Annotated in this window: 50 protein-coding genes (2 of these 50 cut by a window edge); 28 read left to right on the top strand and 22 right to left on the bottom strand. The window is 68.5% G+C overall.

Going from position 1 to position 56,543, the window contains the following annotated elements; all coding sequences use genetic code 11:
* Positions 1-327 carry the 3' portion of an ArsR/SmtB family transcription factor gene (locus tag LRF89_RS01785; protein ID WP_201170521.1) on the top strand. Its footprint begins 33 nt before the window's first position, so only the last 327 of its 360 coding nucleotides appear in the window; the start codon falls outside the window, past its left edge; the stop codon is at positions 325-327.
* Between the two features lie 71 nt (positions 328-398).
* On the opposite strand, the gene LRF89_RS01780 is transcribed toward LRF89_RS01785, so the two are convergent.
* Genes LRF89_RS01780 through LRF89_RS01770 form a run of 3 tightly spaced genes read right to left on the bottom strand, consistent with a single transcriptional unit; the run spans position 399 to position 5,195 of the window.
* Entirely contained in the window at positions 399-1,736 is a 1,338-nt protein-coding gene (locus LRF89_RS01780; RefSeq protein WP_238636498.1) for a hypothetical protein, read from the bottom strand.
* A gap of 6 nt (positions 1,737-1,742) precedes the next feature.
* The gene (locus tag LRF89_RS01775) at positions 1,743-2,594 is read right to left on the bottom strand and encodes an outer membrane lipoprotein-sorting protein (protein ID WP_238636497.1); all 852 of its coding nucleotides are present in this window, start codon (positions 2,592-2,594) and stop codon (positions 1,743-1,745) included.
* Between the two features lie 3 nt (positions 2,595-2,597).
* Complete coding sequence (locus LRF89_RS01770) at positions 2,598-5,195, bottom strand: efflux RND transporter permease subunit (protein ID WP_238636496.1); 2,598 nt, start codon at positions 5,193-5,195, stop codon at positions 2,598-2,600.
* A gap of 126 nt (positions 5,196-5,321) precedes the next feature.
* Between LRF89_RS01770 and LRF89_RS01765 the strand changes: the two genes are divergently transcribed.
* From LRF89_RS01765 to LRF89_RS01725, 8 genes are all read left to right on the top strand, one after another.
* On the top strand, positions 5,322-5,657 hold the full coding sequence (locus LRF89_RS01765; RefSeq protein WP_238636495.1) for an ArsR/SmtB family transcription factor: 336 nt from the start codon (positions 5,322-5,324) through the stop codon (positions 5,655-5,657).
* 79 nt (positions 5,658-5,736) lie between these two features.
* Positions 5,737-7,047 (top strand): ATP-binding protein, encoded by a 1,311-nt coding sequence (locus LRF89_RS01760; protein ID WP_201170510.1) that lies wholly within the window; start codon positions 5,737-5,739, stop codon positions 7,045-7,047.
* A gap of 42 nt (positions 7,048-7,089) precedes the next feature.
* On the top strand, positions 7,090-7,626 hold the full coding sequence (locus LRF89_RS01755; RefSeq protein ID WP_201170508.1) for a response regulator transcription factor: 537 nt from the start codon (positions 7,090-7,092) through the stop codon (positions 7,624-7,626).
* A 93-nt stretch (positions 7,627-7,719) separates the two neighbouring features.
* Positions 7,720-8,157 (top strand): DsrE family protein, encoded by a 438-nt coding sequence (locus LRF89_RS01750; protein ID WP_238636493.1) that lies wholly within the window; start codon positions 7,720-7,722, stop codon positions 8,155-8,157.
* Between the two features lie 109 nt (positions 8,158-8,266).
* On the top strand, positions 8,267-8,926 hold the full coding sequence (locus LRF89_RS01745) for an ABC transporter ATP-binding protein (RefSeq protein WP_338018472.1): 660 nt from the start codon (positions 8,267-8,269) through the stop codon (positions 8,924-8,926).
* A complete protein-coding gene (locus tag LRF89_RS13450) occupies positions 8,923-11,454 on the top strand; it encodes an ABC transporter permease (protein WP_201170503.1) in 2,532 nt (843 codons plus the stop codon). The genes LRF89_RS01745 and LRF89_RS13450 overlap by 4 nt, the downstream gene beginning before the upstream one ends.
* Positions 11,447-12,613 carry a lipocalin-like domain-containing protein gene (locus LRF89_RS01730; protein WP_238636492.1) on the top strand — a complete coding sequence of 389 codons (1,167 nt, stop codon included), beginning with the start codon at positions 11,447-11,449 and terminating at the stop codon, positions 12,611-12,613. The genes LRF89_RS13450 and LRF89_RS01730 overlap by 8 nt, the downstream gene beginning before the upstream one ends.
* A gap of 11 nt (positions 12,614-12,624) precedes the next feature.
* Positions 12,625-13,527 (top strand): universal stress protein, encoded by a 903-nt coding sequence (locus tag LRF89_RS01725; protein WP_201170501.1) that lies wholly within the window; start codon positions 12,625-12,627, stop codon positions 13,525-13,527.
* 15 nt (positions 13,528-13,542) lie between these two features.
* On the opposite strand, the gene LRF89_RS01720 is transcribed toward LRF89_RS01725, so the two are convergent.
* Both LRF89_RS01720 and LRF89_RS01715 read right to left on the bottom strand, forming a co-directional pair.
* The gene (locus LRF89_RS01720; RefSeq protein ID WP_238636491.1) at positions 13,543-13,959 is read right to left on the bottom strand and encodes an acyl-CoA thioesterase; all 417 of its coding nucleotides are present in this window, start codon (positions 13,957-13,959) and stop codon (positions 13,543-13,545) included.
* Positions 13,960-14,010: 51 nt separating this feature from the next.
* The gene (locus tag LRF89_RS01715) at positions 14,011-14,880 is read right to left on the bottom strand and encodes a MotY family protein (RefSeq protein ID WP_201170500.1); all 870 of its coding nucleotides are present in this window, start codon (positions 14,878-14,880) and stop codon (positions 14,011-14,013) included.
* Positions 14,881-15,321: 441 nt separating this feature from the next.
* On the opposite strand from LRF89_RS01715, the gene pufB (LRF89_RS01710) reads away from it, so the two are divergent.
* Together pufB (LRF89_RS01710) and pufA are read left to right on the top strand one after the other, a co-directional pair.
* The gene (pufB, locus tag LRF89_RS01710) at positions 15,322-15,549 is read left to right on the top strand and encodes a light-harvesting antenna LH1, beta subunit (RefSeq protein WP_011814200.1); all 228 of its coding nucleotides are present in this window, start codon (positions 15,322-15,324) and stop codon (positions 15,547-15,549) included.
* A gap of 12 nt (positions 15,550-15,561) precedes the next feature.
* The gene (gene pufA / locus LRF89_RS01705) at positions 15,562-15,756 is read left to right on the top strand and encodes a light-harvesting antenna LH1, alpha subunit (RefSeq protein WP_011814199.1); all 195 of its coding nucleotides are present in this window, start codon (positions 15,562-15,564) and stop codon (positions 15,754-15,756) included.
* A 277-nt stretch (positions 15,757-16,033) separates the two neighbouring features.
* Here the strand turns inward: pufA and def are convergent, their stop codons facing one another.
* From def to LRF89_RS01670, 7 genes are all read right to left on the bottom strand, one after another.
* Positions 16,034-16,522 carry a peptide deformylase gene (def, locus tag LRF89_RS01700; RefSeq protein WP_201170499.1) on the bottom strand — a complete coding sequence of 163 codons (489 nt, stop codon included), beginning with the start codon at positions 16,520-16,522 and terminating at the stop codon, positions 16,034-16,036.
* Between the two features lie 89 nt (positions 16,523-16,611).
* The gene (locus LRF89_RS01695) at positions 16,612-16,827 is read right to left on the bottom strand and encodes a light-harvesting protein (RefSeq protein WP_201170497.1); all 216 of its coding nucleotides are present in this window, start codon (positions 16,825-16,827) and stop codon (positions 16,612-16,614) included.
* A 14-nt stretch (positions 16,828-16,841) separates the two neighbouring features.
* Complete coding sequence (gene pufB, locus LRF89_RS01690; protein WP_011814196.1) at positions 16,842-17,021, bottom strand: light-harvesting antenna LH1, beta subunit; 180 nt, start codon at positions 17,019-17,021, stop codon at positions 16,842-16,844.
* A gap of 599 nt (positions 17,022-17,620) precedes the next feature.
* Positions 17,621-20,365: an aconitate hydratase AcnA gene (acnA, locus tag LRF89_RS01685; RefSeq protein ID WP_201170495.1), complete on the bottom strand. Its 2,745-nt coding sequence runs from the start codon at positions 20,363-20,365 to the stop codon at positions 17,621-17,623.
* A gap of 65 nt (positions 20,366-20,430) precedes the next feature.
* Complete coding sequence (gene hflD / locus LRF89_RS01680) at positions 20,431-21,060, bottom strand: high frequency lysogenization protein HflD (RefSeq protein WP_201170493.1); 630 nt, start codon at positions 21,058-21,060, stop codon at positions 20,431-20,433.
* Complete coding sequence (gene mnmA / locus LRF89_RS01675; RefSeq protein ID WP_201170490.1) at positions 21,057-22,205, bottom strand: tRNA 2-thiouridine(34) synthase MnmA; 1,149 nt, start codon at positions 22,203-22,205, stop codon at positions 21,057-21,059. Before mnmA ends, hflD begins: the two co-directional genes overlap by 4 nt.
* Positions 22,206-22,289: 84 nt before the next feature.
* A complete protein-coding gene (locus LRF89_RS01670; RefSeq protein ID WP_238634619.1) occupies positions 22,290-23,297 on the bottom strand; it encodes a LysR family transcriptional regulator in 1,008 nt (335 codons plus the stop codon).
* A gap of 272 nt (positions 23,298-23,569) precedes the next feature.
* Here LRF89_RS01670 and aceA point away from each other — a divergent pair, with 272 nt between their 5' ends.
* The 3 genes from aceA to clpA all read left to right on the top strand — a co-directional run bounded on the left by aceA (position 23,570) and on the right by clpA (position 27,642).
* Positions 23,570-24,838: an isocitrate lyase gene (gene aceA / locus LRF89_RS01665; RefSeq protein ID WP_238634626.1), complete on the top strand. Its 1,269-nt coding sequence runs from the start codon at positions 23,570-23,572 to the stop codon at positions 24,836-24,838.
* A gap of 129 nt (positions 24,839-24,967) precedes the next feature.
* Positions 24,968-25,288 carry an ATP-dependent Clp protease adapter ClpS gene (gene clpS, locus LRF89_RS01660; protein WP_201170480.1) on the top strand — a complete coding sequence of 107 codons (321 nt, stop codon included), beginning with the start codon at positions 24,968-24,970 and terminating at the stop codon, positions 25,286-25,288.
* A gap of 83 nt (positions 25,289-25,371) precedes the next feature.
* Complete coding sequence (gene clpA / locus LRF89_RS01655; RefSeq protein WP_201170478.1) at positions 25,372-27,642, top strand: ATP-dependent Clp protease ATP-binding subunit ClpA; 2,271 nt, start codon at positions 25,372-25,374, stop codon at positions 27,640-27,642.
* Positions 27,643-27,695: 53 nt separating this feature from the next.
* On the opposite strand, the gene infA is transcribed toward clpA, so the two are convergent.
* From infA to aat, 3 genes are all read right to left on the bottom strand, one after another.
* Positions 27,696-27,914, bottom strand: a complete 219-nt coding sequence (infA, locus tag LRF89_RS01650; RefSeq protein ID WP_201170476.1) for a translation initiation factor IF-1 — start codon at positions 27,912-27,914, stop codon at positions 27,696-27,698.
* Between the two features lie 111 nt (positions 27,915-28,025).
* On the bottom strand, positions 28,026-28,736 hold the full coding sequence (locus tag LRF89_RS01645) for an arginyltransferase (RefSeq protein WP_238636490.1): 711 nt from the start codon (positions 28,734-28,736) through the stop codon (positions 28,026-28,028).
* Complete coding sequence (gene aat / locus LRF89_RS01640) at positions 28,733-29,476, bottom strand: leucyl/phenylalanyl-tRNA--protein transferase (protein ID WP_201241951.1); 744 nt, start codon at positions 29,474-29,476, stop codon at positions 28,733-28,735. Before aat ends, LRF89_RS01645 begins: the two co-directional genes overlap by 4 nt.
* A gap of 54 nt (positions 29,477-29,530) precedes the next feature.
* Between aat and LRF89_RS01635 the strand changes: the two genes are divergently transcribed.
* The 4 genes from LRF89_RS01635 (at position 29,531) to serS (ending at position 35,436) form a co-directional block, all read left to right on the top strand.
* Positions 29,531-32,101: a DNA translocase FtsK gene (locus LRF89_RS01635; RefSeq protein WP_238636488.1), complete on the top strand. Its 2,571-nt coding sequence runs from the start codon at positions 29,531-29,533 to the stop codon at positions 32,099-32,101.
* Between the two features lie 49 nt (positions 32,102-32,150).
* The gene (gene lolA, locus LRF89_RS01630; RefSeq protein WP_201170470.1) at positions 32,151-32,786 is read left to right on the top strand and encodes an outer membrane lipoprotein chaperone LolA; all 636 of its coding nucleotides are present in this window, start codon (positions 32,151-32,153) and stop codon (positions 32,784-32,786) included.
* Positions 32,783-34,066 carry a replication-associated recombination protein A gene (locus tag LRF89_RS01625; protein WP_274522059.1) on the top strand — a complete coding sequence of 428 codons (1,284 nt, stop codon included), beginning with the start codon at positions 32,783-32,785 and terminating at the stop codon, positions 34,064-34,066. The genes lolA and LRF89_RS01625 overlap by 4 nt, the downstream gene beginning before the upstream one ends.
* 92 nt (positions 34,067-34,158) lie before the next feature.
* Positions 34,159-35,436 carry a serine--tRNA ligase gene (gene serS, locus LRF89_RS01620; protein ID WP_201241950.1) on the top strand — a complete coding sequence of 426 codons (1,278 nt, stop codon included), beginning with the start codon at positions 34,159-34,161 and terminating at the stop codon, positions 35,434-35,436.
* A gap of 140 nt (positions 35,437-35,576) precedes the next feature.
* On the opposite strand, the gene LRF89_RS01615 is transcribed toward serS, so the two are convergent.
* Positions 35,577-36,257 carry a Bax inhibitor-1/YccA family protein gene (locus tag LRF89_RS01615; RefSeq protein WP_238634630.1) on the bottom strand — a complete coding sequence of 227 codons (681 nt, stop codon included), beginning with the start codon at positions 36,255-36,257 and terminating at the stop codon, positions 35,577-35,579.
* Between the two features lie 212 nt (positions 36,258-36,469).
* Between LRF89_RS01615 and thrH the strand changes: the two genes are divergently transcribed.
* The 4 genes from thrH to LRF89_RS01595 are packed head-to-tail and all read left to right on the top strand — an operon-like array spanning position 36,470 to position 43,686.
* Positions 36,470-37,078 (top strand): bifunctional phosphoserine phosphatase/homoserine phosphotransferase ThrH, encoded by a 609-nt coding sequence (gene thrH / locus LRF89_RS01610; RefSeq protein ID WP_201170466.1) that lies wholly within the window; start codon positions 36,470-36,472, stop codon positions 37,076-37,078.
* 33 nt (positions 37,079-37,111) lie between these two features.
* Positions 37,112-37,648, top strand: a complete 537-nt coding sequence (locus LRF89_RS01605) for a metallophosphoesterase family protein (RefSeq protein ID WP_238634638.1) — start codon at positions 37,112-37,114, stop codon at positions 37,646-37,648.
* A 9-nt stretch (positions 37,649-37,657) separates the two neighbouring features.
* Positions 37,658-41,593 (top strand): ATP-dependent RNA helicase HrpA, encoded by a 3,936-nt coding sequence (gene hrpA, locus LRF89_RS01600; protein ID WP_238636486.1) that lies wholly within the window; start codon positions 37,658-37,660, stop codon positions 41,591-41,593.
* The gene (locus LRF89_RS01595) at positions 41,590-43,686 is read left to right on the top strand and encodes a GNAT family N-acetyltransferase (RefSeq protein WP_201170459.1); all 2,097 of its coding nucleotides are present in this window, start codon (positions 41,590-41,592) and stop codon (positions 43,684-43,686) included. The genes hrpA and LRF89_RS01595 overlap by 4 nt, the downstream gene beginning before the upstream one ends.
* On the opposite strand, the gene LRF89_RS01590 is transcribed toward LRF89_RS01595, so the two are convergent.
* Positions 43,672-44,949 carry a hypothetical protein gene (locus LRF89_RS01590; protein ID WP_201241948.1) on the bottom strand — a complete coding sequence of 426 codons (1,278 nt, stop codon included), beginning with the start codon at positions 44,947-44,949 and terminating at the stop codon, positions 43,672-43,674. The two genes, LRF89_RS01595 and LRF89_RS01590, sit on opposite strands and share 15 nt — an antisense overlap.
* 126 nt (positions 44,950-45,075) lie before the next feature.
* On the opposite strand from LRF89_RS01590, the gene LRF89_RS01585 reads away from it, so the two are divergent.
* From LRF89_RS01585 to LRF89_RS01575, 3 genes are all read left to right on the top strand, one after another.
* Complete coding sequence (locus tag LRF89_RS01585; protein WP_201170453.1) at positions 45,076-45,639, top strand: hypothetical protein; 564 nt, start codon at positions 45,076-45,078, stop codon at positions 45,637-45,639.
* A gap of 21 nt (positions 45,640-45,660) precedes the next feature.
* On the top strand, positions 45,661-47,235 hold the full coding sequence (locus tag LRF89_RS01580; RefSeq protein ID WP_201170451.1) for a BCCT family transporter: 1,575 nt from the start codon (positions 45,661-45,663) through the stop codon (positions 47,233-47,235).
* A gap of 82 nt (positions 47,236-47,317) precedes the next feature.
* On the top strand, positions 47,318-48,400 hold the full coding sequence (locus LRF89_RS01575) for an SO_0444 family Cu/Zn efflux transporter (RefSeq protein WP_238636485.1): 1,083 nt from the start codon (positions 47,318-47,320) through the stop codon (positions 48,398-48,400).
* Positions 48,401-48,467: 67 nt separating this feature from the next.
* Here the strand turns inward: LRF89_RS01575 and LRF89_RS01570 are convergent, their stop codons facing one another.
* The 3 genes from LRF89_RS01570 to LRF89_RS01560 all read right to left on the bottom strand — a co-directional run bounded on the left by LRF89_RS01570 (position 48,468) and on the right by LRF89_RS01560 (position 51,278).
* Complete coding sequence (locus LRF89_RS01570) at positions 48,468-49,265, bottom strand: response regulator transcription factor (protein WP_201170447.1); 798 nt, start codon at positions 49,263-49,265, stop codon at positions 48,468-48,470.
* A 60-nt stretch (positions 49,266-49,325) separates the two neighbouring features.
* Positions 49,326-49,868 carry a peptide-methionine (S)-S-oxide reductase MsrA gene (gene msrA / locus LRF89_RS01565; RefSeq protein ID WP_238633238.1) on the bottom strand — a complete coding sequence of 181 codons (543 nt, stop codon included), beginning with the start codon at positions 49,866-49,868 and terminating at the stop codon, positions 49,326-49,328.
* A 72-nt stretch (positions 49,869-49,940) separates the two neighbouring features.
* Positions 49,941-51,278, bottom strand: coding sequence for an OmpP1/FadL family transporter (locus LRF89_RS01560; RefSeq protein ID WP_238636484.1), 1,338 nt, complete (start codon positions 51,276-51,278; stop codon positions 49,941-49,943).
* Positions 51,279-51,566: 288 nt separating this feature from the next.
* Between LRF89_RS01560 and LRF89_RS01555 the strand changes: the two genes are divergently transcribed.
* The 3 genes from LRF89_RS01555 to LRF89_RS01545 are packed head-to-tail and all read left to right on the top strand — an operon-like array spanning position 51,567 to position 54,569.
* Positions 51,567-52,025 carry a PaaI family thioesterase gene (locus LRF89_RS01555; RefSeq protein ID WP_201241945.1) on the top strand — a complete coding sequence of 153 codons (459 nt, stop codon included), beginning with the start codon at positions 51,567-51,569 and terminating at the stop codon, positions 52,023-52,025.
* On the top strand, positions 52,018-52,482 hold the full coding sequence (locus LRF89_RS01550; protein WP_238633240.1) for an acyl-CoA thioesterase domain-containing protein: 465 nt from the start codon (positions 52,018-52,020) through the stop codon (positions 52,480-52,482). The genes LRF89_RS01555 and LRF89_RS01550 overlap by 8 nt, the downstream gene beginning before the upstream one ends.
* Complete coding sequence (locus LRF89_RS01545; protein WP_238636483.1) at positions 52,479-54,569, top strand: S9 family peptidase; 2,091 nt, start codon at positions 52,479-52,481, stop codon at positions 54,567-54,569. The genes LRF89_RS01550 and LRF89_RS01545 overlap by 4 nt, the downstream gene beginning before the upstream one ends.
* 52 nt (positions 54,570-54,621) lie before the next feature.
* On the opposite strand, the gene LRF89_RS01540 is transcribed toward LRF89_RS01545, so the two are convergent.
* Together LRF89_RS01540 and LRF89_RS01535 are read right to left on the bottom strand one after the other, a co-directional pair.
* The gene (locus LRF89_RS01540; protein ID WP_238636482.1) at positions 54,622-55,077 is read right to left on the bottom strand and encodes a NapC/NirT family cytochrome c; all 456 of its coding nucleotides are present in this window, start codon (positions 55,075-55,077) and stop codon (positions 54,622-54,624) included.
* Between the two features lie 20 nt (positions 55,078-55,097).
* Positions 55,098-56,543 carry the 3' portion of an ammonia-forming cytochrome c nitrite reductase subunit c552 gene (locus LRF89_RS01535; RefSeq protein ID WP_238636481.1) on the bottom strand. It continues 156 nt past the right edge of the window, so the window shows 1,446 of its 1,602 coding nt (coding positions 157-1,602); its start codon lies beyond the right edge, outside the window — the gene reads right to left on this strand; it ends in the stop codon at positions 55,098-55,100.

Here is a 56,543-nt window from a genome sequence, read left to right as displayed (position 1 = left end):
AGCAGCGCCCCCGATGAGGGCGTGATCCCGGACCCGACGGAGATGGACTCGCGGGCCGCCGAGGCCGCGACCTTCCTCAAGGCCCTGGCCAACGAGCGGAGGTTGATGATCCTCTGCCATCTGGTCGCCGGCGAGCGCTCCGTCGGGGAGCTGGAACAGCTCCTGAAGATGCGCCAGCCGGCGCTATCCCAGCAGCTGGCGCGCCTGCGCGAGGAGGGGATCGTGGCCACCCGGCGCGAGTCGCGAACCATCTACTACCGCCTGGCCAGCCCCGAGACCGAGGCGTTGCTCGAGCGCCTCTACGAACTCTTCTGCCAGCAGTCGTAGAGCCCCCGCAGCCGCCGGCATGGGCCGCCGCGGTTGCGGGGCGGGCCACGCCGGCGAGTGCACGGGAGGGTTCAGAAGCGATAGCGCACCCGGGCGTAGAGGTTGGAATCCCGCTCGAACTGGCCGTAGAAGGTGTGCTCGTTATCGCCACCGAACAGATTCCCGCCCACGGAGTAGGTGAGCGCATCCGAGGCGCGGTAGCGCACGGACGGACGCAGGTAGTAATCGGCGTCGTCCGGTGAATAGAAGGCGAACAGCGACCAGGTCAGGTTGTCCCGCCACATGCTGTAGGTCAGCCGCGTGGTGACCACCTGGCGGTACTCTTCGGGCAGGAGTTCGTCGTCAGCCTGCCACTGGGCCTCTAGGTCGTCGTGGTCCTGCAGCCATTCCAGGTAGTACTGCAGGCCTACGTCCAGATTGGTGACCGCCTCCCACGTGTAGCCGAGCAGCAGGCGCGCCTCCGAGTTGGGCACGTCGCCGCTGCGCTCCCCGTCGCGGTTGTCCACCGAGTCGTAGTAACCGACCTCGGCGTTGGCGATGCCCGGCCCGATCCGGTCGCGGATGCTGGCGCCGTAGGCGTTGAGCCGGGCGTGGGTGAAACGGTCATTGAGCCGCTGCTCCGGCTGCGGGAAGAAGCCGCGGTAAAAGTACCCGGCCAGCTCGGTGCTGCCGATGCGGTGGGTCAGCCGTGCCGCCAGCTCGCCGTCGTCGGGGAACGTGTCTGGGTCGTCCGCGGCGGGGGATGTTGCCGTTCTCTCGCCGTCTAACGGATTGAAAAAGCTCAGCCGCTCCCCGTCGGGGTAGTCGTCGGGCTCGAAGACCGGGGTCCAGACCAGGTCGAGGGTCACGTTGTCGCCGTACCAGGTGCCGCGCACCGCATCGGACGGGCCCTGCAGATAGTCTTCGTCGCGGCCGGTGAGAAACGAGTTGAAATCCTTGGGGAAGAGGTCGTTGATGAAGAGCAGGTCGCCGGTGCCCCAGGCCAGCACCTGGCGGCCGACGCGCATGTCCAGTCGCTGCCCAAGCGGGAAGGCCACCCGGGCCTCGCGCAGTTCCCCGCGTACCTCCTCGGTGACCTGATCGGCAACGGCGTCGCCGCGGACGCGGAGATCGAAGCGGCGCCAGTCGCCCCGTGCCTCCAGGCGCAGGCGGGCCTCGGCCAGGTTGTAGTCCTTGTCGAGGAGGCGGTTGTCCCGGAGGTGGTGGCCGCCGGCGAGCTCCACGAAACCGTCCACTTCAAAGGGCAGCCACTGCTCCTCCTCCTCCCAGGGGTCATCGGCCCACGGGTCGTCGTCCCAGTCGGCGAGGGCCGGTGTGCCGGTCCCGGCCGCCAGGGCCAGGCCGGCCAGCCAGCCGGGCAGGGCGTGGCGTCGGCGGAGACGGACGCTTCTCGCGTGTGCCGGGCTCATCCTCGCTCACCTCCTCAGCCAGTCGCGGGGCGGGTTGCGCAGGCTGCGTTGGGTGAAGACGCTCTCCGGCAGGCCCAGGTCGTACTCCTGGCCGCGGAACTGGACCTCGGTGTGGCCCCCCATGCGCTCGTCCTCGACGCGCATGCGCATCGGTGTCGGGTAGCCGTCGATCTCTTCCACATCGGAGCTCTCGATGCGCCGGTAAACGGTGCCATCGTCGTCCTTGTACTCCGTGGTCAGTGGCAGGTAGGTCTCGCGGTCGATCCACGTGGTGTAGGCCGCGAACTCCACATTCCCGCCATCCCGCGGGGTAGAGCGCACCTTGTAATGGTCGTCGGTGACCTCCACCAGCTCGTGGTCGTCGTCCTCCAGGTGGCGGCCGGAGACGTCCTCGTAGAAGACGTGGGAGCCGACGAAGCTGGTCCGCTTGTCGCCCGGAGCGATGCGCCGCTCCAGGTCCTGATCCGGGAGGTAGAGCCAGCGGTCGTCATCACCGCCGGGGTGTTTCTCCACCAGGAAGACGACGCCGCGGAACTCCGACGGCCGACTGAAGACCACCAGGTACTGCTGATCGCCGCCGTCCTCGACATCCCGGCGCAGGATGGTGAACTGCCGGGTCTGGGTGCGGTCGCGTTCGTCGACGATGCGCATGCGCGCCTCGGACCGGCCGTCCTCGCCGGCGTAGTAGGCGGCGAGGTTGGCCCGCTCGACGATGTCCCCCACCTCCGGCGTCTCCGCGGCCAGGGCGCCGAGGCCGGGGAAGGCGAGCAGCAGGGTCGTGAGCAGCGCGTTCCGCCCGCGCCGGCGCGGGTTGCCTGCCGGGACGGAGTCCTTGGGGCTGTGCAGGGTTCGGTCCATGGCTTACACCTCCTGTTGCGGTTGCGCCGGTTGCCGGGCGCGGGGGAAGAAGAGGCCGGGGGCGAAGCTGATGATGGCCGGCAGCGCCAGCAGGGTCACCAGCGCCGAGGCGGCCATGATGCTGGCCAGGAAGGTGCCGACGGTGATGTACGGCACCAGCGGGGCGGCGAGCAGGGGCAGGAAGCCCACGGCGATGACGATGGCGTTGCGGGTGATGGCGCAGGCTGGCTCGCGGAAGACCTGGGTCAGGGCGCTGCGCCACTCGCCGGTCTGCTCCAGGGCCATGCGCAGGCGCTGGATGAAGTGGATGGCGAAGTCCACCGACAACCCGATAGACAGCGACGAGAGCACCGCCACCGGCATATCGTAGTCCTTGCCCACTAGCCCCATGACCCCGTAGATGAAGGCGATGGTGACCGTCAGCGGGAGCATCGCCAGCAGGCCCAGCGTCAGGGAACGGAACAGGGCGATCATCATCACCAGCACCACCGCGAAGGCGGAGAGCAGGGCGAAGAGCATCCCCTGAACCATCTCGCCCTGCCAGACCAGATTGATGTAGGTGGCGCCGGCCCAGTCCAGTTCGACGCCTTCCGGCGGCGGCTGGTCGGCGACGAAACGGTCCACGGCCTCGAGCACCCGGGCCATGTCCTGGTTGTCGCCGCTGGGCAGTTGAAGCCAGACGTTGGCCTCGGTGTAGTCCGGGGTCACGAAGCGCCACAGGTCGTGGGGGCGGTGGGAGCCCTGGAAGCTCAGGATCGCCTGGGAGACGCCGCCGGAGGTCCCGGGCAGGCGGTAGTCCTCCGGCTCGCCGCTGATCAGCTCCCGGTTGACGGTACGGACCAGATCGGCCAGCGAGTTCGCCTTGCCGACCACGCCGGCCCCCACGAGGTGCTCCTGCAGATCGACGATCCAGCCCAGGTGCTCCGGGCTCTGGAAGGCACGGGTCTCGGTCCGGGCCGCCTCGACGGCGTCGAGCAGGTCCTCCCAGTGCTCGGCCTCGTCGCGATCCACCTCGAAGAGCAGGTCATCGATCTCGGTGGCCAGTGCCTCCATGCGGTCGCCGATCGGGCCCTCGTCGGTCGTCTCGGCCTGCAGCCGCTCCCAGCGCTCCGCCAGGTCGTATCCCTCGGCTTCGGCCGCCTCGAGGATCGCCTGCGCCTCGGCATCGAGCCGCTCGGCGACCTCCTCGAGGCCGGTCTGGCGCAGCCGGATGTACGCCTCGTAGGTCCCGGCGAATCGGTCATTGAGGACCTCGTCGGCGACACGGATATCGTGGTTGGCCTTGAACCAGCGGGTTGGATTGTCGTTGATCTGGATCTGGGTGATGCCGAAGACCGCGATGGCCACCAGGCCCACCAGTGCGCCGACGATCCAAGCCCGGCCGCGCACGGCCAGGCGGCCGGTGGCGTCGAGCACCGCGCACATGCGGGATCCTTCCGTGTCGTTTTGCTGGCGCCGGACCCGCTCGGCCATGCGGTCCAAGTTCTTGCGCGAGAGGCTACCGACATAGGCCGGGATGAAGGTGAGAGTCAGCACCAGGGCGAGCAGCACACCGAAGCTGATGAAGCCACCGAAGACCTGCACCGGCGGGATCGGCGTGAACATCAGCGAGGCGAAGCCGACGCCGGTGGTCAGGGCGGTGAACAGCACCGGCTTGTAGAGTCGCTCCATGACGCCGGCCATCACCGCACGGGGGTCATCGCCGGGTCGGTAGCGGTCGGCGAAGTTCGACAGCACGTGGATGGAGGCGACCACGGCGATGGGCATGAGGAAGATGGGGATCATCGAGCTCATGATGTGCACCGTGAACCCGGTGCCGATGAGCAGCCCCATGGTGGCGATGACCGTGGTCAGGGCCAGGAGCATGGGGGCGATGACCAGCGGGATGTTGCGGAAGAAGAAGAGCATCACCAGGAAGATGATCAGCCCGGCCAGCGGTGCCGAGACGGCCATCTGCTGGAACATCTCCACGCCGAAGGTGTCCTGGGCGACGGGCTGGCCGGTAATGTGGAGTTCGTCCTCGACGCCGATCGCCTCGGCCGCGGCGCGGATCTCGCCGGCGATGCGGTGGCTGTGATCCTTGCTCTCGATGGGCACGAATATGCCCGCCGCGGTGCCGTCCTCGGAGGCGAGCGTGCCCTGGTACATGGGCAGCCGCTCCACGGCGGCGCGGATGCGGTCGGCCTCCTCCTGGCTCTCCGGTGGCGCCGGGATCAGCCAGTCGTAGTCGATGGTCCCCGGTGCCGCCTGCTCGACATTGTCCACGGCGGCCATGGAGAGCAGATCACGCCGGACGACGCCGTCGATCTGCTCGATAGCCCGGGTGAGCTGGTAGTGGGCGGCGAGGGAGTCCGGGTTGAAGACACCCTCGGGGTGGTCGTCGTTGACCTGGCCGACGACGATCATGTCGTGAAGGTTGAACTGCTCCTGGACCTGGTCGTGGAGCACGCGGTCGGCCTGATCTGCCGGGAGCATGTTCTCGGGGTCGGTATCGATCTGGATGCGCGGGATCAGGGCGCCCAGGGTGACCACCAGCAGAGCCATCGCCGCGAAGATCCATCGCCGGTGGTCGACGCACCAGCGTGCCAGCCTCTCGCCCATCGGGAACTCCCTTTTCGATCTGCTCGCATTCAAGCGCCGTAATATGAGAGTATACGCATATTAGATTTCACGCATCAATGAGGCCCTGCGTCGGGCCGGCGCACTGCGAAAAGCGAGGTCATGGGCATGGCACATTCGGAACCGGACGCGGAGACCCTGGCGTTCATTGCGGCTCAGTTCCGGGCTCTGGGCGAGCCGCTGCGCTTGCAGCTGCTCCACGCCCTGCGCGACGGCGAGAAGAGCGTCGGCGAGCTGGTGGCGCTGACCGGCTCGTCGCAGCCGAACATCTCCCGGCATCTGGCCGTGCTGCGCCAGCACGGGCTGGTTCGACGGCGCAGCTGCGGTACGTTGGCCTACTTCGCGATTGCCGCCCCGCACGTGTTCGATCTGTGTGATGCCGTCTGCGGCGTCGATGGCCGCATGCGCTCGGCGACCCCGCAGGGGCCGTCCGGCGCGACCTGACCGCAGCGGGCCTGTCCGGTGGACCGCGCTTACCTGTTAGACTGAGCCGCCATCGACGGGTCGACAGAAGGCGAACAACATGGCCGCAGGAAAGGAGGGCGTGCCGCGTTTCGAGCCCGCCCAGGCGGTACGCATCCTGGCGTGGATGCGCATCACCGCCACCACAGGGCAGATGATCACCGTCCTCTTCGTCCACTTCGGACTGGGCCTGACCCTGCCGCTGGTGCCCCTGCTGCTGACCATCACCGTTCTGGCGTCGTGGAACGTCTTCGCTTTCTGGCGTCTGCGCAACACCCCCGAGCAGATCTCCCAGTCGGAGGTCGTGTTCAACGTCCTCATCGATGTCGTGGCACTGACGGTGCTGCTCGGGCTCACCGGGGGGCCCTCGAACCCGTTCGTCTCCCTCTACCTCGTCCCGGTTGCGCTGTCCGCCGTCGCCATGCCGGCCAATCTGGCGCTGGTGGTGGCGATCCTCTGCGTCGTGCTCTACGGCCTGCTGCTGGCGGTCTATCTGCCCATGGACGGGCCCCACCCGATCATCGGCGGGGATTTCAACCTGCACATGATCGGCATGTGGGTGAACTTCGTGATCTCTGCATGGATGATCACGGTGTTCGTCCGTTTCATGTCTTCGGTGCTGCGCCGCCAGGACTGGCGCCTCTCCAGGGCCCGGGAGCATACCCTGCGCAACGAGCAGATCGTGGCCCTTGGCACGGTGGCCGCCGGGGCCGCCCATCAGCTGGGCACGCCGTTGTCGACGATGTCCATGGTCGTCGACGAGTTGCGCCAGGAACGCCGGGACGATACCGAGCTGCAGCAGGATCTCGAGCTGCTGCATTCGCAGCTTGCGGTGTGCAAGGAAACGCTGGAAGATCTGAAGGACGCGGGCGCAGCCGGAAGCGATCAGGGCGGGCGCACGGTCTCTCTGCAGCGGCATGTGGCGCGTATCGTGGATACTTGGCGCCTGATGCACCCGAAGATCGAGCCGAGCGTGACGTACCAGGAGCCTTTCGTGGACGTCGAGATCAGCCAGGATCCGACCCTCATGCATGCGCTGCTCAACCTGCTGAACAACGCCGCCGAGGCGTCTTTGGAGAATCACCGCAGCGGGGTCGAGGTCTCGATCAGCAGCGACGGCGAAAGACTGACCCTGGTCATCGACGACGAGGGCACCGGCCTCGATTCCGAGCGCGTGCGCCATGCCGGCCGGGTGGTCCAGACAACGAAGCCGTCGGGCATGGGCATCGGGCTGGTGCTGGCCAACGCCACGGTGGATCGTTTCGGCGGGAGCGTCACCCTGATGGATTCGCCGAAGGGCCAGGGTGCGCGAACGAGGATCGAAGTCTCCCTCGAGCTGCTGCGGGCGGACAACAACCGCGGCGTTGAATGAGGGAGGGAGCCGGTGAGGCTTGAGGAGGAGAGGAGGTAGACCATGTTGAACGGGCCATCGATTCTGATCATCGATGACGATACGACCTTCTCCCAGGTGCTGGGGCGCTCGCTCTCGCGCCGGGGCTGTCAGGTGGATTCGGCGGAAGAGCCGGAGACCGCCCTGCAAAAGGCGCGCAGTCAGCAGCCACAGTACGTGGTGCTGGATCTGAAGCTCGGCGAGCACTCCGGACTGAACCTGGTCGAGCCACTTCGGGATGCGCTGCCGCAGGCACGCATCTTGGTACTGACCGGGTATGCCAGCATCCCCACCGCCGTGGAGGCTATCAAACGGGGGGCTTACAACTACCTGCCCAAGCCCACGGACGCGGACACCGTGCTTGCCACCCTGGAGGGCAAACCCACTGCAGAGCCGGAAAAGCCCCCGCAGAAGCCGATGTCGCTGCGGCGGCTGGAGTGGGAGCAGATCCAGCGGGTGCTCAACGAGCACGACGGCAACATCTCGGCGGCGGCCCGGGCACTCGGGATCCATCGGCGCACGCTGCAGCGCAAGCTCAGCAAGCGACCGGTCAAGCAATAGTCGCGCGCTGTTTGCACGGGCGTGAATGCTCCGATATGTTCCGGGGAGGGTCGCCGAGCGACCCGACCCGTGAACTCAAGGAGCGATGCCCAGATGCGAGTTTTTAACAAGGTTTTGGCAGCGGCCGCAATGGCCGCTGCCGGGGTAGGGCTGGCCCAGGCCGACGGTCACGGCCCGGACAAGCTGTTCGTCAGCGTGACCTCTGACGATCTGCAGACCCAAGGCATGTCCATGATCCTCGCCACCCAGGGTATGCAGCAGGGCCAGGAACCACGCATCCTGCTCTGCGGCCCCGGGGCCGAGATGGCCACGGACGACTACTCGGCCGATGCCCTGGAGCCGGCCGGTGCCAATCCGCAGCAGATGATGCGCAACCTGATCGATGAAGGCGTTCAGGTCGAGGTCTGCGCCATTTTCCTGCCCAACACCGACTACACCGAGGACGACCTGATCGAGGGCGTCGGTGTGGCGGAGGCGCCGGAGGTGGCCGAGTACATGGCTGACCCGAGTGTCCGCCACTTCTCCAACTGACGGCCAGGCTGCCGGCCCCTGTCCGACGAAGGGCCGGCAGCCGCTGCGATCGCCGGCGCAGGGCGGTGCGGAACGGTCCGCGCAGGATCTGCTGATCCAGTTGCAGGGCGTGTGCAAGGGCTACCCGGAGGGCGGAGCCGTTCGCGTGGTCCTCGAGGATCTGGATCTGGCCATCCGTCGCGGCGAATCCGTGGCCGTGATCGGCCCGAGCGGCTCGGGCAAATCCACGCTGCTCAACCTGATCGGGGCCATGGAGGCACCGGATCGCGGGGCGCTGAGGTTCGACGGCATGGATCTGGCGAGGCTGGACGAAACCGCCCGAACGCTCTTCCGGCGCCGTCATCTCGGTTTCATCTTTCAACAGCTCAATCTCGTCCCGACGCTGACCGTGCTCGAGAATCTGCTCCTTCCGCTGGAGCTCAATGGGGCCCTGGATCGGGACGGAAGGCGCCACGCCAGGGCGCTGCTGGAGCGCGTCGGACTGCAGGGACGGGAGGGCACCTTCCCGGAACACCTCTCCGGCGGCGAGCGGCAGCGGGTTGCCGTCGCCCGGGCCCTGGTGCACGGCCCCGGGCTTCTCCTCGCCGACGAGCCCACGGGCAGCCTCGACAGGGAGACGGCCCGAACCGTACTCGGGTTGTTCAATGAGCTCCGCCGTGAGCGTGGCATGACCGCCCTGATCGCAACCCACGCCAGCGAGGTGGCGGCCGCCGCCGATCGGGTGGTTGCACTGCAGGGTGGCCGGCTCGATGAGGTGTCTGCAGCGTGATCCTGGCCCGGGCTGGATGGCGCCATCACCTGCGCCACCCCTGGCAGGCGGCGCTGGCGATCCTCGGCGTGGCGCTCGGGGTGGCGGTGGTCGTTGCCGTCGAACTCGCCAACGCCTCCTCGGAGCGGGCATTCACGCGTTCGGCGGAGGCCCTCACCGGGCAGGCTACCCACCGGATCACGGCCGGCACCGCCGGGGTGGAGGAAAGCCTTTACACCCGGTTGCGGCATGCCGGTATTCGCCCCTCGACCCCGGTGGTCGAAGGACACGTCACAGGTCCGGACGGGCCGTTGCGCGTGCTCGGCATCGATCCCTGGGCCGAGTCGGGGGTCCGCGAGGCGGTAGCCGGTGCCGCTCGTGCGGTGGATGCTGCCCTCTGGCTCGATCGGGACGATCTGGTGGTGCTCTTCCGGGACGATGCGCGGCGGCTGGGGGTCACCGAGGGAGACCCCTTGGCGGTGGAGGTCGCCGGGCGCGAGCACCGGCTGGAGGTGGCTGCGGTGGTTGAGGCTCCGGATCGCCTGACCGCTGAGGGGCTGCGGGATACCGTCGTAGTGGACGTGGCCACCGCTCAGGAGCTGCTCGACCGGCTCGGGCGCCTCGACCGCATCGATCTGGTGATCCCCGAGGGAGCAGCCGGAGCGGTTCGCCTGGCTCGCGTGCAGGAATTACTGCCCGATGGCGCAGTGATCGGCGAGGCCCAGGAAGGCGCGGCTGCCCTCGACGAAATGACCGCGGCCTTTCGCCTCAACCTGACCGCCTTCAGCCTGCTGGCCCTGCTGGTGGGCGCGCTGCTCATCTACAACGCAATCTCCTTCTCCGTGGTCCAGCGCCGGGCGTTGATCGGTCGGCTGCGAGCCCTCGGAGTCGGTCGCGGGCGGCTGTTCCGCGCGGTGGTTACCGAGGGGGTCGTGCTCGGGATCGCCGGCACGCTGGCGGGTCTGCCCCTCGGCTACCTGCTGGCTGACGGATTGCTCGAACTCGTGACACGGACCATCACCGACCTCTACTTCGTCCACAACGTCCGTGAGGTTGCGCTTGCACCCACGGCGCTTTTCATGGCCGCGGCGCTGGGGGTGGTGGCGGCCGCACTGGCGGCCGCCGCGCCGGCCTGGGAAGCTGCCTCGGTTGCCCCGCGCACGGCCTTGGACCGCGCCACGCTTGAGGGGCGTGCACGTCGCTGGGTGCGCCCGCTGGCCGGGGGCGGGTTGTTGCTCGGTGCCGCCGGAGTCGGTCTCCTGTGGGGTGGCAGCGGCGGCCTGGTGGTGGGTTTCGGTGGCGTCTTTGCCCTGCTGGTCGGTGCGGCGCTCTTGGTGCCCTGGGCCGTGGGAGGGCTGGCCGGCGCGCTTGCCGGTCCGGCCGGTTGGCTGCTCGGGGCGCCGGGACGCATGGCCGCGCGGGGCGTGGCGGCCGGGCTGTCGCGCAGCGGGGTGGCGGCCGTGGCGCTGGTGGTCGCGGTGACGGCGGTCATCGGGGTGAGCGTCATGATCGACAGCTTCCGCGGCAGCCTGGCTACCTGGCTGGACAGCACGCTGTCGGCGGATGTCTATGTCAGCGCCCCGTCCCAGACCGGCGAGCCGCCGCCGGAGTTGCCGCCGCAGCTGCACGAGCGTTTGGCCGAAGTAGAAGGGGTCGAGTCGGTGGCGACCTCGCGCCAGTTGCGGGTTCCCTCCGAGTTCGGCGAGATCCAGCTCCGTGCCTTTGATCACGGTCCGGTTGGTGATGCCGGCATGGCGTACAAGGAGCGGGGGCCGGCGGCCTGGGACCGTTTCGAGCGGGGAGAGGGCGCCTACATCACCGAGCCCTTCGCTGCCCACCACAATCTCGAGGTCGGCGATCGGGTGGCCATCCGGACGCCCGCCGGCGAGCGGCACCTCCCGGTGCTCGCCGTGGTTCACGACTACACGACGAGTCAGGGTGCTGTGTTCGTGGCGCGGGGGTTCTACGACGAGCACTGGCAGGACGATGCCGTCGACGGCCTGGCCGTCCACGCCGGGGCGGGGATCGACACCGACGCCCTGATCGCTGCTCTGCGCGAGGCCACCGGTGACGAGGCCGGAGTGCTCACCTTCCGCTCCGATGCCGAGATTCGGCGCCTGTCGTTGGACGTGTTCGACCGCACCTTCGCGGTGACGCGGGTTCTGCAGTTGCTGGCCACCATCGTCGCGGCTGTCGGCGTCTTCGGTGCTCTGCTGGCGCTCGCCCTGGAGCGCAGTGGCGAGGTGGCGGTCCTGCGTGCCTTGGGACTGACGCCGGCGCAGGTCTGGACGCTGGAACTGGCCCGCACGGGATTGCTGGGTGCGTTTGCCGGCGTTCTGGCCATCGTGCCGGGCCTTGCCCTGGCACTTGCCCTGACCGATGTGATCAACCAGCGCGCGTTTGGCTGGAGCCTGCAGTTCCAGGTGGATCCGGCAGTGCTGGCACAGGCCGTGGCCCTGGCGACCGTGGCCGCCTTGCTCGCCGGGCTCTATCCCGCCTACCGTGCAGCCAGAGTACCCCCGGGGGAGGCGATGCGTGAGGATGGCTGAGCGACTCGGCAGGTTACTCCGCGGCGGCGTGGTTGTCGTCACGGTCTTGCTGCTGGCCGGGTGCACGGATCCGCCGGAGCAAAACGGCGCAGCCGGGCAGCAGGGGGTCACGGTTGCCGGGGCGCTCTCCGGCGAACAGGATGCGCAGGGCTTCGCCCGGGCCCTGGGGCCGCGGCCGCTGGTCTTTCCCCGGGATCACGGGCCGCACCCCGACTACCGTCACGAATGGTGGTATATCACGGGCAATGTGTTCGACGAGGACGGTCGTCACTTCGGATTCCAGGTCACCTTCTTCCGTTTCGCCCTGTCCCCCGAGCTGGCCCCGCGCCGTTCGGCCTGGGGGACCAATCAGTTGTGGATGGCCCACTTCGCCGTGACGGACACCGAGGGGGAGACCTTCCACCACTTCGAGCGGCTGGCGCGGGGCGCTGTCGGCCTGGCTGGGGCCCGACCCGACCCGTTCCGGGTGTGGTTGGAGGACTGGGAAGTCCGCGGTGCGCCAGGCCAGGGGCTGAACCGGTTGCGGACCCGGCTCGAGGCCGAGGGGGTCGAGCTGGAACTGGATCTGCGGGCGCGCAAGCCGATGGTGTTCCAGGGCGAGGACGGCTACAGCCGCAAGGGCGACGACCCCGGTAACGCCTCCTACTACTACACGCTCCCTCGGCTACAGGCGGCTGGGCGTCTGGCGGTGCCCGACGGCGAGCACACGGTCTCGGGGAGCGCCTGGATCGATCGGGAGTGGGGCAGCAGCACCCTGAGTGAGGAGCAGACCGGATGGGACTGGTTCTCGATTCAGCTCGACGATGACCGCGAACTGATGTTCTATCACTTGCGCCGGGAAGATGGCAGCATCGATCCGAGAAGCAAGGGCGGCTGGGTGGAGGCCGATGGTCGTCACCGCGTGGTCACTCGAGACGACGTGCACCTCGAGGTGCTCGAGCACTGGACCAGCCCTGACGGCGAGGCCACCTACCCGGCGCGCTGGCGGCTAGAATACCCGGAGGAGGAGTTGACCCTGGAGCTCGAGCCTGTGCTGGCGGATCAGGAGCTGCGCGACGGGTTTCGATACTGGGAGGGTGCGCTGCGCGGTCGTGGCGAGGCTGCCGGCCGCCCGGTGAGCGCGGTCGGCTATGCGGAACTGACTGGCTACGTCGATTAGGAGGGGGAGTCGTGCGCAAGATCCTATATGCCACCGATCTCAGCGAACGGACCGAGGCAGCGGCGCAGCGCAGTCTGGATCTGGCTCGCTTGCACGGGGCCGAACTGCGGGCGCTGCACGTCATCGAGGCCGATCTCGAGGAGGAGACCTTGCGCCTGCTGTTCCGCGAGCAGGGCGGCGGCGCGCAGCAGGCGACCCGTGAGCTGGAGCGGGCCAGTGAGGCGCGAATGAACGAGCAGCTCAGTGCCATCGCCGGCGGTGGGGCGGACCCGGCGTGGTCGGTCGGTTGCCGGTGGGGACGTGGTGCGGCTGAGATCGCTGCAGAGGCGCGGGAGTGGGGAGCCGATCTGGTCACGATTGGTGCCCACGGGAGGCGCGTGGTACGGGATCTGTTCCTCGGCGCAACCGCGGAGCGCCTGGCCCACGAGCGCGCCGGGCCTATCCTGGTGGTCAAGCGCCCGCCGCAGGGCGGTTACCAGCGGGTTCTGGTGGCCGTGGACGGGTCCGGACGCTCGCGACACGCTGTCGAAGCGGCCGCCCGCCTGGCCCCGGACGCCGCGCTGCAGCTGCTCGGCGTTCACGATACGACACCGCTGGAGCGGATCTACGGGGCGGGCGAGGGGGCTGCTACAGAGCTCCAGGCGGCCCTGCAGGACGGGCGGCAGCAGACCGCCGAGGCCCTGGGTCGCCTCGTGGACGAGTTGCCGGTGCGGGATCGCGTCGACCACTTCGAGGCCCGCGGCGGCGATCCGGCGACGGTGATCCGTCAATTCGCCGAGGAGGCGGATGTCGATCTGGTTGCCATGGGGACGCGGGGCCTCTCCCGCTGGCAGGGTGCCCTGCTCGGCAGCGTTGCCCGCCGTGTCGCCCACGAGAGCGAGCGCGATGTCTTGCTGACCAGCGGCGAGGGCTGAGCGCCGGCGCGGATCTCAGGTGCTGAGGGCCTCGCGGAAGGGCTCCGGGGTGCGGCGCGGCCGGCGTGCGGTGTAGTCGAAGAAGGCGATGGTCGTCCGGGCACGGGCGACCTCCCTGGCGTCTGCCGGGCGCTCGACGCGGTAGAAGAGTTCGGCCCTACTACGTCCGATCGTGCCGGCGCCGACGGCGATGGTCAGGGCGTCGCCGTGGAAAGCCTCGGCCCGGTACGCTACCTCCAGCTCGCTGATGACGATACCGGCTCCGCCACAGTCCCCCTCACTGAAGCCGTAGTGGGCCAGAAAACCCACCCGGGCCTCGTGGAGCAGGGAGACTAGGGCGTCGTTGCCCAGGTGGCCGCCGTAGTTGACGTCGGTGATGCGCACCGAAAGCTCGGTGGCGAAGGGCAGATGCTCGGGCAGTTCGATCCTCATGGTGGCGATCATAAGGATCGGCGGTTGCCATCGCCAGCACAAGACGGGTGGCTAGAGGGCCGTCCGCAGCTCCACGCGGCGGTTGCTCGCCAGCTCGTGGATGTCCTGTTCAGCGTTGTCCTCGTCGATAAGCCGCGCCTCGATCTCGATCCGGTCCTCGGGTAGGCCGAGGTGCACTAGCTCGTCCCGGACCGCCGCAGCGCGCGCTTCGGCAAGTTGCTCGTTGATCTCCGGACTGCCCCGCGTATCCGCATAGCCGATGGATAGCACCACGCCCCAGTGCGGGTTGTCCTCGACGGCGCGGACGAACCGCCGGATCTCGTCTAGAGCGTTGCGGGTGAGGTCGTCGCTGCCCGTGGCGAAGTAGACCTCGGTGCGCGGCCCGCGCGGCAGGCGCGGGAGGTTGCCCTCCCAGGTTGGGCCGTCACTGTCCGCCATGGGTTCGCCGGTGCGGCCAGGGATAACCTGGCCGCGGGTGGCGGTGCCGGCGTCGACGCGCTCATGACGGGCGATGCACTCGCGGTAGTGGCCGAGCGCCCGCTGGAAGGCGGCCGGGGTCAGCCCGATCTCGATCAGCTCCCCGCTGTATCCGGCCTCGTAGCGGATCTGTGGCTCGCGCCCGTCGCGCAGGGCGTCGAGTAGCCACTGCGTCGTCCGGCGGCTGAAACGCAGTGTCCGCGTGTCCGGGTGCAGACGCACCGGCTCGACATGGCGGCGCCGATCCCCGCCCCAGGCTGGCTCGCCAATATAAAGATCCCCCTCGATTTCTTCCCGGGGAGGGCGATTGGCGAAGAAACTCAGATACTGTCGACCGTCATGCCGGTAGCTGATTAAGGCCACCCCTTTTCCGGGGATTTCGTGGGCCATATGGCACCCGGAACGCCCCTCGAAGGCGTGCCATTGCGCGCCATGCGGGTCCATGCGGTGCGTCTGCTGCCCACTGACAGCCCCGGCGCTTACGCAAATTGCCGCAGCGCAGGCGAAAACGATTGCAAGGGTCCGGGTACGATGATTCATCATGTCCACCATATCGGCATTTGCGCGGGAAACTGAAGTGGAGGGAAAAGGATTCCACAAGGGGGTACAGGGGTGCGGTTATACGCCACCACACAGCGCCCCCATTCCTGCGTTAGTGTTTAGGTCATCGTGGAGGTCGAGCGCTGGACCAGATAGGCAAGGGCTCGGCACACGAACGAACCTCGAAGACTGGGCGGGCCCAGCGTACCGACCCAGCGCTTTGAGGAAGGTCGGCACCCAGGTGCCGGCTGCACGGGAAGTCCCACGTTAGCGTGGGCGACCACCCCCTACCGCGCGGGGGTAGAGCGCGGTACCGGCTGAAACGCTGAACGGAGGACGAAACGTATGGCCGATAACATGTCGCTGACGGGCCTTAGCGATGAGGAAGCTAAGGAGTTCCACAGCATCTTCATGCAGAGCTTCCTGATCTTCACGGCGGTGGCCGTCGTGGCCCACTTCCTCGCTTGGGCCTGGCGTCCGTGGATCCCCGGTGCCGAGGGCTACGGCTCCGTCATCGAGGGTGTTCACAACGTGACCGCCGCTGTTTCCCAAATCGCGCCGCTTGCTGGTTAAGGAGATAGAACCATGTGGAGACTCTGGAAGCTTTACGATCCGCGCCGCGTCCTGATCGGCATCTTCTCCTGGCTGGCCGTGCTGGCCCTGGTGATCCACTTCATCCTGCTCAGCACTGATCGGTTCAACTGGGTCGGCGGTGCTGCGGTCAGCTCGGTGAGCGAGTCCGCTGAAGAGGTGTCCGCTCTGCCCCCGCGGCAGGTCTGACACCCGCTCCCGGGTCAGGTAGGAGGCTCTCCCGCTCTCTCGGAGTGGGGGAGGTTCCTCCCGGGAGAGCCTGCCAGACGCGGCAGGTTGTGAAGAAAAACGGGGCTTATGCCCCGTTTTTCTTTGTCTGTCCGCATTAGTCTCCTGTCTCCTCCGGGGGGTAGGCCGGTCCATACCGGCCTCCACCAGCCAAGCGGGGTGCCCGGGCGCCCTTTTACGTCCGGGCACCCATTCCCTACCGAATCATAGCGCCTGTATGGCGTCTGCGTGGTGCCTGCTAGCGGCGAAGGAGGCGGCCGGCGCGCATCCGCAGCCGTTGCCAGAAAGAGAGTCGGTCGATGAATAGGGTGCCGTCCAGGTGGTCGACCTCGTGGTGCAGGCAGACGGCCTCGAGGTTCTCCAGCTTGCAGTGGAACCGCTCACCGCTGGTGTCCTGAGCGCGGACACTGACCCGGGTGGGGCGCACCACCAGGCCTTGCTGACCGGGGACCGAGAGGCAACGCTCCTCGATGTAACCGGGCAGGCTGCTGCCGGTGATCTCCGGATTGATGAATACGCGCGGCGTCTGTGTCGGATCGGTGCAACAGACGACAATGCGCCGGCGGATATCCACCTGCGGGGCTGCCAGTCCGATGGCGGAGGCGGCGCGCATGGTCTCGATCATGTCATCGACCAGCTCACGGAGTTCCTGGTCGAAGGTCTCCACTGGCGCGGATGGTTCTCGCAGGCGGGGGTCGGGGTGTTCAAGGATGTCTAGCGTGGTCATGGAGGGGTCCTGACGAGAAAAAGGGGCGAGATCCGCAGACCCCGCCCCAGTGTCGAGCCGTCAATGGGCTGCTATCCGCGCAGGCGGATTTACACCATCGACTCGCGCGTTGCCAGCGCGTCGCTCTCGGCAATCTCCGAGGCCGGGATCTCGGCCGCGGCGTTGCCCTCGAAGAAGGCGGGGTACCAGCTGGTGTTCGTCAGGATAGCACCGTGCACCAGCAGGCTGATCAGCAGCACAACACCCAGGAACAGCGGAAGGCCGACGCTGGGCTTGACTACGAGCCAAATACGAGCCTGGTTCATGTGTTAATCCTCCCTTAACCGAGCCACGGCGAGTAGGCGAAAGCCAGCACGTGCGCAACCACGGCGATGCCGAAGAAGATGCGCGCGCCGTCCAGCACGTAGCTGTGCAGCTCTTCCGCCTCCGGCAGGGTCAGCCCGGACGGCCAGACCCTGTTCGGGTCGTCGAAGTCCACGAAATCGTCGCGATCTCTCATAGTAGCTACTCCTTTTATGAAAGGCGTTAGCCTCCGAACCACCCGCCCAATCAACCGGACCGGAGATGGAGCGGGCACCATCCAAATGTCGCAGGGTTAGATAAACAAGAAGGGCGGGTGGCGGTCAACGCTCGGGGGCGCGGTGCCGCACGGGGTGCGCTGCCTTGCCGCGCCACCCTGCGCGGCTACTGCAGAAAAACGTATAAGTACGCGCCAACTGCCCGTTTGTGAAGGGTGTGCGGCGATTTGCCCAATCCTTATCGGTCGCCGCTGTTGGCGGCCACGGGAGCCGCTGGAGCGGTTTTATCGAAAAACCGGGGATTTGAATCGATATTCGCCCGGAAAATCCCGGCGGGCGCGGCCTGAGGAGGCTTTCGAATATCCGGTGGAAACACCGCTCGATGGGAATCATCGGAGGGTGCGACACTGAATCCGTCTCGGAAAAAGGGGGGCGATCCCGAAAGCTTCTTCCGGTGGGACGGACCGCGGTGGCGACGGCCCACAGCGGCCGTTGCACGTCGTATGAGGGGCGGTGGGGGAGCACCCGGGGGCGGGGTGGCCTGTGGCCAACCCCCGCCCATATCAACGCCTGAGGGGTCTCAGGCCGCGCCGGCGAGCCCGCGCAGGACGTAGTGCAAGATACTGCCATGACGGTAGTACTCCCACTCCTGCGGGGTGTCGATCCGCACACGGGCCTCGAAGGTCGTCTCGCCGCCATCCTCACGCCGTGCGACCACACGTACGCTGCGGGGCTGCTCGGTGATGCCCTCGATGTCGAAGGCCTCGTCCCCTGTCAGGCCGAGGTTCTCGGCGTTCTCGCCGTCGCGGAACTGCAGGGGGAGGACGCCGAAGCCCACCAGGTTGGAGCGGTGGATGCGCTCGTAGCTCTCCGCGATCACGGCCTTGATGCCCAGCAGCTTGGTGCCCTTGGCTGCCCAGTCACGGGAGGAGCCGGTGCCGTACTCCTTGCCGGCGAGCACGACCAGTGGGGTGTCCGCCTGCTGGTAGCGCATGGAGGCGTCGTAGACGCTGGTCTGCTCGCCACTGGGCACGTGCGTGGTCCAGCCGCCCTCGGTGCCGGGCGCCATTTTGTTGCGCAGGCGCACGTTGGCGAAGGTGCCGCGCATCATGACCTCGTGGTTGCCGCGCCGCGAGCCGTAGGAGTTGAAGTCCTTGGGGGATACCCCCTGCTCCTGCAGGTACTGCCCGGCAGGGCTGTCCGGGTGGATGGCCCCGGCCGGCGAGATATGGTCCGTGGTGATGGAGTCGCCGACGTAGATCAGGCAGCGGGCGCCGCGGATATCCTGCAGCGGCTCCGGAGTCTTGCTCATGCCCTGGAAGTAGGGCGGGTTCTTGACGTAGGTGGATTCGCGCCAGTCGTAGAGCTCCCCGCGGGGGGCATCGATGGCCTGCCAGGCGGCGTCGCCGTCGAACACGTTGGCGTACTGCTCACGGTACATCCCGGCGGAGATGTTGCCGCGGACCAGGTCTGCCACTTCCTGCTGGGTCGGCCAGATGTCCTGGAGGTAGACATCCCGGCCCTGACTGTCCGTGCCCAGCGGCTCGTTGTAGAGATCCCGCGCCATGGTGCCGGCCAGGGCGTAGGCCACCACCAGCGGGGGCGAAGCGAGGTAGTTGGCCCGAACGTCCTGGTGGATGCGGCCTTCAAAGTTGCGGTTGCCTGAGAGCACCGAGGTCACGCAGAGATCGCCCTCGCGGATGCCGTTGGTGACGGCCTCGGGTAGTGGGCCGGAGTTGCCGATGCAGGTGGTGCACCCGAACCCGACGACCGAGAAGCCCAGATGCTCCAGGTCGTCGAGGAGCCCGGCCTGCTCCAGGTAGGCGGGCACGACCTGCGAGCCCGGTGCCAGGCTGGTCTTGACCCAAGGCTTGGGCATCAGGCCGCGCTCGCGCGCCTTCTTGGCCACCAGGCCGGCGGCGACCAGGACGGCCGGATTCGAGGTGTTGGTGCAGGAGGTGATCGCCGCGATGACGACGTCGCCGTGCTTGAGCATCTCGTTGCGGCCGCCGATCTCGATCTCCACCGCGCCCCGTTCATGGGCATCGTCGATCCCGGGCGCACTGTGGCCGCCCTCGTGCTCGTACTGCTCCTCAGCCTCGTCGGCGGGCACGGCGTGGTGGGCACGCAGGTGCTCCTGCAGCGTCTGCTTGAAGCTGGTCTTGGCCGCGTCCAGCGGGACGCGGTCTTGAGGCCGCTTGGGCCCGGCGAGGCTCGGGACCACCGTGCTCATGTCCAGCGACAGGGTGTCCGAGTACTCGGCCTCGCGGGCACCGGTCTCGCGCCACATGCCCTGCGCCTTGGCATACTGCTCGGTGAGCTCGATGAGTTCCGGGTCGCGGCCGGAGAGCTCCATGTAGGCCAGGGTCTCCTTGTCGACCGGGAAGATGCCGCAGGTGGCGCCGTACTCCGGGGCCATATTGGCGATGGTCGCGCGGTCGGCCAGGGGCAGGTGGTCGAGGCCGTCGCCGTAGAATTCGACGAACTTGCCGACGACGCCCTTCTTGCGCAGCATCTCGGTGACGGTCAGTACCAGGTCGGTAGCCGTTGCCCCCTCGGGCAGCTTGCCCTCCAGACGGAAGCCCACCACCTCGGGGACGAGCATGCTGATCGGCTGGCCGAGCATGGCGGCCTCGGCCTCGATGCCGCCCACGCCCCAGCCGAGGATGCCCAGGCCGTTGATCATGGTGGTGTGCGAGTCGGTTCCGACCAGCGTGTCCGGGTAAGCCTGCGGGGTGTCGCCGTTGTCGTTGCGGAACACCACCTGCCCGAGGTACTCGAGATTGACCTGGTGAACGATGCCGGTGCCCGGTGGGACGACGCGGAAGTTGGAGAACGCCGTCTGGCCCCAGCGCAGGAACTCGTAGCGCTCCCGGTTACGCTGGTACTCGATCTCGGTGTTGAGCTGCAGGGCCTGGCGGTTGCCGAAGTGGTCGACCATCACCGAGTGGTCGATGACCAGGTCGGCCGGTGAAAGCGGGTTGATCCGGCCCGGGTCGCCGCCGAGATTCTGCATGGCGTCGCGCATGGCGGCTAGGTCCACCACCGCCGGGACGCCGGTGAAGTCCTGAAGCACCACGCGTGCCGGCGTGAAGGCGATCTGGTCCTTCGGTTCGGCCTTGGGATCCCAGTTGAGGACCGCTTCGATGTGCTCGCGGGTGACGTTGACGCCGTCTTCCGTGCGCAGCAGGTTCTCGAGCAGGATCTTCAGGGAGTAGGGCAGGCGATCGACGTCGTAATCGCGGCGCGGCCCGTCCAGGCTGTAGATCTCGTAGGCCTTGCCCCCGGCTTGCAGGGTGGTCCGCGAGTTGAAGCTGTCCGTCATGGTCCCTCCAGTGGTTGTGCGATCAGCGCTTCTTATAGTGTATCGAATCGGTTGTGATGCGTCGCTCAAGCCTCGCTGGGCAGTCCCTCGAGCAGGTTCCGGGCGGCTCCGGCGATCGCCTGGCGCCGGAAGAGCAGCGTCATCCGGCCGCCGCCATTGTCCCGCCACAGGCTAGCGCCGCGGATGCCGCACAGCAGCAGCGCGCGGATCAAGGCGGCATTGCGCTCGTTCTCCAGGTGTTGCTGCTCTCCGCGGATCATCAGCCGTGGTCCCATCTGGCTGATGGTCTGGCTGTAGAGGTCACCGATACCGTGGATGACGCTGGTATGGGTGGGGCTCTCGAAATAGGCCGCCTGGCCGCGGGCCTGCTCGATGCCCTCGGCCAGGCGCTGAAGCACCGCCTGACGCTTCATGAGGCGCCGCTCGAGGTGAAAAATGCTCGCCACGTAACGGGTCGTATCGGCCTCCTGGGGGTCCTCGAGCTGCTCCACCACCCGCCGCAGCCCCGGGGCGAGGCGCGCTGCGCCGTAAAGGGCGTCGGTGCAGCCGTCGTACTCCCCAAGCAGACCCTCGATCAGAGGCTCATACCGGCTCGCCTCGGTATCCCCGGTGCGTGCTACCTCGCGGATGCACTGCACCGCCTGCATGATGACGGCGAGGGTCAGGGCCTGTTCCTGTTCGCGCGAATCGCTCACACCACCTCCGTTGGATGCGTCTGCAGGGTCGGCGGGTTACCCCGGTCCGCCGGGTGCGCGGCGGCGATGGCCGCGCCCCCCAGGCACTGATCGTCGTCGTAGAGAACCAGATACTGTCCGGGGGTTGCCGCCCGCTGGGGCTCGTCGAAGCGGAACAGCACGCCACCGTCGTCCGTGTGCGCCACCGCCCCGGCCTGGGGGCGCTGGCGATAACGCACCTGGGCCTGCAGCCGTGCCCCCTCCGCGGGGATCGGCGCCAGCCAGTGAAAGGGGCCGGTTTCCACCGCGGCACTCTGCAGCCAGGGATGATCGTGCCCCTGGACGACGAGCAGCGCGTTGCGATGGGCGTCCTTATCGGCCACATACCAGGGGGCGGCGCCGTGATCCGGGTCGCCACCGATCCCCAGCCCCCGGCGCTGGCCCAGCGTATAGAAGGCGAGCCCCTGGTGGCGGCCGATCTCTCGTCCATCCTCGGTGAGGATGGGTCCGGGATCCAGGTCGATGTAGCGCTGCAGGAAACGGGTGAAGTCCCGTTCGCCGATGAAGCAGATACCAGTGCTGTCCGGGCGGTCGAAGTTGGGCAGCCCCGCGGACCGGGCCTCTTCGCGGATGGTTTCCTTGGTGCTGTCGCCGAGCGGGAAACGCACGGTGTCCAGGGCCGTACGGGATACGCCGGCGAGGAAGTAGCTCTGGTCTTTGTCCGGATCGAAGCCGCGCAGCAGGGCCGGCCCGTCGTCACTGGCGCGTCCCAGGCGGGCGTAGTGGCCGGTGGCCACGGCGTCTGCCGCGAACTGCTCCCGGGCGTGGTGCAGGAAGCGGTCGAACTTGATGTGCCGATTGCACAGGATGTCGGGGTTCGGGGTGCGCCCGGCGCGCAGCTCCCGCAGCGCCTGCTCGAAGACCTCGCGCCGGTAGTGCACGGCGAAGTTCACCCGTCGAATGGGGATGCCCAAGTGCTCCGCCACCTCTACTGCCGCGGCGATGTCGTCCTCGGCCGAGCACTGCATCAGCGTGTCGTCGTCCTCCCAGTTCTTCATGAACAGGCCGATCACCTCGTGACCGGCGCGGACGAGGCGCAGCGCCGCCACGGCAGAGTCCACGCCACCGGAGAGGCCGACAACGATTCGCTTGGGGGATTCAGTCATGGGGCCGGATCTATCAGGTGTCCCGGGCCGAGAGGCTACCACAGTCCGCGGGTCACCCCGGTAGACCGGGGTGACCGCCACGGCTCACTCCGGGCCGCGGCCGGGGACAAGCACGCTCTCTTGGCTGCCCGGGACGCCGTCCCACTCCGCCGCCTCGCCGAAGCCCTCGGGGTCGATCAGCTCCAGGAAACGACGGGCCTGAGGGGAGAGGTAGCGGCCGCGACGCAGCATGACGCCGTAGGTGCGCCGCGGGAAGATCGCTGGCAGGTCGCGGATCGCCAGCTGCTCCTGCCCGGTCAGGCAGATCGCGCTGGCGATGCCGACCCCGAAGCCGAGCTCGACATAGCGCTTCATGATCTCCCAGCCGCCGACCTCCAGGCGCACCTGGTAAGGCACGCTGTGCTGCTGGAAGATCAAGTTCACCAGGCGCCAGGTGGTCAGCTGGCGTGGCGGAAGGATCAGCTCGCCGGCGGCCAGGTCCTCGAGGGTGATCTCCTCCTTCTCGGCCAGCGGGTGATTCACGGGCGTGATCAGCTTCAGTTCGAAGGTGTGCGTGGCGCGATAGACCACGTCATCGGGCAGGTCCAGATTCGACCCGACGGCAATGTCCACGCGGTCCTGCTGCACGGCGTGGATCTGCTCCTCACCGATGAGGTTGTGCAGACGGACGTGGACCTTGGGGTGGTGTTCCATGAAGGCGCGTAGCAGATCGGGCAGGACATAGAGTGAGGTCGACTCGCCGGCGGCGATGTCCAGATGACCGAGCTGCTGCCGGCGGTTGCGCGCCACGAACTGCTCGGGCAGGGAGTCGATCCCCTCGACGAGTGGTGCGGCAACCTCGTACAGGCCCTCGCCATCCGGAGTCAGCCGAATCCGGGGGCCCCGGCGCTCGAACAGGGTGATTCCCATCTCCCGCTCAAGGGCCTGGATCTGCAGCGACACCGACGGTTGACTCAGCTCTAGCCGCTCGGCAGCACGGGAGATGCTGCGCTCCTGCGCGGCGTGGCAGAACGCGCGCAACTGCTTGAGCCGGTTGTGGCGGTAGTAATGGCGGGGGGATTCGTGATCCAAGGCTTCTCGATCTTCGTCCATTGGGCCGATCAATATGCAATATAGTTTGGGAAATATTGTCAAATGCTGCGGCGCGCCATACTATCAGTGACGCGTTATTCAGGCGCGGCAGTACGCCACCCGGCTGCCGGCGCCTGGCGAACGTAGCGGTACGGGTTCTGGGCCCCGGGTTAACCCCGCCCGGGGTTCGTGCCCCACGAGGGCAACCGCGATGGCCCCTCGGGCCGACAGCAAGAGACCGTCATACAGGATTTTCGGGGGTACGGCGTACCAGCCCGATTGGGAGGAGCATGATGTTGAAAGATCAAGCGGCGATTGAGCGTGACTGGGCGGAGAACCCGCGCTGGAAAGGGGTGCAGCGGGGCTACGGGGCCGATGAGGTCGTCCGTCTCCGTGGGACCGTGCAGGTTGAGTACAGCCTGGCGCGCCAGGGTGCGGAGAAGCTCTGGAAGTCCATGCACGAGATGCCCTACGTCAACGCCCTCGGCGCACTGACCGGCAACCAGGCCCTGCAGCAGGTCAAGGCCGGGCTCAACGCCATCTACCTCTCGGGCTGGCAGGTGGCCGCGGACGCCAACCTGGGTCAGACCATGTACCCGGACCAGTCGCTGTACCCGGCCAATTCGGTCCCCGCGGTGGTGGACCGCATCAACAACGCGCTGCTGCGCGCCGATGAGATCAACCACGCCGAGGGCAACCCGCCGTTCGACTTCATGAAGCCCATCGTGGCCGATGCCGAGGCCGGCTTCGGCGGTGTGCTCAACGCCTTCGAGCTGATGAAGGGGATGATCCGCGCCGGTGCTGCGGGCGTGCACTTCGAGGACCAGCTGGCCTCGGTCAAGAAGTGCGGCCACATGGGCGGCAAGGTGCTGCTGCCCACCCAGGAGGCGGTCCAGAAGCTGATCGCCGCGCGCCTGGCGGCCGACACCATGGATGTGCCGACCATCCTGGTCGCCCGCACCGACGCGGAAGCGGCGGACCTGCTGACCTCCGACGTCGACGACAACGACAAGCCGTTCATCACCGGCGAGCGCACGGCAGAGGGGTTCTTCCGCACCAAGCCGGGCATCGAGCAGGCCATCAGCCGTGGTCTGGCCTACGCCCCCTACGCCGATGTGATCTGGTGCGAGACCGGCAAGCCGGATCTCGGGTTTGCCCGCGAGTTCGCGCAGGCCATCCACGAGAAGTATCCGGGCAAGCTGCTCGCCTACAACTGCTCGCCCTCGTTCAACTGGGCGGGCAACCTGGACGAGGCCACCATCCGCAAGTTCCAGGACGAGCTCGGCGAGGTGGGCTTCAAGTTCCAGTTCATCACGCTGGCTGGCTTCCACTCGCTGAACTACTCGATGTTCGAGCTGGCGCGCGGCTACAAGGAGCGGCAGATGGAGGCGTACTCCGAGCTGCAGCAGGCCGAGTTCGCCGCCGAGAAGCACGGCTACACCGCTACCCGTCACCAGCGGGAGGTGGGCGCCGGCTACTTCGACCAGGTCACCAACGTGATCCAGGGCGGTCAGTCCTCGGTCACGGCGCTGAAAGGCTCGACGGAGGAAGAGCAGTTCTGAGACGGCGCCTGGTCGCCACCGGCGTAAGCCGACCCCGGGGTGGCGTGCAGCCGTCCCGGGGTTTTTTTATGGTGGTTATGGGTGGCCTACATTGGCCGGTTGGCGCGCGACTCTATAAAATGAAGGGTGATGACCGACGAGCCGAACCAAGACGATCCGCAGGGCCCCGAGGTTGAAGCGGCCAAACCGTCGCTCAAGCAGCCCCCGATGTACAAGGTGGTGCTGCTCAACGACGACTACACGCCGATGGACTTCGTCGTGGAGGTGCTGCAGCGGTTTTTCAACAAGGACCGCAACCAGGCCACGCAGATCATGTTGCACGTGCACACGCGGGGGAAAGGTGTCTGCGGGGTCTATACCCGGGATGTCGCCGAGACCAAGGTCTCTCAGGTCAACGACTACGCCCGCGAGCACGAACACCCGCTACTGTGTACGATGGAGGAAGCTTGAATCGTTCCAGGAACCGTGGCGGTACTGGCCGGTCCAATCTCCGGGGAGGTACCCCGGTCGAGCCCCAGGCGAGGTAATAGGGCATGCTGAGTAAAGAGTTAGAGTTCACGCTCAATCTGGCCTTCAAGGACGCGCGTGAGAAGCGCCACGAGTTCCTCACCGTCGAGCACCTCCTGCTGGCCTTGACCGATAACCCCGCTGCCTCGCAGGTGCTCAAGGCGTGTGGTGCCGACCTCGAACGGCTGCGCGGCGAGTTGCAGGCCTTTCTGGATGAGACCACGCCGCTGCTGCCGGTCAACGACAGCCGCGAGACGCAGCCGACCCTCGGGTTCCAGCGCGTCCTGCAACGCGCCATCCTCCACGTCCAGTCCTCCGGCAAGCGGGAGGTCACCGGAGCCAACGTGCTGGTGGCGATCTTCAGCGAACAGGAGTCGCAGGCGGTCTACTTCCTGCATAAGCAGAACATCTCCCGCCTGGACGTGGTGAACTACATTTCCCACGGCATCTCCTCGGTGGGGGGTGAAGAAGACATGGGCAAGGAAGAGAGTGGCCCGGCGGATGAAGAAGGTGCGGCCGAGCCGGCTCAAGGGGGGTCGCCCCTGGAGCAGTACGCCACCAACCTCAATCAGCGCGCCCGGCACGGGCAGATCGACCCGCTGATCGGGAGGCGCTACGAGATCGAGCGCACCGTGCAGGTGCTCTGCCGGCGCCGCAAGAACAACCCGCTGTTCGTCGGCGAGGCCGGTGTGGGCAAGACGGCCATTGCCGAGGGGCTGGCCAAGCAGATCGTCGAGGGCGAGGTGCCCGATGTGCTCAAGGAGAGCACCATCTACTCGCTGGATCTGGGCGCCCTGGTGGCCGGCACCAAGTATCGCGGCGACTTCGAGAAGCGCCTCAAGGCGTTGCTGCATCAGCTCAAGAAGGACAGCGGCTCGATCCTGTTCATCGATGAGATCCACACGATCATCGGAGCCGGCTCTGCCTCCGGCGGCGTGATGGATGCCTCGAACCTGATCAAGCCGATGCTCGCCTCCGGCGAACTGCGCTGCATCGGGTCGACGACGTATCAGGAGTACCGGGGCATCTTCGAGAAGGATCGCGCCCTGGCCCGGCGCTTCCAGAAGATCGACGTCAGCGAGCCGACGGTGGAGGACACCGTGCAGATCCTCAAGGGGCTCAAGAGTCGCTTCGAGGAGCACCACAACGTCCGCTTCACCGAGCCGGCGCTGCAGGCGGCGGCGGAGCTGTCGGCCAAGTACATCAATGACCGGCGCCTGCCGGACAAGGCCATCGACGTCATTGACGAGGCGGGCGCGCGGCTCCGGCTGCGGCCCCGTTCCAAGCGGCGCAAGACGGTGGGCCTGCCGGACATCGAGTCGATTGTGGCGAAGATCGCGCGGATTCCGCCCAAGCGAGTCTCCAGTCAGGACATGAAGATCCTCGAGAACCTCGAGGGCGAGCTCAAGGGGCTGATCTTCGGCCAGGACGAGGCCATCGAGAGCCTGGCGTCGACCATCAAGATGTCCCGTGCCGGACTGGGCACGCCGGATCGGCCGGTGGGGACGTTCCTCTTCGCCGGCCCGACCGGCGTGGGCAAGACGGAGGTCACCCGCCAGCTGGCCGACCTGACCGGAGTGCAGCTGATCCGCTTCGACATGTCCGAGTACATGGAGCGGCACACGGTCTCGCGGTTGATCGGGGCCCCGCCGGGGTATGTCGGCTACGATCAGGGCGGTCTGCTCACCGAGGAGGTGATCAAGCACCCGCACTCGGTGCTGCTGCTCGACGAGATCGAGAAGGCCCATCCGGACGTGTTCAACCTGCTGCTGCAGGTGATGGATCACGGCACGCTGACCGACAACAACGGCCGCGAGGCGGATTTCCGCAACGTGATCCTGGTGATGACCACCAACGCCGGCGCCGAGGAGATGAGCAAGCGCTCGATCGGCTTCACCAACGAGAACGACACCCAGGACAGCATGGAGGCGATCCGGCGCACGTTCTCGCCGGAGTTCCGTAACCGCATCGACGCGGTGGTGCAGTTCCAGCCCCTGGGGCAGGACACCGTGCAGCGCGTGGTCGACAAGTTCATCCGCGAGCTCTCGGTGCAGCTGGCCGAGAAGCGCGTCACGCTGGTGGTCGATGGCGACGCCCGGCGGTGGATCGGCGAGAAGGGCTACGATCCGCAGATGGGCGCACGCCCGATGGCCCGCGTGATCCAGCAGCACATCAAGAAGCCCCTGGCGGAGCAGCTGCTCTTCGGCGAGCTCACCGGCGGCGGCGAGGTCGAGGTCACGGTCGAGGACGGCGATCTGGCCATCCACGTCCGGGAAAAGGACACCGAGGGGGCGTAGCCCGGCGAGCGGGGCCCCCGTGGCCCCGGCGACGGGTGTTCCGGGGCGGGGCGTTACCGCTCTCGGTAGACGATGCGACCCTTGTTCAGGTCGTACGGGGTCAGCTCCACCGTCACCTTGTCCCCGGTCAGGATGCGGATGTAGTGCTTGCGCATCTTCCCGGAGATGTGGGCCGTGATCACGTGGCCGTTCTCCAGCTCGACGCGGAACATCGTATTGGGCAGGGTGTCGACGATCACCCCCTGCATGCGGATGGAGTCTTCCTTCGCCATGCGCCTCTCTGATTCGTGGTCGCTGCGGTCGGATGGAGTCCCGCTTGCACGGGACTTCTGAACGCGCGAACTATACCGGCCTGTAGCTCTGGCGGCAAGGCGGTGCGCCGTCTATGCGCCGGCGAGCCACCGGCGTCCGTCAAACACCTCGTGGGGACGGAACGTGGCCTTGTAGGCCATGGTCGGGGCGTCCGCAATCCAGTACCCGAGGTATACGTGCTGTGCGCCCAGCCGGCGTGCCTCCGAGAGTTGCCAGAGCACGGCCAGGTTGCCCAGGCCGCGGTGCTCGGCCTCGGGGGCGTAGAAGGTATAGACGGCGGACAGGGCGCCGGGGAGCACGTCGGTGACGGCCACACCGAGCAGGGGGCCACGCTCCGTGCTGCGCAGCTCATAGAAGACGGTGGTGCACCAGGGGGCTGTCAGGAACCCTTCGGCCTCCGCGCGGTCGGGGTCGGCCATGCTGCTATGGGGATGCCGATGGTCGATGTAGCGCCGGTAGAGCGCCAGCTGTTCGTCGGTGAGAACCGGCGGGCAGGCCGCGACGTGCAGGTCGGCGTTGTCGCGCCGGCAACGGCGGTGGCGGCGCCGAGCGCGGAAACGGGCCACCGGGATGCGCAGCGACTGACACGCCGCGCAGCCGGGGCACCGCGGCCGGTAGATGTAGGGTCCGCTGCGCCGGAACCCCTGCTCGAGCAGCAGCTGATAGCGCCGATCATCCAGCGCCAATTGCGGCGAGAGGAACTCGAGTCGCGCCGTTCGCCCGGAGACGTAGGCGCACTCATGGCAATCGGTGCGCAGCAGGGTGACGCGGCTGCGGGTCACGACCCCTCCCGGCTGCGGTGCTCGGTGGCGGGGTCGAGGTCGTTATCCAGGCGCCATGGTGAGTCGCGATGGGAGGCCTGCAGTGCCCGGTCCAGGCGCGCCAGGTATTCGCTGCGAGGGATCTGGCGGACGCCCAGTCGGGCCAGGTGGGGGTTGCTCATCTGGCAGTCGAAGAGCTGAAAGCCCCAGCGCCAGAGCTGCGCGGTCAGCCAGGTCAGACCCACCTTTGAGGCGTCTTCCATGCGACTGAACATGGACTCCCCGAAGAAGGCCCCGTTCAGGGCCACGCCGTAGACCCCGCCGACCAGCTCCTCCTCCAGCCAGACCTCGGCGGAGTGCGCGCAACCGAGGTGGTGGAGTTCCGTGTAGGCGGCGATCATCTCGCGGGTGATCCAGGTGCCGTCCTGGTCGGGGCGTGGGGCGGCGCAGCCGGCCATCACGGCTTCGAATTCGGTGTCCAGGGTGACCGTCATGCGGGTCTGGTTGAGCCGTCGGCGCAGGCTGCGGCTGACGTGGAAGTCCCCCGGCAGGAAGATCCCGCGGGGGTCAGGGCTCCACCAGAGGATGGGCTGCCCCTCGCCGTACCACGGGAAGATCCCATTGCGGTAGGCGGCCATGAGGCGCTCGGCGGAAAGATCCCCTCCGACGGCGAGCAGGCCGTTGGGGTCGGCCAGGGCCTGGTCCGCCGAGGGGAACGGCTCGTCCGGGGTGTGTTCGTTGAGCCAGCGTAGCCGCCGCATGGATGAAGCCGCTCTCTTTTGCTCGGGGCAAGTGGGCCTTGAGGGCACCGGAGCATGATACCGCCTGCTCACGCCGTCGTGCAGGCATCGCCGGGGCGACTTGCCGCTGCCGCGGTGGTCACTGACAATGGTGGATTGATTCCTGCAAAGGATACGAGATCCGTGGCGGAGCCGGAAGAACAACACGGGGACGAGCCGTTCCTCGGTCATCAGCTGCAGCGCCGCCTGCGCGAGGCAACCATGGTGCTGCTCGCGGGCGTGGCCGCCTTCATGCTTCTGGCTCTGTGGAGTTACGACGCCGACGATCCGAGCTGGAGCCGGGTCAGCGCCGTCGCCGAAGTGGAGAACTTCGGCGGCATTGCCGGCGCCTGGTTTGCCGATATCGCCCTGGTGCTTTTTGGCTACCTGGCTTATCTGGTGCCGTTGTTTATGGGCTGGGCCGCCTATCGGGTGTTTCGGATGCTCGACGAGCCCGGGTTCGATCCGCTGGCGCTGGCGGTCCGCTCGGTGGGGCTGGTGCTCGCGCTTCTGGCGGGCGCCGCGCTGGCAAGCCTGCACCTGGAGGGTGAGGCGCTGCCGCTCGGCGCGGGTGGGCTGCTCGGGGAGCTGAGCGCCGGTGAGCTCGAGAGCTGGCTGGGCTTCGTCGGGGCGTCGCTGATGGCCGGCGCGCTGTTTCTGGCGGCGCTGACCCTGGCCACGGGGTTTTCGTGGCTGGCGCTGGCCGAACGCGTCGGACGCTGGACGCTGGAGTTGTTCGGGAGATTGCGTGCCTTGCTCGGGCGGATGCTCGTCGGCGGTGTGGTCGGGGGCGTGCGGGCCGCACGGGGGCGGCTGGAGCGGCGGCGCCAGTCGCGTGAGGAGCAGGGAACGGCCCGGGCCGAGCCCCCGCGGATCGCGCCACCGGCGCAGCAGGAGGCGGGTGGCGGCAAAGTGCGCAAGGCGATCCAGTTGCTGCCCCGGGCCCGTGCCGGGGATCCGCCGGAGCAGGTCATTGAGGAGCCGCCGGCCCAGCGCGAACCCTCCTCTGCCGCAGAGAAGCCGCGCCGGCAACGCAAGAGCGAGCGCAGCAAGCGCAGCGGACCCGCCGCAGGCGGCTCGCCGGTGCCGCCGGTGGATTTGCTCGACCAGCCGCCGGCGGGCAAGGGCGGTTACAGCCGCGAGGTGCTGGCGACCATGTCGCAGCAGGTCGAGGAGCGGCTGCGCGATTTCGGCGTCGAGGTCCAGGTCGAGACCGTTCAGCCGGGGCCGGTCATTACGCGCTTCGAGGTCTTGCCCGCCGCGGGCGTCAAGGTCAGCCAGATCTCTAACCTGGCCAAGGATCTGGCCCGCGCCATGTCGGTGCGCTCGGTCCGCGTGGTGGAGGTCATCCCCGGCAAGTCCACGGTGGGGCTGGAGATCCCCAATGAGCAGCGCGACGTGATCGCGCTCTCGGAGATCATCCGTTCCCAGGAGTACGCACGCATGAAGTCGGCGCTGACCGTGGCGCTGGGCAAGGATATCGGGGGCAATCCGGTCACCGCCGACCTGGCCAAGATGCCCCACCTGCTCGTGGCCGGTACGACCGGCTCCGGCAAGTCGGTGGGGATCAACGCCATGATCCTCTCGCTGCTCTACCGCAACACCCCCGAGCAGACCCGGCTGATCATGGTCGATCCCAAGATGCTGGAGCTGTCGGTCTACGACGGGATCCCGCATCTGCTCGCCCCGGTGGTCACCGACATGAACGACGCCGCCAACGCCCTGCGCTGGTGCGTGGCCGAAATGGAGCGGCGCTACCGCCTGATGGCGGCGCTCGGCGTGCGCAACGTCACCGGCTTCAACGACAAGGTGCGCGCGGCCCGCGAGGCCGGCGAGCCGCTGCTCGACCCGTTGTTTGATGCCGCCGACCCCAACGAACAGACCTTGGACGGCGAGACCCCGCAGGCCCCGGAGCTGGAGGAGCTGCCCTTCATCGTGGTGGTGGTCGACGAGCTGGCCGACATGATGATGATTGTCGGCAAGAAGGTTGAAGAGCTCATCGCTAGGCTGGCGCAAAAGGCCCGGGCGGCGGGGATCCATCTCATCCTAGCGACCCAGCGCCCCTCGGTGGACGTCATCACCGGGCTGATCAAGGCGAACATCCCCACGCGGATCGGCTACCAGGTCTCCTCGAAAGTGGATTCGCGTACGATCCTGGACCAGCAGGGCGCCGAGGCGCTGCTCGGCCACGGCGACATGCTCTACGTGCCGCCGGGCAGCGGCGTGCCGCAGCGCGTGCATGGCGCCTTCGTTTCTGACGCCGAGGTGCACCGTGTCGTCGAGCATCTCAAGGCGGTCGCCGAGCCGGAGTACGTCGACGAAGTGCTCCAGGATGCCAGCGAATCGGCCCCCATCCCGGGCCTGCCCGGCGAGGGCGGTAACGGGGGTGGTGGCGGCGGCAGCGAGAGCGATCCGCTCTATGACGATGCCGTGCGCATCGTCACCGAAACCCGGCGCGCCTCCATCTCCGGCGTGCAGCGGCGGCTGAAGATTGGTTACAACCGGGCTGCCCGGCTGGTCGAGGAGATGGAGGCCGCCGGGGTGGTCGGGCCGTTGCAGTCCAACGGCGGTCGCGAGGTCCTGGCGCCGCCGCCGCCGGATGCCTGAGCGTTTCCCACGACGTGCCCATGCACGCAACCCCGGAGGCAAAACGCCCATGACGCCCATCCAACGAACCGCAATCGCGCTCGCCCTGGTGCTGGCGCTCGCGCTGAACGCCGTGCAAGCCGGGCAGCTGGCGGCGCTGGAGGACTACTACCGCGATGTGGAGACGGTCCAGGGGGTGTTCAAGCAGTTCACTCTGGACGATCGCGGGCAGGTGATTGAGGAGTCCTCCGGTGACTTCGCCATCCACCGCCCGGATCGCTTTCACTGGTCCTACGCCGGCCCGTTCTCCCAAGAGATCATCGCTGACGGTGAGCGTCTCTGGGTCTACGACGTCGAGCTCGATCAGGTCACCGTGCGGGATCAGCGCGCCGTCCTGGGCAGTGCACCCGCGCAGCTGCTCTCCGGCGATTACGCTGATCTCGCGGAACTGTTCGAGTTGGCCGAGACCGAGGACTACGTCCGGCTCACTCCCCGCGACGGCGGCGAGGCCTTTGATGAGGCCCGGCTGGGTATGCGCGACGGGCACCCGAGTGCGCTGGAGATCGACGACGCCCTGGGGCAGGTGACCCGGGTCGAACTCGACGAGGTGCGCATCAACGAGTCCGTGGATGCCGACCGGTTCCGTTTCGACCCGCCGGAAGGGGTCGACGTCTACGAGACCGATCCGGACGAGGGGGTCCGTTGAGCGCACCTCCGAGTGCACCGCTGGCCGAGCGCATGCGCCCGCGCAGCATCGACGAGATGGCCGGGCAGGGGCATCTGCTCGATTCCGGTCGGGCGCTGGTGCAGAGCGTGGAGGCCGGGCGTCCCCACTCCATGATCCTGTGGGGGCCTCCAGGCAGTGGCAAGACGACGCTCGCCCGCCTGGTGGCCGAGCACGCCGAGGCCCGGTTCCTGACCCTCTCCGCGGTGACCGCCGGGGTGCGCGAGATCCGCGGTGCCATGGCCGAGGCCACGGATCTCTGGAAGACGGGTCGGCGCACGGTGCTTTTCGTCGACGAAGTGCACCGGTTCAACAAGGCGCAACAGGACGCCTTCCTGCCCTACGTGGAGGATGGCACGGTGGTCTTTATCGGGGCCACCACGGAAAACCCCTCCTTCGAGCTCAACAAGGCGCTGCTCTCGCGGGCGCGGGTCTACATGCTGCGGGCCCTGGACGATACGGCCCTGTCCGAGCTGCTCGAGCGGGCGTTGCGCGACCCGGAGCGCGGCCTGGGGGAGCGTCGGCTGCAGGCCACCGACGAGGCCCGGGCTCTGCTGCTGCGTGCCGCCGACGGCGACGCCCGGCGATTGCTCTCGGCCCTCGAGATTGCTGCGGACCTGGTCGATGCGCAAACCCTCGACGCCGATGCCGTGGCCGAGGCGGTCGCCGGCGGGGCACGGCGCTTCGACAAGGGGGGCGACGATTTCTACGATCAGATCTCGGCGCTGCACAAGTCGATCCGCGGTTCGGATCCGGACGCTGCGCTGTACTGGCTGGCGCGCATGCTCGATGGTGGCTGCGATCCGCTCTACATCGCCCGGCGGTTGATCCGGGTTGCCTCCGAGGACATCGGCAACGCCGACCCGCGGGCCCTGCAGGTGGCCCTGAACGCCGCCGAGGCGTACGAGCGTCTCGGTTCGCCGGAGGGGGACCTGGCCCTGGCCCATGCGGCCGCATTCCAGGCCTCGGTACCCAAGAGCAACCGCGTCTACACTGCCTGGCAGGCGGCCGAGCGGGACGTCCGCCGGTACGGCTCGCTGGAGGTGCCCATGCACTTGCGCAACGCCCCGACCGGGATCATGAAGGAGCAGGGTTTCGGCAGCGGTTACCGTTACGCCCACGATGAGCCGGAGGCCTTCGCCGCCGGCGTCGAGTACATGCCGGATGCGTTGGCCGGAACCCGGTACTACGAGCCCTCCGACCGCGGGCTGGAGCAGCGCATTGCCGAGCGCTTCCGGCGGTTGCGCACCCGGCAGGCGTAATGCGCGCCGCGCCGTGGCGCCGACCGCCCGGAAATCATTAGAATGCACGCCGCCATGGCGCCCGCCCCGGAACCAAGGAGCCTGCGACACCTATGATCGACCCCAAGCTGCTGCGTAACGATCCCGAAGGCATCGCCGCCAACCTGGCGCGGCGCGGATTCGAATTCGACGCCGCCGGCTACCGTGCGCTGGATGCCCGGCGGCGCGAGCTGCAGCAGGAGACGCAGACGCTGCAGAACCAGCGCAACGAGCGCTCCAAAGAGATCGGCGCGGCCAAGAAGCGCGGCGAGGACATCGAGCCGCTGAAAGCCGAGGTGGGCCGCATCGGCGAGCGCCTGAACGAAGCAGAGAACGCCCTGAGCGAGGTGCAGGAGCAGCTTGAGGCGCTCCATCTTGGCCTGCCCAACCTCCTCGACGACCAGGTTCCCGACGGTGAAGACGAAGCCGATAACCGCGAGCTCCGCCAGTGGGGTGGGATTCCGGCGCTGCCCTTCAAGCCGCGGGATCACGTCGATCTGGGCGAGCTGCTCGGCGGGATGGACTTCGAGGCGGCCGCGCGCATCGCCGGCAGCCGCTTCGTCACCCTCAGTGGGCCTCTGGCGCGGCTGCACCGCGCACTGACCCAGTTCATGCTCGATCTGCACACCAGCGAGCACGGTTACACCGAGGTTTACGTCCCGTACCTGGTCAATGCCCGGGCGCTGACCGGCACCGGGCAGCTGCCTAAGTTCGAGGCGGATCTCTTCCGCGTCGAGCACGACCCCGATTTCTACCTGGCGCCGACGGCCGAGGTGCCGGTGACCAACCTGGTCCAGGAGCGCATCGTCGAGGACCCGGATATGCCGCTGCGCTTCGTCTGTCACACGCCGTGCTTCCGCTCCGAGGCCGGCAGCTACGGCAAGGACACCCGCGGTATGATCCGCCAGCATCAGTTCGAGAAAGTCGAGCTGGTCCAGGTGGTGCGGCCCGGGGAGTCCTGGGATGCGCTGGAAGCGCTCACCGGCCACGCCGAGGCGGTGCTGCGCCGACTGGCGCTACCCTACCGGGTGGTGTCGCTGTGCAGCGGAGACATCGGCTTCTCGGCGGCGCGCACCTACGATCTGGAAGTGTGGCTGCCGGCGCAGGAGCGCTACCGGGAGATCTCCTCCTGCTCGAACTTCACCGACTTCCAGGCGCGGCGCCTGCAGGCGCGCTGGCGCAACCCCGAGACCGGCAAACCGGAGCCGGTGCACACACTCAACGGCTCTGGACTGGCCGTGGGGCGCTGCCTGGTGGCGATCCTGGAGAACTACCAGGAGGCCGATGGCCGGGTGAGTGTCCCCGAGGCACTGGTCCCGTACATGGGCGGGGTGCGCGTTCTGGGCGACTGAGAGCGCCCGGCCCCTGGATCCCGATCACCGGCGTGCGGCGGGATCTCCGGTCGCGGACGGGACGCGGCAGTATCGGGAGGAAGCCCCGCAAGGGGCGGGCCGGGCATTGCGCCCGGCCCGATACGCACGGATCCGGCGGGTTACTCGTTGGCCAGCCCGAGCAGGTGCAGCAGGCTGGTGAACAGGTTGTAGATGGCCACGTAGAGGGTGATGGTGGCCATGATGTAGTTGTCCTCACCGCCGTTGATCATCTCGCTAGTCTGGTAAAGGATCAGCCCGCTCATCAGGATCATGAACATCACGCTGACCGCCAGCGACAGGCCCGGCATCTGCAGGAAGTAGGCGGCCAGGGCGGCGACGAACGCGACCAGGATCCCGGCGAAGAGGAAGCCGCGCATGAAGCTGAAGTCGCGCCGGGTAGTCAGGGCGTAGGCCGACAGGCCCAGGAAGATCGCCGCCGTGCCACCGAAGGCCATCATCACGGTCTGACCGCCGTTGGGCAGGCCCAGGTAGAGGTTGATGATCGGCCCCAGGGTGTAGCCCATGAACCCGGTCAGGGCGAAGATCGACGCCAGCCCCCAGACGCTGTTGCGCAGGTACTGGGTCAGGAAAAGAAGACCGAAGAACCCGCCGAGGACGACGAAGATGTTCAGACGCGGTGCGTCGGTGAGCACGGCCGCGCCGGCCGTCACGGCGCTGAACGCCAGCGTCATGGCCAGCAGGATGTAAGTGTTGCGGATCAGCCGGTTGGTGGCCAGCGCCTGGGTGGCGGCACCGCCGGTTGCCGTCGCGACGCGACTATCGGAATAGCGCTCGGACATAGGGTCTGCCTCCTTGTTCGGTTCCGCGATCGTGGGCCGCAGCGTCTACGGCTAGCGCGCCCATTATCGACGTTCTGGCCGGTCGACGCTACATTGTCCCGCGGGTCGTGCCGTTTCGCTTGCACCCGGCATCCAATATGAATAGATTGGCCGCGCAATCGCGCCAACCGGGGCAAGTGTGCCCGGGAAACGCTCGCCAGGAGGACAATCGCTTGAACATCGTCTGTCTCGATCTCGAGGGCGTGCTGGTTCCGGAGATCTGGATCAACCTCGCCGACATCACCGGCATCGACGCCTTCCGCGCCACGACGCGGGACGTTCCGGACTACAACGAGCTGATGACCATGCGCCTGGCGGACATGGACCGGCACGGCCTGGGACTGGCCGACATCCAGTCCGTGGTGGCCCGGCTCGAGCCGCTGCCCGGGGCCCGCGAGTTCCTCGACGGGCTGCGCGCCGACTATCAGGTGATCATCCTCTCCGACACCTTCTACGAGTTTGCCCGTCCGCTGATGGCGCAGCTCGGCTGGCCGACGCTGTTCTGCCACAGCCTGGAGGTCAGCGAGGCGGGTCGGATTGCCGACTTCCACATCCGCCTCGAGGATCACAAGCGACAGGCCGTGGAGTCGCTGCGCAGCCTGAACTTCCGGGTAGCCGCCGCTGGCGACTCTTACAACGACACGCGGATGCTCGGCGCAGCGGACCAGGGGATCTTCTTCTGCCCACCAGCGGAGATCGCCGGGCAGTTCCCGCAGTTCCCGGTTACCCACGATTACGCCGCGCTGCGCCAGGCCCTAGACGAGGCCTTCGCGCGCGGCTGATTGCGACCGCCCTGCGTCAGGGAAGGGGTCCCCATGCGAGTAGGTATCATCGCCGATACCCACGGCTTCCTCGACCCACGCATCGCCGACCACATCGCCGAGTGTGACCTGGCGGTGCACGCCGGCGATGTGGGTGGGGCCGATGTGCTCTGTGCCATGCAGCCGCGCGAGGAGGTGGTGGCCGTACGCGGCAACGTCGACGGGCCAGAGACCTGGCCGGACCACGAGGCGCACATGCTCGAGAACCTGCCGGCGCACTCGGTCCTTGACCTGCCCGGCGGCGAGCTGGCGGTCATCCACGGCGATGGCTACGAGCCCGCCTCGCGCCGGCATGAGCGCCTGCGCGCGGCCTTCCCGCGGGTGCGGGCCATCGCCTGCGGGCACAGCCACCAGCTGAGCGTCGACGACACCACGCAGCCGTGGGTGCTCAACCCGGGGGCCGCGGGCCGTGTGCGGGTCAACGAGGGGCCGTCGATGCTCATCCTCGACTGCGAGGAAGATGGCTGGTCGGTGCAGGTGGTGCAGCTGCCGCCCCGCAAGTACCGGGCTATTACCGGCCACGAGGAGTAGCCGGCACTCGTGGGGGGCGTACCGCGCCAGCTCCGGGCGCTGCGTGAGCGCATTGAGGGGGCCTTCGGCCCGCAGCGCCCGATCCTGCGGCGCCGTCTGGCCGGGCTCGAACGGCGTGCCCGGCAGGGCAAACCCTTCGACCGCGGGGTGGCGCGCCTGGAGCAGGATCTGGCCGCCGCCGAGGCGGAGGTCGCCCGGCGCCGGGACGAGGCCGTGGCGCTTCGCTACGACCCCGACCTGCCGGTGGTCCAGCGCCGCGAGGAACTGCTCGAGGCCCTGCGCGATCACCAGGTCGTGGTGGTCTGTGGTGCCACGGGCTCGGGTAAATCCACCCAGCTGCCCAAGATGTGCCTGGAGCTTGGCCTGGGCAGCCGCGGACTGATCGGCCACACCCAGCCACGGCGCATCGCCGCCCGGGCGCTGGCCGAGCGCCTGGCCGAGGAGACGGATACCCGGATCGGGGAGACGGTGGGCTACAAGGTCCGTTTCACCGATCAGGTGGGTGAAGAGAGCCGGATCAAGCTGCTTACCGACGGGATGTTGCTCGCCGAGATCCAGTCCGACCGGCACCTGGACGCCTACGACACCCTGATCATCGACGAGGCCCACGAGCGCAGCCTCAACATCGACTTCATCCTCGGCTATCTCAAGCGCCTGCTGCCGCGCCGGCCGGACCTGAAGGTGATCGTCACCTCAGCGACCATCGATCCGGAGCGCTTCGCCGAGCATTTCGACGGCGCACCGGTGCGCGAGGTGTCCGGACGCACGTACCCGGTGGAGATCCGCTACCGGCCCTACGAGGAGCGCGAGGGGGTTGAGCAGCCCCAGGCGGTGACCGAGGCGGTGCATGAGCTCGCCCGTGAGGGCCCGGGCGACGTGCTGGTCTTTCTCTCCGGTGAGCGCGAGATCCGCGAGTGCGCCGAGGCCCTGCGCAAGCAGCCGCCCCGGGGCACCGAGATCCTGCCGCTCTACGCCCGGCTCTCCAGCGCCGAGCAGCAGCGGGTCTTCCATCCCGGCGCCGGCGGGCGAAGGGTGGTGCTCGCCACCAACGTGGCGGAGACCTCGCTGACCGTTCCCGGCATCCGCTACGTGGTGGATACCGGGCGGGCGCGGATCAGCCGCTACAGCCATCGAACCAAGGTCTCGCGGCTGCCGGTCGAGCCCATCGCCCAGGCCTCCGCAGACCAGCGCGCCGGTCGCTGCGGGCGCGAGGCGCCGGGGATCTGCATCCGTCTCTACAGCGAGGAGGATTACGCGAGTCGGCCCCGCTATACCGACCCGGAGATCCTGCGCACCAACCTCGCCGGGGTCATCCTGCAGATGAAGGCCATGGGCCTGGGCGATATCGAGCGCTTTCCGTTCGTCGAGCCCCCGGAGCGGCGCTACATCAACGACGCCCTGCGCCTGCTCTTCGAGCTCGAGGCCGTGGATGAGCGCCGGGAACTCACCGACCTGGGCCGGCGCCTGGCGCGCATCCCGGCGGATCCGCGCATCGGTCGCATGCTGCTCGCTGCCCGCGAGACGGGTGTGCAGCGCGAAGTCCTGATCATCGCCGCCGCGCTCTCCGTGCAGGATCCGCGTGAGCGGCCGATGGAGGCGCAGGAGGCCGCGGACCGGGCCCATGCGCGCTGGCACGATCCGAAGAGCGATTTCGCTGCCCTGCTGAGGCTGTGGGATGATTACCAGGCGCAGCGGCGCAGCCTGTCCCGGCGCAAGCTGACGCAGTGGTGCCGGGAGCACTTCCTGGCGCCACAGCGCATGCGTGAGTGGGCCGACATCCGCCGCCAGTTCGCGGAGATGCTCAAGGAGGCGGAGCGCCGCCGGTCCTCCGGCGACGAGGGCGGGCAGGGCGAGTCGGCGGGGCGGTCCGACGAGGCGGACTTCCCCTACGAGGCCGTCCACCGGGCCCTGCTCACCGGGCTGCTCAGCCAGGTGGCCACCCTGCACGAGGAGCGCACCTACCTCGGCGCGCGCGGCGTCAAGCTGCAGATCTTCCCCGGATCGGGGCTGGCGCGGCGTCGCCCCAAGTGGATCGTGGCCGCCGAGCTGATGGAAACCAGCCGGCTCTTCGCCCGCACGGTGGCCGAGATCCGCCCGGAGTGGGTCGAGCAGCTGGCCGGGCACCTGGTCTCGCGTAGCTACGGCGAGCCGCGCTGGGAGAAGCGGGCCGGGCGTGTGGTCACCGAGGAGCAGGTGAGTCTATTCGGGCTCACCCTGGTCTCGGGGCGCAAGGTCGACTACGGGCGGCTCGACCCGCAGGAGGCGCGGCGGCTGTTCCTGCGTGACGGCCTGGTCGCCGGCGAGATCCGTACCCGCGGCTCGTTCCTGGCCCACAACCAGGCCCTCGTCGACGATGTCGAGCGTCTCGAGGCCAAGGCCCGGCGGCGCGACGTCCTCGTCGATGAAGAGCAGCTGGTGGCCTTCTACGATGCCCGCATACCGGCGGAGATCCACGATGCCGCGGCCTTCGAGCGTTGGCGCCGGCGCGCCGAACGGGACGACCCGCAGTGCCTGTATATGACCCGCGAGGCGCTGATGCGCCGGGATACAGAGGAGATCTCCGTCGATCAGTACCCCGACCGAATGACCGTCGGCGGGGTGGAGCTGGCCCTGGAGTACCACCTGGAGCCGGGCAGCGAGCGTGACGGGGTCACCGCCGTGATCCCGGTGGCGGCGCTGAAACAGTTGCAGCCCGAGCCGTTCGAGTGGCTGGTGCCGGGACTGCTGCAGGAGAAGGTAACGGCCTTGATCCGCGGACTGCCCAAGGCCCTGCGCAAGCACTTCGTGCCGGCGCCGGATTTCGCCCGCGCCGTGCTGGAGGCGGTGCCCCACCGGGAGGGGGCGCTGACCGACGCGGTGGCCCGCCACCTGCAGCGGGTTACCGGGGTGGAGCTGCCGCCTGGCGCCTTTGAGGCCGTGGAGCTGCCGGAGCACCTGCGCATGGCCTTCCGCGTGGTAGACCGCGAGGGCCGCACCCTGGAGGAGGGTCGCGATCTGCTTGCGCTCCAGTCCGGGCTGAGCGAGGCGGCCAGCGAGGAGTTTGCCGCCACGGGCGGCGGCAGCGGCTCTGGCCCCGGCACCGAGTGGCACCGCGAGGGCATCACCGCCTGGGATTTCGGGCCGCTGCCCGAATCGGTGGTGCTGGAGGAGGGCGGTGTCCGCTTCCAGGGCTACCCGGCGCTCCGGGATGAAGGGGACTCCGTCACCCGGCTGCTGCTCGATGCTGCCGAGCCTGCTGTGGCACAGACCCACGCCGGGGTGCGGCGGCTGTTCATGCTGGCCCTGCCGCAGCAGGTGCGCGCGCTGCGTAAGCTCGATGAGCTCAAGGCCCTGCGGCTCAAATACCGCGGCCTGGGCAGCGATGATCAGCTGCGTGAGGCCCTGCTGCGGGCGGTCTTCGACCGCTGCTTCCTCGCCGACGGGCTGCCGCGGGATGCCGCGACCTTCGAGGCCCGCCTCGCCGCCGGGCGCGGCGAGCTGGTCTCCTGCGCCCAGGGCCTGTGTGCCGCCCTGGATGACGTACTGACCCGCTACCAGTCGCTGCGCCAGGCGCTGAAAAAGCTCAACAGTCCCGCCCTGCTGGAGAGCCTGCGGGACATCGACGAGCACCTGAACAGCCTGGTTTTCCCCGGCTTCCTGGAAGACCTGCCGCCGCAGCGATTCGGCGAGCTGCCGCGTTACCTGCGGGGGCTCGAACGCCGGGTGGAGAAGCTGAGACTTGACCCGGCCAAGGATCGAGCGCCGCTGCGCACCATCCGCCCCTGGCACGAGCGGGTGCATCAACGCCTGGCGGCGCGGGCCGAGCGCGGCGTTCCGGATCCGGCACTGGAGCAACTGCGCTGGATGCTCGAGGAGTACCGCATCTCGCTCTTCGCCCAGGACGTCGGTGCCCGGGAGAAGGTCTCGGAGAAACGCCTCCAGGAGCTCTGGCGGGAGGTGGCGTGAGCCGCCGCACGGTGGTTCTCGCTGGGCCGCCGCACTGGGGGCGCGATACGGCGGCGCGACAGCTCCCCGCCGACGCCCGGATCTGCTGGATCGGCGAGCCGCCGGCGGAGGGGTTGCCCGATCGGGTGGAGCGGCTGGTGGCACGGGACTTCCGGCGCGTGCTCGGGCGCACCGTGGATCTCTTGGTCTACGACGCGCACGCCGGTGTCGATGCAGATGCCCTCGGTGCCGCGGTCGGATCATTGCGCGGGGGCGGCGTGCTGGTCATGCTCACGCCGGCCTGGGGGCAGTGGCCGAGCGCTCCGGATCCGCTGCTCGGTCGGCTGATCCCTGCCGGGCACCGGCGGGAGGAGGTCGGCACTCGCTTCCTCCGGCGCCTGATGGTCGGGCTGGAGCAGTCTTCGAGCGTCGCCTGCCTGACCCCGGCGCAACCGCCCCCCGACCTCGAGCCGGCGCCGCCGCCGGTGCCCCATGGTGACCACCCCTACGGTTGCCGAAGCGCCGATCAACAGCGCGCCGTGGAGGCGGTGATGCGGGTGGTCGACGGTCACCGCCGCCGCCCGGCGGTGCTAACCGCCGATCGTGGTCGCGGCAAGTCCGCCGCGCTGGGCATTGCGGTGGGTGAGCTCCTGCTTCAACGCCGGGTGCAGCGGGTGGTGATCACCGCGCCGACGATCCACGCCGCCGACGGTCTGTTCGAGCACGCCGCCGAGCGCTGCGGCGGCGTGCGGGTCGAGCGCCGCCGCCTGTGCTGTGCCGGTGCCGAGGTCGTCTACCGCGAGCCCGAGGCACTGATCGACCGTCCGGAAACCGGCGATCTGCTGCTGGTGGACGAGGCCGCGGGGCTGCCGGTGGATCTGCTTCGGCGTCTACTCGAGCACGCCTCGCGCATCGCCTTCGCGAGCACGGTGCACGGCTACGAGGGCAGTGGGCGTGGCTTCGACCTGCGCTTTCGAGGCGTGCTCGATGCCGAGGCCCCCGGATGGCGGGCAGTCCGGCTGGAGACGCCGATCCGCTGGGAGCTCGACGATCCCCTGGAGGCGTGGCTGGGGCGCGTGCTCTGCCTCGACGCCGAGCCGGCCGAACTCGGGGACACCGCAGAGGCCCCGGCAGCGCGGATCGTGCCGGTCAGCCAGGAGGCTTTGGCGCAGGATGAGCAGCGGCTGCGCCAGGCCTTTGGGCTGCTGGTGGCGGCCCACTACCGGACGCGACCCTTCGACCTCCACCAGCTCCTCGATGGCCCGCGGCGGCACCTGTTCTTGGCCGAGGAGGCAGGTGCCGTGGTCGGCGTGGCGGTGGCTGCCGAGGAGGGCGGGCTTGATCCGGCAACGGCCCACGAGGTGTGGGCCGAGCGGCGTCGGCCCCATGGCCACCTGCTGCCCCAGGCCCTGGCCACCCACGCCGGCATCGAGGCGGCACCCACCGGCCGCGCCCTGCGCATCCAGCGCATCGCCGTTCACCCCCGGCGACGGGGGCGTGGGCTGGGCGCCGCGCTGGTCGATGCCGTGACCGAGCGTGGCCGCAGGAACGGCTGTGCCCTTGTCGGCACCAGCTTCGGCGCTACGCCGGGGCTGATCCACTTCTGGCGGGCCTGTGGCTTGCACGCCGTGGCGGTGGGGGCCCGGCGGGATGCGGCCAGTGGCGAACACTCGGCGCTGATGGCCCGGGGCCTCGATGCGAAAGGTGCCGCGTGGGTGGAGCAGGCCGGCTTTCGGCTCGGTGCCGGGGCCTCGGCGCTTCTGGCCGAGCCGCTGGCGCGCATGGATCCGCAGGTCGCCCTGGCTGTGGTCCGCGCTGCGCAGGGCGCCGAGCCGCCGGCGCCGAGCGACTGGCAGCGGCGGGAGCTGGCCGGCTTCGCCCACAGCCTGCGCGGGTACGCTGCGGCGCTGCCGGCGTTGCGTGTCCTGGCCGAGGCGGTGCTGATCGATTCGGACCGGTCGCGCGGGCGCATGTCGCACTGTGAGGCGGCTTTCATCGGCAAGGTTCTGCAGCACCGACCCTGGGTGGACGCCGCGCAGCGGCTCGGCGTCTCGGGGCGTCGTCCGACTTTGGCCGCCCTGCGCCAGGCGGTGGCCGATTCACTCCCGGAATGACCGGCCCAGGGCCTCCATCCGCGCGCGCTGTTCAAACTGCTCCTGACGCTCGACCTCCTCGGGATCATCCGGGCTCGCCGGGCAGCGGCCGGGGTGGACCAGGGTCAGCCGGCTCAGGCACTCCTCGTAGAGCTCCGGAGTCTCGTAGTGGCACTGGCCGCAGTCCGGCATGTGCTGGGTCAGGGTCTCGTTGCCCTCATTGAGGGCGATCCGCACCGAGGCGTCGTTCTTGCAAATGTGGTCGTGATCGGTGACCACCACCTCGCCGTTGCCCTCGGGGATCGGCGTCAGGCAGCGGTCGCACAGCTCGCGCGTGCGGCGCTGGACCTCCTCGACGATGTGCGGATGCCGCGGGGCGAGCAGGTTGAAGCGCTCCCAGCTCTCGCGGTCGTGCTGGCGCCGGCCGCGTTCGGCCGTGGTCTCGCTGCGCACCGGGACGTGGTGGCGCGGGTCGCCCTCGCTGGCGGCGCGAGCGGCTTCGCGGGCTTCGCGTCGGCGCCGCTCCGAGCGCGCCGCTAGATCGAACTTCTTGACCGCTTCCGCCAGGTGGATGTCCTTGCCTTCGACGATGTACGGCCGCAGCTCCGAGCCGCTGTCGGCGGCGTAGCCCTGAGGGGTACCGTGGCCGGGCAACGGGGCCCAGAGGATGGGCCGGCCGGCGAAGGCGGCGGCGGTCTCGCAGGCCCGCTGCACCGCGTTGGGGTTGACCCCGCGGCCGCCCTCCAGATGCAGGTGCTCCCGGGGGAGGGCGTAGATGACGTAGCGCTGCGACTCCATGGAGGAGTCGATGAGCAGGCTGGCATGGTGGCCTTCGGCGGAGCGCTGGTCGGTGGTGACCTCAAGCTCGGGGAGGCACTGCTGGATGCTCTCGGCCAAGGCAGCCGAGAGCTCGGGATAGGGGCCGCCCCGGGCGGCGATCTGGCGGCGGCGCTGCTCTTGCTCGCGCAGCTCTCGGTGACGACGCCAGGCCGGGATGAGCTTGCTCAGTGCCGCGGCGAAGCACAGCAGCCCGAGGAACAGAAAGACGGGTGCCAGCGCGCTGAGGGTTTCGTAGACTGCCCGGGGAAGATCCGGCGACGGGCGGCTGACCAGGCCAGGCAGCAGGCTGATGATGAAAAAGATGGCCGCGCCACGCTGCCAGTACTTCACATCCCGGGCCACGGCGGCGCTGAAGCCTTCTGCCTGGCGCTCGTAGGAGGCGGCCACCGCCCAGATGAGCAGTGCCAGCACGACCGCCACGATGCTGATGCCGGTTACAACCATGGAGCCGATCATAGAGCGGGCGTCGGGTGTCGGCAATGCACCGCCGGCCGGTGGGGTAACGGTGTGGGTTGGGCGGGCGACGGTGTTTGCAGTACCATCATCGGGTTATCACATCACGGAGGCACCATGAGCGAACCGGAGCAGACGCCGGAGACCGAAGAGCACGTCGACCCGCAGTCGCTGGGCGTCGATGAGATCGTCGAGCAGATGCGCATCGTGCGGGTGCGCTACACCCTGGCCGACACCTCGGCCTACGTGCGCTACCTGCCGCGTTTCAACCCGCAGCCGGAGGATCTGACCGTCCACGTGGACCCCTTCGCCGAGCACCACGAGGGCGCCGAGATCACCGGCGAGTTCCGCCTCCCCGAGCTTGTCAACGAACTCATCCACGCCTACATCCGGGTCCACGTCTTCGCGAGCCGCGAGCAGCGCAACTACTTCGTCGGTGGCTTCGACGACGCGCTCACCCAGCTCGACTTTGTCGGCGGCGGTTTCGGCTTCAACCGCCTGTGGATCACCGTGGGCACGACGAACATCGGCATGCCGGTGTGCATCTACCTCGGGCAGCGTACCGCCGTCAATCGCCAGCCCACCGTCTCGTTGGTGGACCACCGGGAGAACCCCCGGGGCGATGTCGTCTACCGGGCCGTCGGTGGCTACGGGGACCACGTCGGTGAAGAGTACTTCTAAGGGCAGCCGGGGGAACAAGACGTGCGTGCACAGAGAGGCCCGCTGAAAGGGTTGAACGTCCCGCTGACCGGCACGGCCGCGCTGATCGTGATCGGGTTCCTGATCTTTGGCGCCTGGGATCCGGAGTACGCAGAGACAGTCTTCGAAGGGGTCAGCGGTTGGGTCCTCGATACCTTCAAGTGGTACTACATCGGGGTTGTCGCCTTCTTCCTGCTGTTTGCGCTGTTCCTGATGTTCAGCCGCTTCGGCGATCTCAAGCTCGGCGACGACGACCGTCCGCCGGAGTTCAGCTACTTCGCCTGGTTCTCCATGCTCTTCGGCGCCGGCATGGGCATCGGTCTGCTGTTCTGGAGCATCGCCGAGCCGGTCTGGCACTTCCAGGGCAACCCCTTTATCGACGAGGGGGAGACGGCCGCTGCGGCTGAGTCGGCCATGCGCCTGACTTACTTCCACTGGGGATTCCATCCCTGGGCGATCTACGCCATCGTGGCGCTGTCGCTGGCCTTCTTCTGCTACCGCAAGAAGCTGCCGCTGGCCATCCGCTCGGCGCTCTACCCGCTGATCGGCAACCGCATCTACGGGCCGCTGGGGCACGCGGCGGACGTGCTGGCCGTCTTCGGCACCATCTTTGGGGTGGCTACCTCGCTCGGGTTCGGTGCGATCCAGATCAATACGGGCCTGGACGAATTGTTCGGGATCGGGCTAAGCACCACGAATCAGCTGCTCATTGTCGCCGTGGTGACGCTCATCGCGGTCGGGTCGGTGGTCTCCGGGGTCGGGCGAGGGGTGAAGGTCCTCTCGCAGCTGAATCTGATCCTCAGCGCCGTGATCCTGCTCTTCTTCCTGACCCTGGGGCCGACGCTCTATCTGCTCTCGAGCTTTGTCCAGGGTATCGGTGACTACCTGCAGAACGTGGTCTACCTGAGCTTCTGGACGGACGCCAGCGGCGCCCGCGAGGCCGATGGGTGGCAGAAGTCCTGGACAGCCTTCTACTGGGGCTGGTGGATTGCCTGGGCGCCCTTCGTGGGCATGTTCATCGCCCGCATCTCGCGCGGCCGGACGATCCGGGAGTTCCTCGGTGGTGTGCTGCTGGTTCCGACGCTGCTTGCCCTGGCCTGGCTGACCGTCTTCGGCGGTACCGGGCTGTATCAGGAGCTCTTCGGTGCCGGCGGGCTGGTGGACGCCGTGGCGGAGGACGAGACCATCGCCCTCTACTACACCATCGAGGCCGTCGCCCCCGGGGTGATCGCCACCCTCTTCGCGGTGATCGCCACGGTCCTGATCGCCACCTACTTCATCACCTCGTCGGACTCGGCGACGCTGGTGGTGACCATGCTCCTGTCCGTGGGTAATACCGAGCCGCCGACGTACCAGCGTGCCTTTTGGGGTGTCGCTGAGGGGTGTGTGGCCGGTGTCCTGCTAATCGCCGGCGGATTGGCGGCGCTGCAGGCGGCGGCCATCGTCTCGGCGTTGCCGTTCTCGCTGCTGATGCTGCTGATGTGCTACGCCCTGATCCGCGGCCTGCAGGAGGAGAAGCGGCGCATGCAGCTCTCCTGGCAGCCGGGGCAGGGGCCGCCGGCGGCGCCGCACCTCTAGGGGGTGACCCGGACGCCCGCCGCGCGATGCGGCGGGCGTCTCCGGACATCCCGCGGCCTGCAAGCAACCGGCGGAGCGTCCGATGATCGCCACAGCCATCGAAGCCGGCACCAACATCCTCGACGTCACCGCAACGGTGGCGCCCTGGCTGCTCATCGGCCTGGCGCTGGGGGCGGTGGTCCAGGTGTTGATCCCGACCCACCGGCTCCGTCAGTGGCTGGGCGGTTCGGGGGTTGCGCCGGTGGCCCGTGCCGCGGTGATCGGAGCGCCGCTGCCGCTGTGCTCCTGCGGCGCCATCCCCACCGCGCTCTCCCTCCACCGCGGGGGGGCCTCGCGCGGGACCTCCACGGCCTTTCTGGTGGGCACGCCGGGGATCGGCATCGACTCGGTGGTGTTGACCTGGGTGCTGATGGGTCCGTTCATGGCGGTCTCACGGGTGGTGGGTGCCGTGGCTACGGCCATCGCCACCGGGCTGGCCGTGGGCCGGGTGCCGCCGGCCGTGCCGGCGACGGTCGGAGAGGCCGGCTGCGCGTCGGGGTGCACGGGGTCGACGGACCATGCCGAGTACGCCCCGGACCCCGGGCCGGTGCGCCACATGGGCCGGGTGATGCTCCGGCTCATCGATGACATTGGCACCTGGCTGATCATCGGCCTGATCCTCGCCGGGCTGATGATCACCTTCGTCCCGCCCGGTTCGCTGGCGGCCTGGGGCAGCGGGCTGCTGGCCATGGTTGTGCTGGCCCTGGTGGGGATCCCGCTGTACGTCTGTGCCACGGCGGCCACGCCGGTGGCCGCGGCGATGCTGATCGCCGGGGTGTCGCCGGGGGCGGTGCTGGTCTTTTTGATTGCCGGGCCGGTGACCAGCCTGGCCACGCTGCTGGTCCTGCGCCGGGAGCTGGGCACCCCGGCCGCAGGGGTCTATCTGGGCAGCATCGTCGTAGCGGCCCTGATGGTCGGACTGGTCGTCGATGGCGTGGTGGCCTTGGGCGGGCTCGAGCCGGCGGCCATGGCCGGTGCCGCCCGGGAGATCTGGCCGGAGTGGGTCGAGCGTGCCGCCGCCGGTGTCATGCTGACGTTGATCATTGTCCCGGCGCGCCGGGCGGTGCGCCGCGCCGGCCACTGGGCCTGGTCGGTTGCCCGGGGCGGGCGTCGGGTCCGGACCTGAGGGATACGCCCCTGGGGAGGCCTCGGCGGGCGTTGGAGCGGGGCGGCCCCCAGGAGGGTGGGTGCGCTCAGCTGAACAGGCGCAGCAGGGTCTGGCGCGCCGTCTCCGGCTCGAACGGCTTGTCGCAGATGGTGTCCACCCCGGCCTGGGTCACCCCGGCCAGGCTGGCGTGGTCGGGACGGGAGCTGATCATCAGGATGGGCAGGTGTAGGAACTGCGGCTGTTCGCGGACATAGCGGACCAGCTCGGCGCCGTCCATCTCCGGCATGTTGTAGTCGGTAACGATCAGATCGAAGCTCGAGCGGTGCAGTGCCTCCACCGCCTCGCGCCCGTTGGCGGCCTCGACGAAGTGCTCCGCCCCGAGGGTCTCGAAGACCCGGCGCAGGTAGCTGCGCGCCATGCGGCTGTCGTCCACCAGCAAAAAGCGCAGGGTGGTGATGTCCACGTGGTCGAGTTCGAGCTCCTGCTCGCTGAGCAGGTCCACGCTGGCGCGCACCGCCCGGTCCAGATCATCGGCGGTGAACGGCTTGGGCAGGATGGCCATGACCCCGGACTGGCGCAGGGTCTCCAGCTGCCCGCGGTCGCGCACGCTGGAGACCAGCATGAAGGGCTGGTCGGCGGTGGCCGGCTCGTCGCGGAGTTCGAGCAGGAAGTCCTCGGCGGTCCCGTCGGGCAGGTACATGGCGCTGACCACCAGATCGGGCCGCATGGCCCGGAACCGCTCGCGGGCGTCGGCCAGCGTGCCGGCCTCCTCCAGGTGGTGGATGCCGGCCTCGCGCAGGCTTTCGGCGAGGATCCGCCGCTGCACGTCGGAGGGCTCCACCAGCAGGACGGCGAGTTCGGAGACGGTGATGGTCGGGGTCATACCCTCGCTCCTTGCATGGATTCCGGCTGCCGGCAGTATGCCCCCGCACGATGACTGCGGCTAGTCCCGCTCGAAGCGCTCCGGGTAGCGTTCCCGGGCGCGGGCGATCTTCGGCGCGATCATGGCCCGGCAGTAGGGGGCCTGCGGGGCGCCGTCGTAGTAGCGCTGGTGCTCCGGCTCGGCAGGGTAGAAGGCGTAGAGTGGCTCGACCTCGGTGACCACCGGGCCGGTCAGGGCGCCGGACTCATCCAGTTCGCGGATGAGCTCCACGGCGGTGCGCCGCTGCTCTTCGTCGGCGTAGAGGATGATGGAGCGGTACTGGCTGCCGACATCCGGCCCCTGGCGGTTGCGCTGGGTGGGGTCGTGGATGGTGAAGAAGACCTCGAGGAGCTCGCGGTAGCCGATCTGTTCGGGGTCGAAGCGCACCTGCACCACCTCGGCGTGGCCGGTGGTGCCGCTGCACACCTGGCGATAGGTCGGGTGCTCGGTCGCGCCGCCGGCGTAGCCGGAGACGGCCGCCTCGACCCCGTGCAGGCGCTGGAAGACCCCCTCGATGCACCAGAAACACCCGCCGCCGAAGGTCGCCGCCCGGGTCTCTGCCATGGTCCTGTCCCTCCGTTCTACGGTCGCCTTCGACAGTGTGGCATCCCGCGGCGGCGGGTGCGTAGCCGGCGCCTAGAAGCGCCAGTTGGCGGAGGCGGCGAAGATCTGCACGTTGGATTCGTACTCGCCGGTGACGCCGCCGAAATCGTCGGCTACCTCAATCTCAGCGTCATCCAGCCAGATGTAGGTGTAGCCGAAGTCGACGCTCAGTTGCTCGGCCGCCGCCGGGTACCAGCTGCCGCCCACCGCCAGCCAGGTGCGGTCCTCGTCGGGGATGCGCGGCGTGCGGTTGCTGTCGCCGGTGGGCGTCTGGTCGTAGGCCACCCCGGCGCGCAGGTCCCAGCGCTCGTTGAGGTCGAAGCGGGTGCCCAGGGAGAGCAGCCAGGTGTCGTCCCAGTCGTAGTCTTCGTAGGCTTGATCATCAGTAACTGCGTAGGAATCTCCCTGAGGAATTCCAACCATGCCTTCATCGAACTCGATGGCCAGCTCGTCGAAATCGCTCCACTGGGTCCAGGTGGCGTCGGCGAGCAGGGTCCACCGGCGGTCGAGCCGGTGGCTGACGCCCAGGTTGAGACTGGCCGGGATGTCCAGATCCGCCTCGCCGCCGGTCTCGTCCACCCGGTTGCCGTCATTATCCGCCAACTCGGCGTCGCCGGAGAGGGTGTGGCTCATGCCGTGGCGGTACGCGATACCGACTTGGGTGGCTTCGCTGACGGCGTAGTGGGCGCCCAGGTTGAGGCCGTACGACCAACTGTCACCCTCCACGGTCAGCTTTCCGTCGGTTTGAGGAGTGGGTGTTGGTACTGGGTCATTAGGGTCGGAGAAATCAGTCTGAGGTGCCATCGTTGACAGCGTCGCATCGGCGTACTGGGCCGACACCCCAAAGCCCACGGAGAGCCGCTCGTCCACCCGCCAGCCGAGCTGGGGGTTGATGTCGATGGTGACCAGGTCGGTGTTGACGGCGTCGTAGCGGCCCACCCAGTCCTCCGGATAGTCGGTCTCGAGACCGTAGGGGACGTTGATGCCGAGCCCGGCGCGCAGGTCCGGGGCTAGGTCGAAGCCGGCGTAGAAGACCGGGGCCAGGGCGCTCTCGCCACCACTGGCGCTCGCATCGGAGCCAAGCGCTCCGGCGGCCTGCGGGTCATCCGCCTCGAAATCGAAGGTCGGGTCGATGTAGCTGAGGACCAGTTCCGCCTCGGCACCGCGACCGGCGTGTACGCCGAGGGTGGCCGGGTTGAAGAAGGTGTGGCTGATGTCGTGGGCGTCGGCGCTGCGTCCGGCGAAGGCGCTGCCGAGCAGCGAGGCGCTCTGCTCCTGGAGCTGAAAGGCGGCCCCGTGGGCGCTGGTGGCGGCCCCGCCGAGGGCGAGCAGGCAGGGCGCGAGGTAGACGGCACGACGTGTCGGGTGCATGGTTTTCCTCCTGGCGCTGGGTGTTGTTGTGTCGTTATCAGCGGTGTCCCCGGGGCACCGCGGGTGCACTCGGTGGCGAGCCACGGCACAACGGTAGGCCGGTCTTTGCTGCGGGATCAATAGGTTGGCCGAGCGCGTTGTGTGCACCTGCAGCATCGCCTGGGAGCCAGGCGCCACTCGGCGGTCACGGCCGCTTGATCTGTGCCGGCGGGCTCGTAGACTGGGCGGCACCATCCAGACATGACGGCGGTCTCAGTTGCGCAGACCGCTACAGCGCAGGGACGGAACATGACCGCAGAGACGGACAACGGTGCCGGGATCGGCCTCGAGCACGCCCGGCGCCTCTTCCGGGGCTCACCCCACGGGGCGCTGATCGGCCTGGAACTGGTGGAGCTCGGGGACGATCATCTGATCGCCCGGGTGCCGTACCGCCCGGAGCTGGTCGGCAATCCGGAGACCGGCCACATCCACGGCGGCGTGATCACCACGCTCATCGACCAGAGCTGCGGGGCGGCGGTGCTGATGGCCACCGGCCCGGCGGAGCGGATCGTCACCCTCGACCTGCGGGTCGATCACCTGCGCCCGGCGGCCGCCGGGCGGGACGTCTACGCCCGCTGCGAGTGCTACCGCCTGGCCGGTGAAGTCGCCTTCGCCCGGGCCGTGGCCTACGAGGACGACCCGGCGGAGCCCTTCGCCACCAGCATGAGCGCCTTCATGCGCCTGCGCGAGGGGGTGGGCCGTGGCTGAACTCCTGGAACAGGTCCGCGCCGCGCGTGCGGCCGGCGACTGCCAGCGCCTGACCGACCTCGTCCCCTACGCCCGGCTGATCGGCATGCGCTTCGAGCCGTGTCCGGAGGGCGAGGGGCTGTGCATCCGCCTGCCGTACCGCGACGATCTCATCGGCCGGCCCGGCAGCGGCTCGCTACACGGCGGGCTGCTCGGCGCCTTCCTCGAGCACGGGGCGATCATGCAGATCCTCTGGGAGGGGCAGAGCTGCTACCTGCCGCGGATCATCAACTTCCACGTGGATTATCTGCGCCGCGGGGCGCAGGAGACCACCTACGCCACGGTGGAGATCCGCCGTCAGGGGCGGCGTGTGGCCAATGTGCACGCCAGCGCCTGGCAGTCGGAGCCGCAGCGGCCGATCGCCGCCGCACGTGGCCACTTCCTGCTGACACCGCCGGAGGGGAGCGACGGGATATGAGCGCATCGACGCCGCAGCCGCCGCGGGCCGCCGAGGCCCCCGAGGTCATCGAGCGCTTCGGGGTGCAACTGAACGATCCCTACGCCTGGCTGCGCGACCCGAACTGGCGGGAGGCGATGCTCGACCCCGGGCAACTGCAGCCGGCCATCCGCGCCCACCTGGAGGCAGAGAACGCCTACACCGAGGCAGTGCTGGAGCCGGTGGCGCCGCTGCGCGAGCGGCTCTTTGCCGAGCTGCGCGGGCGGATCAAGGAGGAGGACGCCTCGGTCCCGGATCCCGACGGCCCTTACGAGTACTACGTGCGCTACCGCGCCGACGGGCAGCACCCGGTGGCGTGTCGCCGCCCGCGCGGCGGAGGGGCCGAGGAGGTCCTGCTCGACGGTGACCGCCTGGCCGAGGGGCACGCCTACTTCCAGCTCGGTGACTGGGTCCACAGCGACGATCACCGCTACCTGGCCTACGCCGTGGATACCAGCGGTGCCGAGGCGTACACCATCCGCATCCGCGATCTCGAGCGCGGGGTCGAGCTGCCCGAGTGCCTGGAGCAGGCCCGCGGCGACTTTGTCTGGGCCGGGGACGGGTGCACGCTCTTCTACACCGTCCTGGACGATGAGCACCGGCCGCGCTGGGTCTACCGGCATCGGCTGGGTGATCCGGCCAGCGCGGACGAGGTGGTCTACGAGGAGACCGATCCCGGCTTCTTTATCGGCCTGGAGCGCACCGAGAGCCGGCGGTTTTTGCTCATCGAGACCCACGATCACACTACCTCGGAGGTCCACGCCGCGCCCGCCGACGATCCGGAGGCCGGGTTCCGCTGCCTGATGCCCCGCGAGCGCGGCGTGGAGTACACGGTCAGTGACAGCGGCGAGCACTGGCTGATCCTGACCAACCGGGCGGCGCAGGACTTTCGCATCGTCCGCGTGCCGCTCGAGGCCCCGGAGCCGGGGCGTTTCGAGGAGCTGGTCCCGCATCGCCCCGGTGTGCTGATCCACGACATGCTGCTCTTCCGCGATCACCTGGTGCGCCTGGAGAGCGAGGATGCGCTGCCGCGGATCGTCGTCCGGCGTCTGGCCGATGGCGCCGAGCACAGCGTCGCCTTCGAGGAGGCGGCGTATGCGCTGGGCCTCGCCGGCGGGCTCGAATACGAGACCACCCGGCTGCGCTTTAGCTACTCCTCGCTGACCACGCCGGGACGGGTCTACGACTACGACATGGAGACCCGGGTGCGGAGCCTGCGCAAGGAGCAGGAGATCCCCAGCGGGCACGACCCGGCGGCTTACGTGGCGCGGCGGCTCTACGCCACGGCCGCCGATGGGGAGCGGGTGCCGATCTCGCTGCTCCACCGGGCGGACGTGCAGCCGGGGGCGGAGACGCCGCTGTGGCTCAACGGCTACGGCGCCTACGGCATCAGCCAGCCGGCCGCCTTCTCGCCGCACCGTCTCTCGCTGGTCGATCGCGGCTTCGTCTACGCCATCGCCCACGTCCGCGGTGGCAAGGAGCGTGGCTATCGCTGGTACGAGGCGGGCAAGCTCGAGCACAAGCCGAACACCTTCAGCGACTACGTCGCCTGTGCCGAGCACCTGATCGAGGCCGGTTACACTGGCGCCGGGCGGGTGGTCGTCCACGGTGGGTCGGCCGGCGGCATGCTCGTCGGCGCCGTGCTCAATCAGCGCCCGGAACTCTTCGGGGCGGCCGTGGCCGATGTCCCCTTCGTCGACGTGCTCAACACCATGAGCGATCCGAGCCTGCCGCTGACCCCGCCGGAGTGGCCGGAGTGGGGCAATCCGCTGGAAGACGAGCAGGCCTTCCGTACGATCCTCGGCTACTCGCCCTACGAGAACGTCCAGGCCCGCGCCTATCCACCGATCCTCGCCACCGCCGGGGTCTCGGACCCGCGCGTGACCTACTGGGAGCCGGCCAAGTGGGTGGCCCGGCTGCGCGCGCTGAAGACCGACGACAATCCGTTGCTGCTCTACACCAACATGAGCGCCGGCCACGCCGGCCCGGGCGGACGCTTCGACTACCTGCGCGAGGTGGCGTTGCGCTACGCCTTCGTGCTCTGGGTCTTCGGTCGCCCCGACGGCTGAGCGCCGGCCCCGGAGGGCGGCGGCTCTGCGGCTGGGTCGGCCGCAGAGCCGCCTAGGGGCGCTTCATCCGCTGCAGCTGCCGGTCGTGGCCGGAATCGTGGCAGGCCATGCACGTGGGGGCATGCTCCATGTAGCGGTTGTGCCGGGCGATGAAAAAGGGCTGCTCCTCGGCGATGGCGTCGGTGATGTGGCAGTCCACACAGTTCTCGCTGGTCTCCTCGGGGTAGCGGGGCAGGGGGTCGTTGTGGGGATTCACCTGCCCAGTGACGGTCAGCCAGACCTTGCGTGTGCCCTGGATCTTGTCGTAGGCGAAGCCCTTGGTGTGGCAGGCAATGCAGTCCACCTGCCGGTGCTCGCTCTGATCCCAGGAAGTCTTCTCGTAGGCGTGGCAGGCCGCGCAGAAGTGGTTGTTGATGGTCAGCTGATGGGCGCCGTAGCCGCCGCCGAGCAGGAGGGCCAGTAGCACGATCAGCAGCGCGATGATGCCGAGGGGGCCGAAGCGTCTCATCCGTGGGTCCTCCGCGTGGCTCAGCGCAGCCGCTTCTGGCCGTCCCAGACCTTGTCAGCCTCCGGCAGCGGGTCCAGGTACTCCAGCCACGGGTGGGAGGCCAAGTGCTCCTCATCCATCTGCAGCGCCCGGCTGTGCTCCATGATCGGTGGCACCAGCTCCTCGATGGGAGCGGCGAACAGATCCGAGGCGATCGCGTAGTCGCTGGCGCGCAGGGCCAGCTCCACGGCGCGGTTGCTGTACTGCTGCGAGGAGGCCAGGGTATCGAGCGCCTTGCTCGGATTGTGGGCGCCGGCGCTGTTCTCCGCCGAGACGTAGTCCCAGTACCACTGCCCGCGGCGGATCATCTGCCGGGCCTCATCCAGCAAGTCGGCGTCGAGCTGTTCCTCGTCCAGCTCCCGGGCCAGGCGGACGGCCTCGTGGGCGCGCACCGACTTCTCCTGGGCGACGTTCAGCTGCCGCCAAACCCGCTCCTGGTGAGACTCGGTGCGCTCGCGCAGCCAACTCGGCGACTTGTCCTCGTGGCAGCCCTGGCACGATTTCTTGATCATCTCCTCGCTACTCAGCGGCGAGGTCAGGTGGTGGGAGGTGATATCGGCCCGGCCCTTGCTCACCCGCGGCATGTGGCAGTCGGCACAGGCGACGTCCGCCTCGGCGTGCACGCTGCCCTGGTACATCTCGAACTCCGGGTGCTGGACCTTGATCATGGGTGTCTCCGAGACCGGGTGCACCCAGTCGACGAACTGCCCCTTGAACCCGTCGCGCTCCGGGTCACCGTCCTCCTTGAACTCGAACATGTCCCCCGGGTCGAGGCCCTCGTCCCAGGGCAGGTGCGGCTTGGCGGCCACGCCGTGATCGCCGTCCTCGAAGTAGTACTCCACGTGGCATTGGGCACAGACCAGCGAGCGCATCTGCTGAGTGGACTTGTTGCGCCAGTCCTTACCCTGGCGCTCCAGGTACGCCTTCAGCGGGACGCTGGTGATCCGTAGCCGCATGTCCTCGTTCGGGTCGTGGCAATTGGTGCAGCCAATGGCGTGATCCGCCGGATCGTGGATCTTGCGGTAGTCGTGGAAGTTCGAGGACCAGAAGTCGTCGCCCTTGGCCTCGAGCAGCTGTGGCATGGTGTTGCCCTTGCAGTTCCAGCAGGTGGCCGGCAGGTCCGCCTGTTCGCTGTAGCGGTTGATCCGGTCGGTGGTGGTCACGTCGATGACCGCATAGGTGTGGCCGCGGGCGCGCTCGTAGTGCCACGAGAAGGGGTAGCCGAGCCACAGGTTCTTCAGGTACGGCTGGGCGTGCCGGTAGCCCTCGGGCAGCGGGCTCTCGCCGTCGTGCTTGTGGTGGGGGACCGAGCCGCCGTACTCGGTCATCACTGTGTCGTCCCAGTTCTTCTGGTACGAGCGATACTGCGGCAGGTGCCGGAAGGCGCTGTTGCCGATGCCCAGATCCCACGCGTCGATCTCCTCGGC

The organism is Halorhodospira sp. 9621 (genome assembly GCF_022228055.1).
GTDB classification, from domain to species: domain Bacteria; phylum Pseudomonadota; class Gammaproteobacteria; order Nitrococcales; family Halorhodospiraceae; genus Halorhodospira; species Halorhodospira halophila_A.
The sequence above is the reverse complement of the archived record's forward strand: the minus strand, read 5'-3'. Positions and strand labels throughout refer to the sequence as shown.

Excerpts from the sequence above, each read along its gene's own strand:
- LRF89_RS01780 (WP_238636498.1), bottom strand. The coding sequence starts at position 1,736 with ATGAGCCCGGCACACGCGAGAAGCGTCCGTCTCCGCCGACGCCACGCC.
- LRF89_RS01775 (WP_238636497.1), bottom strand. The coding sequence starts at position 2,594 with ATGGACCGAACCCTGCACAGCCCCAAGGACTCCGTCCCGGCAGGCAAC.
- LRF89_RS01770 (WP_238636496.1), bottom strand. The coding sequence starts at position 5,195 with ATGGGCGAGAGGCTGGCACGCTGGTGCGTCGACCACCGGCGATGGATC.
- LRF89_RS01765 (WP_238636495.1), top strand. The coding sequence starts at position 5,322 with ATGGCACATTCGGAACCGGACGCGGAGACCCTGGCGTTCATTGCGGCT.
- LRF89_RS01760 (WP_201170510.1), top strand. The coding sequence starts at position 5,737 with ATGGCCGCAGGAAAGGAGGGCGTGCCGCGTTTCGAGCCCGCCCAGGCG.
- LRF89_RS01755 (WP_201170508.1), top strand. The coding sequence starts at position 7,090 with ATGTTGAACGGGCCATCGATTCTGATCATCGATGACGATACGACCTTC.
- LRF89_RS01750 (WP_238636493.1), top strand. The coding sequence starts at position 7,720 with ATGCGAGTTTTTAACAAGGTTTTGGCAGCGGCCGCAATGGCCGCTGCC.
- LRF89_RS01730 (WP_238636492.1), top strand. The coding sequence starts at position 11,447 with ATGGCTGAGCGACTCGGCAGGTTACTCCGCGGCGGCGTGGTTGTCGTC.
- LRF89_RS01720 (WP_238636491.1), bottom strand. The coding sequence starts at position 13,959 with ATGAGGATCGAACTGCCCGAGCATCTGCCCTTCGCCACCGAGCTTTCG.
- LRF89_RS01715 (WP_201170500.1), bottom strand. The coding sequence starts at position 14,880 with ATGGACCCGCATGGCGCGCAATGGCACGCCTTCGAGGGGCGTTCCGGG.
- pufB (WP_011814200.1), top strand. The coding sequence starts at position 15,322 with ATGGCCGATAACATGTCGCTGACGGGCCTTAGCGATGAGGAAGCTAAG.
- pufA (WP_011814199.1), top strand. The coding sequence starts at position 15,562 with ATGTGGAGACTCTGGAAGCTTTACGATCCGCGCCGCGTCCTGATCGGC.
- def (WP_201170499.1), bottom strand. The coding sequence starts at position 16,522 with ATGACCACGCTAGACATCCTTGAACACCCCGACCCCCGCCTGCGAGAA.
- LRF89_RS01695 (WP_201170497.1), bottom strand. The coding sequence starts at position 16,827 with ATGAACCAGGCTCGTATTTGGCTCGTAGTCAAGCCCAGCGTCGGCCTT.
- pufB (WP_011814196.1), bottom strand. The coding sequence starts at position 17,021 with ATGAGAGATCGCGACGATTTCGTGGACTTCGACGACCCGAACAGGGTC.
- acnA (WP_201170495.1), bottom strand. The coding sequence starts at position 20,365 with ATGACGGACAGCTTCAACTCGCGGACCACCCTGCAAGCCGGGGGCAAG.
- mnmA (WP_201170490.1), bottom strand. The coding sequence starts at position 22,205 with ATGACTGAATCCCCCAAGCGAATCGTTGTCGGCCTCTCCGGTGGCGTG.
- LRF89_RS01670 (WP_238634619.1), bottom strand. The coding sequence starts at position 23,297 with ATGGACGAAGATCGAGAAGCCTTGGATCACGAATCCCCCCGCCATTAC.
- aceA (WP_238634626.1), top strand. The coding sequence starts at position 23,570 with ATGTTGAAAGATCAAGCGGCGATTGAGCGTGACTGGGCGGAGAACCCG.
- clpS (WP_201170480.1), top strand. The coding sequence starts at position 24,968 with ATGACCGACGAGCCGAACCAAGACGATCCGCAGGGCCCCGAGGTTGAA.
- clpA (WP_201170478.1), top strand. The coding sequence starts at position 25,372 with ATGCTGAGTAAAGAGTTAGAGTTCACGCTCAATCTGGCCTTCAAGGAC.
- infA (WP_201170476.1), bottom strand. The coding sequence starts at position 27,914 with ATGGCGAAGGAAGACTCCATCCGCATGCAGGGGGTGATCGTCGACACC.
- aat (WP_201241951.1), bottom strand. The coding sequence starts at position 29,476 with ATGCGGCGGCTACGCTGGCTCAACGAACACACCCCGGACGAGCCGTTC.
- LRF89_RS01635 (WP_238636488.1), top strand. The coding sequence starts at position 29,531 with ATGATACCGCCTGCTCACGCCGTCGTGCAGGCATCGCCGGGGCGACTT.
- lolA (WP_201170470.1), top strand. The coding sequence starts at position 32,151 with ATGACGCCCATCCAACGAACCGCAATCGCGCTCGCCCTGGTGCTGGCG.
- serS (WP_201241950.1), top strand. The coding sequence starts at position 34,159 with ATGATCGACCCCAAGCTGCTGCGTAACGATCCCGAAGGCATCGCCGCC.
- LRF89_RS01615 (WP_238634630.1), bottom strand. The coding sequence starts at position 36,257 with ATGTCCGAGCGCTATTCCGATAGTCGCGTCGCGACGGCAACCGGCGGT.
- LRF89_RS01605 (WP_238634638.1), top strand. The coding sequence starts at position 37,112 with ATGCGAGTAGGTATCATCGCCGATACCCACGGCTTCCTCGACCCACGC.
- LRF89_RS01590 (WP_201241948.1), bottom strand. The coding sequence starts at position 44,949 with ATGGTTGTAACCGGCATCAGCATCGTGGCGGTCGTGCTGGCACTGCTC.
- LRF89_RS01585 (WP_201170453.1), top strand. The coding sequence starts at position 45,076 with ATGAGCGAACCGGAGCAGACGCCGGAGACCGAAGAGCACGTCGACCCG.
- LRF89_RS01575 (WP_238636485.1), top strand. The coding sequence starts at position 47,318 with ATGATCGCCACAGCCATCGAAGCCGGCACCAACATCCTCGACGTCACC.
- LRF89_RS01570 (WP_201170447.1), bottom strand. The coding sequence starts at position 49,265 with ATGACCCCGACCATCACCGTCTCCGAACTCGCCGTCCTGCTGGTGGAG.
- msrA (WP_238633238.1), bottom strand. The coding sequence starts at position 49,868 with ATGGCAGAGACCCGGGCGGCGACCTTCGGCGGCGGGTGTTTCTGGTGC.
- LRF89_RS01560 (WP_238636484.1), bottom strand. The coding sequence starts at position 51,278 with ATGCACCCGACACGTCGTGCCGTCTACCTCGCGCCCTGCCTGCTCGCC.
- LRF89_RS01555 (WP_201241945.1), top strand. The coding sequence starts at position 51,567 with ATGACCGCAGAGACGGACAACGGTGCCGGGATCGGCCTCGAGCACGCC.
- LRF89_RS01545 (WP_238636483.1), top strand. The coding sequence starts at position 52,479 with ATGAGCGCATCGACGCCGCAGCCGCCGCGGGCCGCCGAGGCCCCCGAG.
- LRF89_RS01540 (WP_238636482.1), bottom strand. The coding sequence starts at position 55,077 with ATGAGACGCTTCGGCCCCCTCGGCATCATCGCGCTGCTGATCGTGCTA.